This window comes from Kitasatospora indigofera (genome assembly GCF_014655955.1).
Lineage (GTDB): Bacteria > Actinomycetota > Actinomycetes > Streptomycetales > Streptomycetaceae > Kitasatospora > Kitasatospora indigofera.
Genome location: NZ_BNBO01000067.1, coordinates 1 through 48,242, shown reverse-complemented (window position 1 = coordinate 48,242; position 48,242 = coordinate 1). Strand labels below are relative to the sequence as shown.

At 75.2% G+C, this 48,242-nt stretch carries 37 protein-coding genes; 21 read left to right on the top strand and 16 right to left on the bottom strand.

The window, feature by feature from the left end; genetic code table 11:
- Window positions 1-424 precede the first annotated feature (424 nt).
- The 3 genes from IE329_RS35050 (at window position 425) to IE329_RS35040 (ending at window position 2,899) form a co-directional block, all read left to right on the top strand.
- Entirely contained in the window at window positions 425-874 is a 450-nt protein-coding gene (locus IE329_RS35050) for a hypothetical protein (protein ID WP_190215075.1), read from the top strand.
- 375 nt (window positions 875-1,249) lie between these two features.
- Entirely contained in the window at window positions 1,250-2,098 is an 849-nt protein-coding gene (locus IE329_RS35045; protein WP_190215074.1) for a DUF4253 domain-containing protein, read from the top strand.
- A 204-nt stretch (window positions 2,099-2,302) separates the two neighbouring features.
- Window positions 2,303-2,899, top strand: a complete 597-nt coding sequence (locus IE329_RS35040) for a dihydrofolate reductase family protein (RefSeq protein WP_190215073.1) — start codon at window positions 2,303-2,305, stop codon at window positions 2,897-2,899.
- 21 nt (window positions 2,900-2,920) lie between these two features.
- Here the strand turns inward: IE329_RS35040 and IE329_RS35035 are convergent, their stop codons facing one another.
- Window positions 2,921-3,907, bottom strand: a complete 987-nt coding sequence (locus tag IE329_RS35035; protein WP_190215072.1) for an NAD-dependent epimerase/dehydratase family protein — start codon at window positions 3,905-3,907, stop codon at window positions 2,921-2,923.
- A 241-nt stretch (window positions 3,908-4,148) separates the two neighbouring features.
- Here IE329_RS35035 and IE329_RS35030 point away from each other — a divergent pair, with 241 nt between their 5' ends.
- Window positions 4,149-4,352 carry a hypothetical protein gene (locus IE329_RS35030; RefSeq protein WP_190215071.1) on the top strand — a complete coding sequence of 68 codons (204 nt, stop codon included), beginning with the start codon at window positions 4,149-4,151 and terminating at the stop codon, window positions 4,350-4,352.
- A gap of 126 nt (window positions 4,353-4,478) precedes the next feature.
- Here IE329_RS35030 and IE329_RS35025 read toward each other — a convergent pair whose 3' ends face one another.
- Window positions 4,479-4,727, bottom strand: a complete 249-nt coding sequence (locus tag IE329_RS35025; protein WP_190215070.1) for a hypothetical protein — start codon at window positions 4,725-4,727, stop codon at window positions 4,479-4,481.
- Between the two features lie 437 nt (window positions 4,728-5,164).
- Entirely contained in the window at window positions 5,165-6,007 is an 843-nt protein-coding gene (locus IE329_RS35020) for a uridine kinase family protein (protein ID WP_190215069.1), read from the bottom strand.
- Window positions 6,008-6,315: 308 nt separating this feature from the next.
- Between IE329_RS35020 and IE329_RS35015 the strand changes: the two genes are divergently transcribed.
- Together IE329_RS35015 and IE329_RS35010 are read left to right on the top strand one after the other, a co-directional pair.
- The gene (locus IE329_RS35015) at window positions 6,316-6,768 is read left to right on the top strand and encodes a MarR family winged helix-turn-helix transcriptional regulator (RefSeq protein WP_190215068.1); all 453 of its coding nucleotides are present in this window, start codon (window positions 6,316-6,318) and stop codon (window positions 6,766-6,768) included.
- Between the two features lie 183 nt (window positions 6,769-6,951).
- On the top strand, window positions 6,952-7,227 hold the full coding sequence (locus IE329_RS35010) for a hypothetical protein (protein WP_190215067.1): 276 nt from the start codon (window positions 6,952-6,954) through the stop codon (window positions 7,225-7,227).
- A 51-nt stretch (window positions 7,228-7,278) separates the two neighbouring features.
- Here IE329_RS35010 and IE329_RS35005 read toward each other — a convergent pair whose 3' ends face one another.
- Window positions 7,279-8,070, bottom strand: a complete 792-nt coding sequence (locus IE329_RS35005; protein ID WP_229928012.1) for a class I SAM-dependent methyltransferase — start codon at window positions 8,068-8,070, stop codon at window positions 7,279-7,281.
- Between the two features lie 429 nt (window positions 8,071-8,499).
- Here IE329_RS35005 and IE329_RS35000 point away from each other — a divergent pair, with 429 nt between their 5' ends.
- Complete coding sequence (locus IE329_RS35000; RefSeq protein ID WP_190215066.1) at window positions 8,500-8,931, top strand: GNAT family N-acetyltransferase; 432 nt, start codon at window positions 8,500-8,502, stop codon at window positions 8,929-8,931.
- A gap of 64 nt (window positions 8,932-8,995) precedes the next feature.
- Here the strand turns inward: IE329_RS35000 and IE329_RS34995 are convergent, their stop codons facing one another.
- Window positions 8,996-10,747: an amidohydrolase gene (locus IE329_RS34995; protein WP_229928011.1), complete on the bottom strand. Its 1,752-nt coding sequence runs from the start codon at window positions 10,745-10,747 to the stop codon at window positions 8,996-8,998.
- Window positions 10,748-11,134: 387 nt separating this feature from the next.
- Here IE329_RS34995 and IE329_RS34990 point away from each other — a divergent pair, with 387 nt between their 5' ends.
- Window positions 11,135-11,563, top strand: coding sequence for a hypothetical protein (locus IE329_RS34990; protein WP_190215064.1), 429 nt, complete (start codon window positions 11,135-11,137; stop codon window positions 11,561-11,563).
- 103 nt (window positions 11,564-11,666) lie between these two features.
- Here the strand turns inward: IE329_RS34990 and IE329_RS34985 are convergent, their stop codons facing one another.
- Window positions 11,667-12,536, bottom strand: coding sequence for a YhjD/YihY/BrkB family envelope integrity protein (locus IE329_RS34985; RefSeq protein ID WP_229928010.1), 870 nt, complete (start codon window positions 12,534-12,536; stop codon window positions 11,667-11,669).
- 139 nt (window positions 12,537-12,675) lie between these two features.
- The gene (locus tag IE329_RS34980; RefSeq protein WP_190215063.1) at window positions 12,676-14,385 is read right to left on the bottom strand and encodes an MFS transporter; all 1,710 of its coding nucleotides are present in this window, start codon (window positions 14,383-14,385) and stop codon (window positions 12,676-12,678) included.
- 283 nt (window positions 14,386-14,668) lie between these two features.
- On the opposite strand from IE329_RS34980, the gene IE329_RS34975 reads away from it, so the two are divergent.
- Together IE329_RS34975 and IE329_RS34970 are read left to right on the top strand one after the other, a co-directional pair.
- Window positions 14,669-15,235, top strand: a complete 567-nt coding sequence (locus IE329_RS34975) for a cysteine hydrolase family protein (RefSeq protein ID WP_190215062.1) — start codon at window positions 14,669-14,671, stop codon at window positions 15,233-15,235.
- Between the two features lie 292 nt (window positions 15,236-15,527).
- Window positions 15,528-15,884 (top strand): hypothetical protein, encoded by a 357-nt coding sequence (locus IE329_RS34970; protein WP_190215061.1) that lies wholly within the window; start codon window positions 15,528-15,530, stop codon window positions 15,882-15,884.
- A 55-nt stretch (window positions 15,885-15,939) separates the two neighbouring features.
- Here the strand turns inward: IE329_RS34970 and IE329_RS34965 are convergent, their stop codons facing one another.
- The 4 genes from IE329_RS34965 to IE329_RS34950 all read right to left on the bottom strand — a co-directional run bounded on the left by IE329_RS34965 (window position 15,940) and on the right by IE329_RS34950 (window position 21,501).
- Entirely contained in the window at window positions 15,940-16,854 is a 915-nt protein-coding gene (locus IE329_RS34965) for an arginase family protein (protein ID WP_190215060.1), read from the bottom strand.
- 192 nt (window positions 16,855-17,046) lie between these two features.
- On the bottom strand, window positions 17,047-18,054 hold the full coding sequence (locus tag IE329_RS34960; RefSeq protein ID WP_190215059.1) for an NADP-dependent oxidoreductase: 1,008 nt from the start codon (window positions 18,052-18,054) through the stop codon (window positions 17,047-17,049).
- A 241-nt stretch (window positions 18,055-18,295) separates the two neighbouring features.
- Complete coding sequence (locus IE329_RS34955) at window positions 18,296-19,054, bottom strand: hypothetical protein (RefSeq protein ID WP_190215058.1); 759 nt, start codon at window positions 19,052-19,054, stop codon at window positions 18,296-18,298.
- A 107-nt stretch (window positions 19,055-19,161) separates the two neighbouring features.
- Window positions 19,162-21,501 (bottom strand): MMPL family transporter, encoded by a 2,340-nt coding sequence (locus tag IE329_RS34950; protein ID WP_190215057.1) that lies wholly within the window; start codon window positions 21,499-21,501, stop codon window positions 19,162-19,164.
- Window positions 21,502-21,663: 162 nt separating this feature from the next.
- Here IE329_RS34950 and IE329_RS34945 point away from each other — a divergent pair, with 162 nt between their 5' ends.
- From IE329_RS34945 to IE329_RS34900, 10 genes are all read left to right on the top strand, one after another.
- Entirely contained in the window at window positions 21,664-22,371 is a 708-nt protein-coding gene (locus IE329_RS34945) for a response regulator transcription factor (protein ID WP_229928009.1), read from the top strand.
- Window positions 22,368-23,864, top strand: coding sequence for an ATP-binding protein (locus IE329_RS34940; protein ID WP_190215056.1), 1,497 nt, complete (start codon window positions 22,368-22,370; stop codon window positions 23,862-23,864). Before IE329_RS34945 ends, IE329_RS34940 begins: the two co-directional genes overlap by 4 nt.
- A gap of 483 nt (window positions 23,865-24,347) precedes the next feature.
- Window positions 24,348-25,481, top strand: coding sequence for a DUF3103 family protein (locus IE329_RS34935; protein ID WP_190215055.1), 1,134 nt, complete (start codon window positions 24,348-24,350; stop codon window positions 25,479-25,481).
- Between the two features lie 291 nt (window positions 25,482-25,772).
- Complete coding sequence (locus tag IE329_RS34930; RefSeq protein ID WP_190215054.1) at window positions 25,773-26,516, top strand: phosphatase PAP2 family protein; 744 nt, start codon at window positions 25,773-25,775, stop codon at window positions 26,514-26,516.
- A 277-nt stretch (window positions 26,517-26,793) separates the two neighbouring features.
- Complete coding sequence (locus IE329_RS34925; protein WP_190215053.1) at window positions 26,794-27,390, top strand: GNAT family N-acetyltransferase; 597 nt, start codon at window positions 26,794-26,796, stop codon at window positions 27,388-27,390.
- Between the two features lie 193 nt (window positions 27,391-27,583).
- The gene (locus IE329_RS34920; RefSeq protein WP_190215052.1) at window positions 27,584-29,746 is read left to right on the top strand and encodes a WD40 repeat domain-containing protein; all 2,163 of its coding nucleotides are present in this window, start codon (window positions 27,584-27,586) and stop codon (window positions 29,744-29,746) included.
- Window positions 29,747-29,862: 116 nt separating this feature from the next.
- The gene (locus IE329_RS34915; protein WP_190215051.1) at window positions 29,863-30,417 is read left to right on the top strand and encodes a hypothetical protein; all 555 of its coding nucleotides are present in this window, start codon (window positions 29,863-29,865) and stop codon (window positions 30,415-30,417) included.
- A 226-nt stretch (window positions 30,418-30,643) separates the two neighbouring features.
- Window positions 30,644-32,935 carry a WXG100-like domain-containing protein gene (locus tag IE329_RS34910; RefSeq protein WP_190215050.1) on the top strand — a complete coding sequence of 764 codons (2,292 nt, stop codon included), beginning with the start codon at window positions 30,644-30,646 and terminating at the stop codon, window positions 32,933-32,935.
- An 81-nt stretch (window positions 32,936-33,016) separates the two neighbouring features.
- Window positions 33,017-33,937: a hypothetical protein gene (locus IE329_RS34905; RefSeq protein WP_190215049.1), complete on the top strand. Its 921-nt coding sequence runs from the start codon at window positions 33,017-33,019 to the stop codon at window positions 33,935-33,937.
- Between the two features lie 4 nt (window positions 33,938-33,941).
- Window positions 33,942-41,444, top strand: coding sequence for a WXG100-like domain-containing protein (locus IE329_RS34900; protein WP_190215048.1), 7,503 nt, complete (start codon window positions 33,942-33,944; stop codon window positions 41,442-41,444).
- Window positions 41,445-41,586: 142 nt separating this feature from the next.
- Here IE329_RS34900 and IE329_RS34895 read toward each other — a convergent pair whose 3' ends face one another.
- The 3 genes from IE329_RS34895 to IE329_RS34885 all read right to left on the bottom strand — a co-directional run bounded on the left by IE329_RS34895 (window position 41,587) and on the right by IE329_RS34885 (window position 44,874).
- Entirely contained in the window at window positions 41,587-42,537 is a 951-nt protein-coding gene (locus IE329_RS34895; RefSeq protein WP_229928008.1) for a hypothetical protein, read from the bottom strand.
- Between the two features lie 193 nt (window positions 42,538-42,730).
- On the bottom strand, window positions 42,731-43,435 hold the full coding sequence (locus IE329_RS34890; RefSeq protein WP_190215047.1) for a hypothetical protein: 705 nt from the start codon (window positions 43,433-43,435) through the stop codon (window positions 42,731-42,733).
- Between the two features lie 635 nt (window positions 43,436-44,070).
- Window positions 44,071-44,874: an HAD family hydrolase gene (locus tag IE329_RS34885; RefSeq protein ID WP_229928007.1), complete on the bottom strand. Its 804-nt coding sequence runs from the start codon at window positions 44,872-44,874 to the stop codon at window positions 44,071-44,073.
- Window positions 44,875-45,109: 235 nt separating this feature from the next.
- On the opposite strand from IE329_RS34885, the gene IE329_RS34880 reads away from it, so the two are divergent.
- Entirely contained in the window at window positions 45,110-45,502 is a 393-nt protein-coding gene (locus IE329_RS34880) for a hypothetical protein (RefSeq protein WP_229928006.1), read from the top strand.
- Between the two features lie 198 nt (window positions 45,503-45,700).
- On the opposite strand, the gene IE329_RS34875 is transcribed toward IE329_RS34880, so the two are convergent.
- Both IE329_RS34875 and IE329_RS34870 read right to left on the bottom strand, forming a co-directional pair.
- Complete coding sequence (locus IE329_RS34875) at window positions 45,701-46,447, bottom strand: SDR family oxidoreductase (protein ID WP_190215046.1); 747 nt, start codon at window positions 46,445-46,447, stop codon at window positions 45,701-45,703.
- Window positions 46,448-46,596: 149 nt separating this feature from the next.
- Entirely contained in the window at window positions 46,597-48,198 is a 1,602-nt protein-coding gene (locus IE329_RS34870; RefSeq protein WP_190215045.1) for an AMP-binding protein, read from the bottom strand.
- Window positions 48,199-48,242: the final 44 nt, after the last annotated feature.

Here is a 48,242-nt window from a genome sequence, read left to right as displayed (position 1 = left end):
TCCGCCGGGGAACCGGCTCGTGCGTGCACCATCGCGATCTCCTTCACCGATCGTCGGACCACTCGGTCGTGCCCCGGCCAGGGCCGACGAGGTCCGCTGAAATCTTCATAACCCAACATATTCGAACGTGATACGACATATGCAATCCCGGTGACGGCGCCCGCGTCAAGCGCCCCGCCCGGCTGCCGTCTCCGCCCGCGGCATCCGCCCGCCGCATCGCCCGGATGCCGTACCGCGCCGCCGGCCCGGCCGTGGGACGGATGCGCCCCCGGCGTGGAGGCGGCCCCTGCGGCCAGGCGCTCCTCCCAAATCCCTGGCGTCGCAGGCCCGTCGGCCCGATCATTGACGGCACGACGAGCCGTGACAGGAGGACAGCCTGTCGCACCGTCAGCTCATTTCCGGCCCGAAGAGGACGAGGATCCAGATGCCCTTCATCGAACCTGCGCCCCCCAGCAAGGCACCCTCGGCCGTGCTCGCGGTGGTCGCACTCGTACTCACCCTGGTCGGCCTGTACCTGTGGCCCTGGTGGTCCTCCGGCTACCGGGACTCGACCTTCCTGGAGTTCCGCCAGGAGTACGCGGACGGGCCGGCCCTGCCCTCGCCCTGGTGGAACGTCTTCTACACCAGCTGGTTCCAGTACGGGTACGTCGTCCAGACCGTGGCGGTGCTGGCGCTGCCCTTCACCGTGGTGCGCCAGGACCGCTGGCACTGGCTGTCGTTGCTGGCCGTGCTCACCTGCGGCTGGCAGCTGATCGGTGTCCTCGGCAGCACCGTCTTCCACACCACCCCCGCCCCCTTCCTGGGCCCGCTCGCCGGGGTCCTCGCGCTGATCGCCTGGGCGCTCGGACGTCGGACGGCGCCCCGTCCGGCCTGAGGCCGTCGCGGCCGCTCCCTCTGTCGGGGGAGCGGCCGCCGCGCCCGCCCGACGGGCTGTCAGCACCGCCCGGTTGAAGGGGATCGTCACCGTCCGCGCGGGCGGGGACCGGCTCCGCCCCGCCCGGACGGAGCCGCGCCGTCCTGCTCCGGCAACCGGGCCAGGGCGCGGACAACTCCTGCTTCCGGGCGCCCGTCCTGGAGCACCTGCCGGAGGAGTACGCGACGAGGCGTAGGACGCGCGGCGAAGCCGACCGGCGCCGCCCACCGGTGTCCGCCCGGACCAGGCACCTCCGCCCCGGTGCTGGTGCCCCTGACGGCACGAGGGCAGGCAGGGGGCGCCCGGTTGTCGGTGCCTCCGCCTAGCGTGACCCGCATGACCGATTCCCCGCCCCTGCCCGCCGAACTGCGCCCCCTCTTCCGGCGCGTCGCGGCCGGCCACCACGCCCTGAACTCCTCCCTCCCGGCCGGCCGCCTGGTCGGGGCCGAAGAGGGCAGCGACCCGAGGCCCGTGCTGTGGATGAGCGAGGGCCCGGCACCCGTCGGGCTGTGGGAGGCGCTCCACCGCGAGCGGCGGACCTCGGGGCTCTGGCCGCTGCTGCTGGCGCCCCTCCGGGACGAGCCGGACTTCCGCCCCTGGGGGTCCCAGGAGCTGTTTCCGGACCAGATGTCGTCGCCCGACAGCCAGGACGCCCCCGACCTGCTGCGCCAGTGGTGGGAGGGGATTGCCGGGTGGGAGGACGAGGACCCTGAGGAGGAGGCCGAGCGCCGCGCGATCACCGCGCCGTTCGGCCCGTCCTGGCCCGGTCTCGCACCCGCCGGTGCCCTGACGCGGAGTCCGGACGAGCACGCGCGGGCCTGCGCCGCCGCCCTGCTGCAGGTCCGGCCGGCGCTCCGGATCGGGCTGGTCGCGGGCACGGACGGCGCGGCAGCCCTGGCGTCCTGCGGGTGGAGCGGCCCGCTGAACCACGAGAACGACATGGGCAGGGTCGCCGGTGTGCTCCGCAGTTGGGAGCAGCGATTCGGGGCACAGGTCGTCGCCGTGGGCTTCGACACCCTCGACCTCAGTGTCGCGGCCCCGCCCGCGAACCTCGACGAGGCCCTGCTGGTCGCCGCCGAGCACCTGGCGCTCTGCCCGGACAACATCCTCCAGGGAGTCGGCACCCTGTCCGCCTACGCGGAACACCTGGTCGACGCCGACGTCTGGACGCTGTGGTGGGACTGACGCGTCGGCGCGGCCGGCCGGTGGGGCCGCGCGGCGGGGGAGGACCACCCGCGCGGGGCGGCTCCCGGCCGCCGCACCGGGTGTGCCCGCAGATCCCCCTTGCCCCGCAGGTCACCTGAGGCACTGTCAGTACCGGATGAGATGGTCTGCCACAAGGCGGAGCCCCCCTCCGCGGCCTCCGGGACAGGAAGAGGAGTGCATCCCGTGCGCATCGTGATCAGTGAGTTCATCAGTCTTGACGGCGTCGTGCAGGCACCGGGCGGACCGGAGGAGGACACCGACGGCGGCTTCGCCCACGGCGGCTGGTCACACCCGTTCTTCGACCCGGAGGTCGTGGGCGGTGCCTTCACCGAGGCGCTGGCGAAGGCGGAGGCGCTGCTGTTCGGGCGCCGCACCTGGCAGACGATGGCCGCGGCCTGGCCCGAGCGGGCCGGCGACCCGTTCGCGGACCGGATGAACTCCATCCCCAAGTTCGTCGTCTCCAGCACGCTCGACGACGCCGACCTGACCTGGCACAACACCACCCGCGTCCCCGGCGCGGAGGCGGCCGCCCGGATCCGCGAGCTGCGCGACCGGGACGGCGGGGACCTGGCCGTGATGGGCAGCCCCACCCTCGTGCGCTCCCTGCTGACCGAGGGTCTGGTGGACGAACTGCGGCTCATGATCATGCCGGTGCTGCTCGGCGGCGGAAAGTCCGTCTTCCCGGACGACGGCGCGCTGCGCACCCTCGAACTGGTCTCCGCCGTCAGCAGCGGCGCGGGTGTGAACGTGTGCACCTACCGTCCGGTCGCCCGGAAGTAGCGCGGAGCGGGCGCCGCGGTGTCAGCCCAGTGCGTCCAGGAGGTCCTGTTCGCGCTCGGCACTGAGCCCGGCCCGCCGGCTCCGCCCCAGGCCCTGCTCGCGCTCCCAGGCCAGGGTGTCGGCCAGCAGCTCGACCCGGGCCCGGTGGCGCAGCCCGGCCGCGCGCGCCGCCGCGCCGCTGCGGGCCGACCAGCCCTCCCAGCCCGGTTCGGCCAGCCACATGGGCAGCGATTCGGGCCCCATGAACTGGGCCACCTCCTTGGCCACCAGCCAGTCCGGCTCGGCGGCGGCCAGCGGGCCGGTGTGCCCGCCGACGGTACGGGACAGCGCGATCCAGTCCCCGAGGGCGAGCACCGGGCCGACGGCGTCGAAGGTGCCGGTGGTCCCGGCCTCGGTGGCGTCCAGCAGCCAGTGGGCGAGGTCGCGCACGTCGACGACCTGGGTCGGTGCGTCCGGCGCCGCGGGCACCAGCATCGGGCCGTGCGGATCCCGGGCGGCCCGGGCCACCCAGTAGCCGGAGCGTCCGCTGTGGTCGCCGGGCCCGCCGATCAGTCCGGCGCGGACGATCAGCAGGCGGTCGCCGAGAGCCGCTGCCGACGCCCCCTCACAGGCGGCCTTCGCCTCGCCGTACGCCTCACGTCCGGCCTCCGCCAGCTCGGTCGGGGCGAGCAGGGGAGTGCTCTCGTCCGCGTCCAGCTCGGCATGCGAGGCGTAGGCGCTGACCGAGGACACGTACGTCCAGTGCCCGGCCCGGCCGGCCAGTGCGCCGAGGGCCTCACGGACGAAGCCGGGCTGCCACGACACCTCGACGACCGCGTCCCAGTCCCGGTCGAGCAGCGCCTCGTAGGCCGCCGGATCGCCACGGTCGGCGGCCACCAGGACCGCTCCCTCCGCCACCGCCCCGCTCTCGCCGCGCGCCAGACAGGTGACCCGGTGCCCGCGCCCGATCGCCTGCCGGGAGACCTCCCGGCCCAACCACGCCGTCCCGCCCAGTACCAGAATGTCCATCCCGCCACTGAAGCACCGAACGCCCCGGAGGCCCAGCCGCTTTCGCTGAGAGCGTGCAGCCGGGCGACCGCGACGGAAGGCTGCTGTGCGCCGCGACGGACCGCGCCGGCCCGGGCGCCGGCCTCGCCGCCCGGTCTGGTTCCCGCCCGGGCCGTGACGCCGGCCGGGGCGCGACTCCCGCGCGGTGGTTCGGCGGGAAAACCGCTGGGCCCGCAGGTCACCGGGGCGGTTCAATGCCGACGTGGAGAACTCTCTGTGGGACAGGATCTCGGCCGAGGGGAAGGCCGAGGTGGACCGGCTCGTCGCCGCCGGCCACTACGTCCAGGCGATCAAGTGGATGCGCGACTGCGCGGAAACGCCGACTCCCGGCATCCATGAGTGCGTCGATCTGCTGAACGAGCGCATCCTCGCCGCCCGGCCGAGCGATTCCGGGGAAACGCGCTGATGTGCCGTCGGTTCCATCACGCCGGTCCGGGCTGGATCGCCCGGGCGCGTCGCCTGCGAGCCCGTCGATCATGAAGATCACCGAAGGCGTCCACGCCGTGAGGAGGGTCGCCGGCGCAGGAGATCGTCAGCCTCCGAAGACCTCGTCCATCGACATCGACCCCGCCTGGCTGCTCCCGCCGGCCACCCAGTGACGGTAGGCGGCGGCGGCCAGCGCATCCGCCCGCGCGGCGCGCTCGGCCGGACTGCCGGCGGCCGCCGCCTGATCGGCGGTCAGGACCCGGGTGACGTAGTCGCTGACGCTGAGACCCGCTTCGGCGGCTGCCGCGCGGACGGCTGACTCCAGCTGCTCCGGCAGCTCGACCAAGGTGGACATGCTGACCACGATACCGACGCAGGCCCGACTCGAAACGTCGCTCGCCGCCTTGCCCGGGCCTGCGGCGGCTCCACGCGCCCCCCGTGGCCGCCGTCGGGGCCGGCCCTGCGGCGCTCCGACCGGCGGGAACGGCGTGGGGGCCGGCCCGGATGCGTACGGATGCGCATGTGCGCGAGGGCGCCGGTCCCTGGGGTGGCGGTCGGAACCGACAGTGGACCGAGGGGAATGTGGCGGGCGAGCAGCGGGAGTTGAGTCGGACGGGTACCGCGGCCGGGGCGGTGGGCCTGGTGCCGGCCGCGGTGGCGCCGCTGGCGGGTGGGTTCGTGCTGTTCCAGGTGCTGGTCCGGAACAGCCTCGACCTCCGGTGGGGGCTCCCGCGGCGCTCGGCGGGCCTCGACGCCGGGCAGGGGCCCAGCGCGCACCGGGCCCCGCCTGCCTCAGTAGCCCCTGACGACGAGTTTGGCCCTGGTCTGGGGCCAGGTGGTGTGCAGGTAGTGGTCCTCGGCGGCGCGCCAGCGCCCGATCCACTCCTCGGGGTTCTCGCCGCGTGCTCGTACGCGCTGCAGGCAGACCTCGCGCGGGGTGTCGACGTAGGCGGTGAAGTGGTAGTAGGGGGCGAGTTCCGGGCGCGCCGCGTAGACCCCTTCGACGATCACCGGGGTGCCGGGGGCGATCTCGCGCCAGGCACCGAGCCGTTCGGTGGGCCAGTCGTAGAGCTGGTACCGGGCGGCCCCGCCGTTCCGCAGCGGGATCAGGACCTGGTCCCGGAGGCGTTCCCAGTCGAAGTAGCGGTGGTAGCCCTGTTCGGCATCGAGCAGCTCCCGCTCGTGGTCGGGCATCGGGCGGTAGAAGTCGTCGACGTGGACGACGTCGGCGCCGTCGAGGAGGCCGGCCACCGCGGCGGCCAGGGTCGTCTTGCCTGATCCCCCGGCGCCGTCGATGGCGACGATCCTGCTGCTCCCCCGGGTGCGGGGCAGCTCCAGGAGGCCGTCGGCGACGTCCTTCGCCCGCTCCGTCACGTCCGCGAGCTGCTGGCGCGTCCGCAGCTCGACGGTCCGTGCGGCGCTCGACAGCACGCTCTCGCCCGCTTCCCTCAGGCCGACTCCCAGCAGCGCCCGGGTGACGGCGACCGAGTCCAGGACCCCGGCCCCGAGGTCCCGCAGCAGCCGCTGCACGTCCTCCATGTCCTTGCCCTGCTCCAGCAACCGCTCGCACTGCTCGACCAGGGGGCCGAGGCGTGCGGCACGCTCCGGAGAAGGGTCCTGGACGTTGTCGGACACGAGGACTCCTTGCGGTCGGCGTGCAGGGCGGGGACAACCTACTGTCCGCCCGCCTCAGGAGACCACTCCTTTCCCGGCCTTTCCCGGCCGAGCCGGAGCAGGGCCGGCCGCCTGCCGTCAGCGCGCCGGACGGTCCCGCCGAGGGGCCGTGGGCGGTTGTCCTGCTCGGGTTCGCCGCCCGCACGGTCTCGGTCAGCGGCGCCGTGACCTGCCCGGCCGTCGCACCGAAGGACGGGGGACATTTCGGGCGCCGTACGTAGCGGCAGGCATACTGAGCTGCAGGTGCGAGGAATGGGGAGACGGTTCGCATGGAGAAGCCGACGGACTCGATCGAGTACGAGACCATGCTGCTGGGCCGGCACGTCCACATGGGCGCGCGCAGCAAGCGCACCAGCGGGAACCTGGACCGCAGTGCCTACATCCTGCTCAGCCGGCTGCGCATGCAGGGCCCGATGTCGATCGGCGGGCTCAGCGAGGCGTTCGGGCTGGACGCCTCGACCCTCAACCGGCAGACGGCGGCGATGATGCGCGCGGGCCTGGTCGACCGGATCCCCGACCTGGAGGGCGGCATCGCCCGCAAGTTCCGGATCACCGAGGAGGGCGCCCGCCGGCTGGAGGAGGCGCGGACGGAGCTGGTCGGCGGCCTCGACAAGGTGCTGGCCGACTGGTCGGCGGAGGACGTGGCCGAGTTCGCGGCCTTCCTCAAGCGTTTCAACACGGACATCGAGAACCTGCACGGGCGGCCCTGGCCCCGGCCCTGAGGCCCGGCCCCGCAGAGTGGCCCCGAGTACCCTTCGCCGCGCCCGCCCGCGGCTGGTTCAGGCGCACGTCCGTGCCCGCCGCCGGACCGTCGTCCGGTGCAGGTGACGGGCCCCGGGCGGCCTGTGCCGACCCGCCTGTGCCGACCCGCCGGGAGTGTCGGTGGCGGGTGCGATGCTGCGGTGATGGACGAGGACGAGCGGTTGATGCGGGGGCGGGTGTACGGGGCGGACCACGAGGATCCCGACCCCGGGCCGAGGGCGGGGCACGCGTACCGGGAGCTGGTGGCCGGGCCGCTGGACGGGCTGTTGCTGGACGTCACCGGCTGGAGCGCCGCGGAGTTGGCGGACGGCGCGGCCCTGCCCACCGAGATCGGTGCCCACGGGGCCGGCGGCCGGGCCTGCTACGGGCCGCGTCCGGGCGACCCGTCCCGCTGGGACTGGGAGGGCGACGTCCCCTGACCACCGGTCCGCCGGATCGCCCGGACGGGGCGGGAGCGGGGCGGCGGACGGTCAGGGCCGCCGGCCCCAGGCCGTGACCAGTCCGGGGGAGAGGTCCGCGACGCTGCCCGAGGTGATCGACTCGGCGGCCTCCGCGAGCAGGCCGGCGTCCACCAGGCCGGTGGCCAGCATCGCCTCGCGGGTGCGCTCCCAGGTCTCCAGCCAGAACGCCCCGATCGGGCTGCCGGCGGTCAGCGCGGGCACCTGGATCTCGGCCCCGATCTCGGTCAGCCCGAGGTCGCGCAGCAGCCGCGGGTACTCGGGCGTCCAGCTGATGTCCGTCCCGATCGTGCTGCGCAGGGCCTGCCACATGGCCCGCATGGCCAGCCGGTAGGGGGTGTCCGGCGGGGCCGCGGTGGTGAGGTCGACGGCGTCGCCGAGCACCAGGCGGCCGCCCGGGTTGAGCAGTTCGCAGAGCCGGGCGGCCACCCGGCGGTGTTCGGGCAGGTGCATCAGCACGAAGCGGGCGTGGACGAGGTCGAACCGGCCGGGGGCGAAGCCGGGCTCCGTGACGTCCGCGGCCAGGGTCCGCAGCGCGCCACCCGCGAGCGGCTCCAGGAACCGGACGTCGCGGTCCACCGCGAGCACCTCGTCGACGCCGGCCTCGCCGGCCAGCCAGCGCGAGATCGTGCCGGTGCCGGCGCCGATGTCGAGGCAGCGGGTCCCGGGGCCGGCCCCGAGGGCGAGCAGCCGGGCCCGGGTGAAGGTGTCGTAGGCCATGGAGCCGAGGTCGATCCGCTCGCCCTCGCCGGGTTTCCACGGCTCGAAGAGGGCCTCGCCGTACCCGGCGCCCGCGCCGTCCACCCGGCCTCGCGACCCTGCGTCGGCAGGCGGCCCGGCGGAGGCGGCCGGCTGCCTGCCGCTGCCGGTCCGGCCGGTCGTGCCCGCCGTCCCGGTCGTACTCGTGCTCCCGGCCGTGCTCGCGGCAGCGGCTCGGTTCGCGGGGCCGGCCGTGCCCGCCGGACGCGCCGCGTCCGCCTCGCCGCCGGCCGGCCCGACGGGCCCTTCGTCTGGGGACACGGTGTCCTCCGTCCGTGCTCCACGGCACTCCGGGGAGCGGTCGCGGTCTGTCGGTGCGGACCCTTACGAGCGTATCCGGCATCCGCCGGCCGCACCTGTCCCACGGGCGTGGCCCGTGGCCGTACCCGGTGCGGCCCCGCCCGGGAGCCCGCCGGCGCGCGCGGCCCGTGAATTCGCTGGCCGGACGGCGGCCGGTGCTGATCTCATGCGGGCATGGACAACGATCTCCCCGCCGGATACGAAATCTCCACCGACCCCGACCGCCTGGACGCGGACCTGGTCCACCGGTGGCTGTCGCAGGACGCCTACTGGGCGCTGGGCCGCCCGCGCGAGAAGCACGATCTCGCCGTCGCGAGCTCCCTGAACTTCGGCGTCTACGAACGCTCCGCCGGCGCCCAGGTCGGCTATGCCCGGGTGGTCACCGACCGGGCCACCTTCGCCTGGCTGTGCGACGTCTACATCGCTCCGGAGGCCCGCGGCCTGGGCCTCGGCACGGCCCTGGCCGCCGCGGTCCGGGACCACCTCGCCCCCTACGGGGTGCGGCGTGTCCTGCTGGCCACCGCCGACGCGCACGAGGTGTACGCCAAGGCCGGATTCGTCGCCCTGCCGAAGCCGGACTGGTGGATGGCGATCGTCAACGAGTGAGCCGCCGGCCGGCCGCGGGGCCGGGGGCCGGGGCGCGACCGTCCGGCCCCCGGCCCCGTACGCCTCAGCAGTGCCGGCCGGGTGCCGCGTCGCGGGTGACCAGGACGGGGGTGCGGGCGCCCGCGGGGTCGCGGCGGTCGTGGACGGTGGTGCCCGCCTTGATGGTCTCCTCGACGGTGATGTCCTTGATCTTCATCGCGGGGACGGTGAGCGGGTTGTGGCTGAGGACGACCAGGTCGGCCAGCTTCCCCACCTCGATGCTGCCCTTGTCCCGCTGCTCGAAGTACTGGTGGGCGGCGTTGATGGTGAGGGACTTCACCGCGTCCCGCGCGGACACCCGCTGGTGCTCGCCCAGCACGTACCCGGAGCGGGTGACCCGGGTGACCTGGCTGGCCAGGATGGCGATCGAGTTGGGCAGGGCGACGGGGGCGTCGTGGTGCGAGGTGTAGATCATCTTCCGGTCCAGCGCCCAGCGGGCGGGGGAGATGTCCTGCGCCCGCTCGGGGCCGAGGACGGTCTTGCGGTACCAGTCGCCCCAGTAGTAGGTGTGCATCGAGAAGAACGACGGGATGATGCCGAGTTCGGCGAAGGCGTCGATCTGGTCCTCGCGGGCGGTCTGGGCGTGGATCGCCACCGGCCGCCGGTCGGCCGGCCCGGCCCCGGCGGTGACGGTCCGTACGGTCGTGATGAACTGGTCGACGGCGGCGTCGCCGTTGACGTGCGCGATGACCTGCCAGTCCTGTGCGAAGCCGGTGCCGAGCTGGGCCAGCGCCGTCTCGTCGTCGAGGACGGGGTAGCCGCGGTACTGCGGCCCGGTGCCGTCCGGCGGGGTGGTGTAGGGCTGGGTGAGCCAGGCCGTGCGGCCCTGCGGCGAGCCGTCCAGGACCATCTTGATCCCGGCGGCCCGCAGTCCGCCCTCGTACTCCCGGCTCGCCCGGACCCGCTCCGGGTGGGCGAGCGCCTCGTCCGCCTTCACGTAGACGACCACGTCGATCGGCAGGCCCGCCACGGAGTCCTTCACGGCCTCCCGCAGGGCGTCCAGGGTGTCGAGGGTGGCGGCCCCCTCCTGCACGGTGGTGAAGCCGAAGCCGGCGGCGGCCGCCAGACCCGTCGACAGGAACCGGGCGATGTCGTCCTCGTGCATGCCCGTCACGGCCAGGCCGTAGGCCGGGTTGAAGGCGGACTCCTCCAGGACGCCGTTGGGCGTGCCGTGCGGCCGGGCCTCGTCCTCGCGCCGGATCACGCCGCCGCGCGGGTCGGGCGTGCCGGCGTCGTAGCCGAGGAGTTCGAGACCCCGGCTGTTGACCGCACCGAGGTGGAAGGACTGGTGGACGGCGAGCACCGGACGGTCCCGGCTCACCTCGTCCAGCTCCTGCCGGGTGGGGTGCTGCTTCCCGGCGAGCATCGAGTCGTCGTAGCCGAACCCGATGACCCACTCGGAGCGCCCGCCCACCTCGCCGGCGGCGAACTCCCGCAGCTTGGCCTGGAGCGAGGCGATGTCGGTGACCTCGCCGTCGGGTCCCGGCAGCAGGTTGGCGATGGTGGCCTGCAGTCCTGTCCCGGTGAGGTGGCCGTGGGCATCGATGAAGCCCGGCAGCAGCGCGCGTCCTTCGAGGTCCCGCAGCCGGGTGCCCGGGCCCTGCCAGTCGGCGATCGCCCGCGCGCGCTCACCGACGTGGACGATCCTGCCGTCCTTGACCGCCACCGCCTCGGGCGGCGCCGCTCCCGGCTCGTCGGCCACCGTCACGATCTCCCCGCCGAAGAAGATCACATCCGCGTCCCCGGGCGCCGCACCGCGTGCTGAGTCCATTGCCATGACCAGGCCGTTCCTCGCGTAGATCACCATGAGTACCGTCGCGGCCACTCTAGGTGGCCCGGACGGGTGATGGTGGTTCCGGCACGCACCATCGCGGGCACCGGACCGCACCCGCCCGTCACCACCGCGGGCTCGGGGCGCCGTCCGGTCCGCTCCGTCGGTCCGCCCGCGTCCCTCGGGCGGCCCGCACCCGCCTGCACCCGCCCGCGTCCACCTGCACCCGCCCGCGTCCGCTCGTCCCGCGCGCCGATGCAAGCCGGTGGGCCGACCGTCGTTTCCCGGCCATTCTCCGGGTCGGCGGGCCTGTCGCCGGGGCGACGGGGCAGACGGGCTGCGGGCCGCCCGACCGCTTCGGGGGCGGCCTCCGGACACCCGAAGGAGACCACTGTGAGCAATCCCGTACCCCCGGGCCTGTCGATCGCGGAACTGACCGCGGAGGCCGCCGAACTGATGCGCAGCGCCGCCCTGTCCACGTCCCGGAGCAGCCACCCCGGGCTGGTGCACCCGTCGGACGCCGCCGAGACCGCGGCCGCGCTGGCCGGCCTGACCGCGCGGCTGCCCGAACTCCTCGACGTCCTGGCCGGATTCCTCAGCAGTGAGCAGGCCGCCGGGCGGATCGGGCCGGGCCCGGGGGAGGACCCCGGCGCGGGTGCCGGCTACGACGCCCTGCGGGCCGCCCGCGACGCCCGTGAGCAGTTGTACGAGGCCGGCCGGACGGCCGCGCTGCTCGCCGAGTCGCTGGCGTCGGCCGCCGTGGTGCTGGCGCCGCTGGGGTCCGCCGTTCCGCTCGGCAGGCCGGCCGAGCCGCACGTCTGAGCGCCACCGAGCGTTCCCGGGCCGTCCGAACGAGTCCGAACGAGTCCGAATGGGTCCGGGCGCATCCGAACGATTCCGAGCGGGTCCGGGCCGGGGTCGGTGCTCAGGACTTGTCACGGCCTTCGGGACGGTGACGGGAGATCTGCTCCCGGGCGGTGTGCCACCGTGAGCGGGTCTGGTCGACCACGTTGGCCCACTGCCGTCTGATCTCGTCGTCGGCGGGGCGCTGCCCGCGCCGGATCCGGTCGAGTTCGTCGCCCACCTCGCGGCCGAGCGCGGCCGAGGCGACGATCACCAGCATGGCGCCGAAGAGCGCGGAGATCAGCGCCAGCACCGCGCCGAGGGAGCCGTAGCGGGTGGCGTAGGAGTTGAAGAGGCGCGGGAGGTAGAGGCTCGCGCCCATCGAGTAGGCCGCCGTGAGAACGGAGGCGACGATGCCGAACGGCAGCAGCAGATAGCGGGGGATCCGGCGGGCGGAGAGGATCCAGCCCGTCCAGCACAGGAAGGCCCCCGTCACCGGGGCGGAGCAGAGGGCCGCGCCCAGTTCGAGCCGGCCGTTGCCGAAGAGCACCCGGATCCAGCTCGTGGCGGTCAGGTAGGCCCCCAGGGAGAGGATCCACCACAGGCCGTTCGGGGTGTTGCGCACGCTGAGCGGCTTCAGCTCCCAGGTCTGTTCGAACAGGCGCTGGGCGGCGCGGGTGAAGCTGAGGACCGAGATCATCAGGAACAGTGCTCCGAGGACGCCCACGCCCGGGTCCGCCTCGCTGGTGGTGGGGGCGAACAGACTGCGCACCGCCTCGGCGCCGCCGCCGGTGAGGCCGTAGCGGCTGATGATGCGGCTGGCGATGTCCTCGCTCCCGAACCGGCTCAGCACCGCTGCGCCCAGAATCGTGAAGGGGATCAGCGAGGTCAGCGCGCTGGAGGCGAGTGCCATCGAGCGGTCGAAACCGACGATCTTCTGGAAGCGGTTCACGACGCGCAGGGCGAAGTCCGGGCGCAGCCAGAAGGTCAGCGTCCGCAGGACGCGCTCGCGGTCGATGCTTGCCGTCGTTCCCTCCTCGGGACGGGACGGGACGGGGCGGGACGGGGCGGGGCCGGCGATCCCCTGGGCGTTACCGCGGGCGGGCCGGGTGGACCGGGTCCGTCGGGTCGACGGGGCCGGCCGGTCCGGGGCCCTGCGGTGCGGGCGTCCCGGCACCTGCTGCGACCCCGGCACCTGGTGCGCGGGGCTGGGTCGCCGGGATGCGCTGGGTGAAGAACAGCGCGCCGAGCCCGGCGAAGGCGAGGACGGCGAGCGCGGCCCGCAGGCCGTCCAGCCGGGCCTCGGCGTTCGCGTCCAGGGCGGCGGTGGTCACCTCGGGCGAGGCGTTCGCGTCGTCCAGCACCGTGGTGAGCTGGGCGTCGGAGAGGAAGGGCACGCCGGCGGCGAGTTCGGTGTTCGCCCGGGCCTTGACCTCGTCGGGGACGGCCGGGTTCTGCTCGATGCTGGTGAGGAAGGAGGTGGTCAGGGCGGCGATCATGATGGAGCCGGCCAGGGCGGTGCCGATCGAGGCGCCGAGGTTGGTGACCGTGTTCTGGACACCGCCCACCTCGGCGCTCTTCTCGTCCGGCACCGCGGAGACGGTGACCGAGCCGAGCTGGGAGGCAAGTGCCCCCATGCCCAGGCCGATCAGCAGCAGCGGAACGGTGACCACGGCCGCGTCGGCGTCCGCGTCCAGCGCGGCGAGCATCACCAGAGCCCCCGTGAGCATGGCGAGGATGCCCAGGCGCACCACCCGCCGGGGCGAGACCTCGGGCAGGAACCTGGGGATGGCGAGTGCCGCGGCCAGCAGCGTGAGGGAGAGCGGCAGGATCCGCACGCCGGTCATCAGCGCGGAGAGGCCGAGGGCGACCGACAGGTAGAGCGGGACGAGGAAGAACACGCCCATCTGCACCAGGTACTGGAAGAAGAACATGGTCAGACCGCCCGTGAGCTGATGGTTCCGCAGCAGGGCCGGTTCGACCAGCGGTTCGGCGCCCAGGCGGGTCAGGCGGCTCTCCCAGCGGAGGAAGAGCCAGGTCAGCAGCAGGCCGGCCAGCATCAGCCACACGGTCGCCGAGATCCCCAGCCAGGCCGGTGCGCCCGGCTTGGGCAAGAACCAGCCCCAGCTGCCGGAGCGCAGGATCCCGAGGACGAAGAGGCCGATGCCGAGCGCGGAGAGGACCGCGCCGACCACGTCCAGGTGCGGGCGGCGGTCCGGCGGCGCGTCCGCCAGCCGCCGGGCCAGCAGCAGGATGCCGAGCACCACCACTACCTCGCCCGCGAAGACCCAGCGCCAGGAGAAGTACGTCGTGGCGATGCCGCCGATCAGCGGCCCGAGGGCGATCGCGATCGCCCCGGCGGCCGTCACCAGGCCGTAAGCGGCTGGGCGCCGCTCGACGGTGAAGTTCCCGGCGACCAGGGCCACGATGGCCGGCAGGATCAGCGCCGCGCCGATCCCCTCCAGCAGTGACCAGCCGAGCAGCAGGACGGTGAGGTTCGGGGCCAGCGAGGTGGTGGCGGAGCCCGCCCCGTAGATCACGCAGCCGATGGTGAAGGCCCGTTTGCGGCCGATGATCGCGCCGACCTTGCCCCCGGAGATCATCAGCATCGCCATGACCAGCGTGTACGCGGTGATGGCCCCCTGGAGACCGCTCACCGTGGTGCCGACGTCCTCGGCCACGGTGGCGATCGACACGTTCATCACGGAACTGTCGAGGGCCATCAGGAACTGACCGGCCGCCAGCGTCGCCAGGACGGTGGTGGCTCCGGCTCTACCGGCAGGTTCTCTTCCGGCGCTCATACGCAGAGCCTGCCACGTGGGAGGGAAACCGGCCGCAGGCGTTCCGGTCGGTTCAGCCGAATGGCGGCGGCCCGCTCCGGCCCCGGGCTCCGGCCGCTTCCCCGCCCCGCCGTGCCGTGCCGTGCCGTCCCGTGCCGTCCCGTTGCGGCGGTGCGGCCCGGCCGCCGCTCCACGGGACCCGGGCGGAGGACGCCCCCGGGTGCGGGCGGCCGTTGTCCGGCGCCGTTGTCAGTGCCGGGGCCTAGCCTGGCCGTGCCGACGTTCCGGACGTGAGGGAGACGCCATGACCACGCTCGCCGACCGACCCGACACCGCGCTGCTCGTGATCGACGTGCAGAACGGCGTGGTGGGGGACGCGTACGACCGCGACAAGGTCGTCGCCAACATCGCCACCCTGGTCGACCGGGCGCGGGCCGCCGGGGTCGAGGTCGTCTGGGTGCAGCACAGCAGCGCGGACCTGCCGCTGGAGAGCGACAAGTGGCAGTACGTGCCCGAGCTGGTGCGGCGCGAGCACGAGCCGCTGGTGCACAAGACGTACGCCGACTCCTTCGAGGCGACCGACCTGGAGCCGGTGCTCGCCGAGCGCGGCGTCGGCCGGCTGGTCGTCGCGGGCGCGCAGACCGACGAGTGCATCCGCTCGACCCTGCACGGCGCGATCGTCCGCGGATACGACGCCCTGCTGGTGGCCGACGCCCACACGACCGAGGACCTCTCCTCCTTCGGCGCCCCGCCGCCCGAGCAGGTGATCGCCCACACCAACCTGTACTGGACGTACCACGCGGCCCCGGGCCGGACGGCCGGGACGGTGGCCACGGCGGACGTCGAATTCGGGGTGAGGCCGACCGCCTGAGCCCGGGCGGGCCGGCCCGCCCGGACACCCTCCGGGCGGGACGGGCTGCTGCCGGGCCGGCCCCAAAGGGCGGCCTCCGGCGACAGCTGGGTCGTATGCGCAGCTTCCTTCTGTCTTCAGGTCCGGGCCGCGCGGCGAGCCCCTGCGGCCGGGCCCGTCGGACGCCCCGCCCGTGACCAGCGCCACGGGTGAGGAACGGCACGTTCACCCCCGTCGGCCCGGTCGGGCCCGTACCGTTCCTCGACGACGACCCGGGGCGGCGGTGCCCCGGTACGAGACGGCGGGAGCGACGGTGGCGGCAGCGGGCCGGGACGCGGCGGCGCAGATGGAGAGCTGCGCCGCCTGCCTCGCCGTGCGCGAACGCACCCCGCACGGCGGCTGCGCCTGGCCCTGCCCGGACCGCCCCCGTCGGGCCGCCGACCGGATCGACGAGCTGCTGCGGGTGCCGCCCGGTGAACTGGAACTCCCGGGCAGCGCCGCAGGCCGTTCCGCGACGGATCCCGGCCCGGACGGTCCGGGCCGGGCGGAGCCGGAGCCGATCGGGTCGGGCTGGGCTCGGGGCAGGCTCGCGGCGGCCTTCCCGCTGCGGCGTCGGCCGCCCTCGGACGGACCGGCCGACGAGGGACCGGCGCACGACGGACCGGCGTAGGCGGGGGCGTAGGCGGCGGGGGGCGGACGTCGCGCCGGCAGGCCGGGGCCCGGTCTCAGGTGCGCGCCGCGGTGTCCCGCAGCGCGTTCGTCACGCTCGCGACGAACGCGTCCAGGATCTCCGGGTGGCCGGCGGCTCGCGCCGGGTTCAGTTCGCCGATCGAGAGCACCCGGGCGCGGGGGTCGTGGCAGGCGGTGTCCAGCACTCCGGAGATCGCCTGCAGCGACGGGCCGCTGTTGCGGCCGTCGGTGCTCTCCGCGAGCGGCGCGTCGGTGAAGTCCAGCACGTCCACGTCGATGTGCACCGCCAGCGCCCCCGGCGGGAGGGCGGCGAGCGCCCCGGCCACCGCCGTGTCCGGCGCCCCGGCCAGGTCCGCGCCGGAGACCCACCGCAAGGACAGCAGCCCGGCCTGCTCGCGCTCCCACCCGGTGGCGCGAGCCGGGTCCGTGCCGAGCAGGTACAGCTGCTCCGGGGTGAGCAGCGGGCGGCGGTGGAAGGCCGAGGCCAGCTGCTCCGCCGCGCCGGGCAGGTCCAGTCCGTGGGCGAGACCCATCCAGTCCAGGGCGCCGTCGGTAGTGCTCACCGGCGTGTTGAGGTCGAAGTGCCGGTCCGCGTAGAGCAGGCCCGCCCCCGGGTCGTGCCTGATCAGGGCGTCCATCACGCCGAGCGCGAGGGTGCAGTTGCCGCCGATCAGCAGGACGTCGGCGTCCTGGTCCAGGGCCTCCGTCACCTGATCGGTGACCGCCCGCACGGCCCGGACCGCCGCCGCGAGGTTCTGTGCCCGTGGGTGTCCCGGGTCGGGCGCCCAGACCTGGAGCGGTCCGTCGCCGGCGTCCCGGACCCGGCGGCCCGCCGCCCGGAGGCGGTCGAGCAGGCCGAGTTCGCGCAAGACCCGTGGTGCGGCCTCCTGACCCGGTGCGTAACTGCCCGCACTGGTCGGCGCGCCCACGACGACAAGATCCCGTGGCATACCTTCATCATCGCCGTCGGCCCGGGCGGGTGCGAGCGGGCGGGCGGACCCGACAGGACCGGACGGGACCAAGTGCCCCGCTGCTGTCTGCTGGCCCGCCCGCCCGCCCGTCCGCACCGTCGCCCGCGCCGCCGTCCGGTCCCGGGCCGGTGCAGATCCGGCTCGGCCCAGGTCAGGCCGACCACAGTGAGGTCAGGTCAGCTCCAGCACCAGCTTGCCCACGTTCTCGCCGCGGAAGAGCATCTGGAGGGTCGCCGGGAAGTCGTCCAGCGAGCCGCTGACCACGTGCTCCTTGACCTTGATCCGGCCGGTGGCGATCCAGCCCGCGAGTTCGCGGGCGGCGGCGCCGAAGCGGGGCGCGTAGTCGAACACCACGAAGCCCTCCATCCGGGCCCGGCGGACCAGCAGGCTGAGGTAGTTCGAAGGGCCCTGGACCTGCGTCTCGTTGTTGTACTGGCTGATCGCGCCGCAGATCACCACTCGCGCGTGGAGCGCCAGCCGGGTCAGCACCGCGTCCAGGATGTCGCCGCCGACGTTGTCGAAGTAGACGTCCACGCCGTCCGGCGCGAGTTCGCGCAGTGCCTTCCTGACGTCGTCCGCGCGGTAGTCGATCGCCGCGTCGAAGCCGAGCTCCCCGGTCAGCATGGCGCACTTGTCGGCGCCGCCGGCGATGCCGATCACCCGGCAGCCCTTCACCTTGGCGATCTGGCCGGCCATGGTGCCGACGGCGCCCGCCGCGCCGGAGACCACGACCGTCTCGCCCTCCTTGAGGTCCCCGACGTCGAGCAGGCCGAAGTAGGCCGTCATCCCGGGCATGCCCAGCGCGCCGAGGTAGGTGGACAGTGGCGCGAGCGCCGGGTCCACCTTGAGCACGCCCTTGCCGTCGGAGACCACGTACTCCTGGACGCCGAAGGTGCCCACCACGTGGTCGCCGGGCTGGAACCCGGGGTGCTCGGACTCGGTGACCTCGATCACCGAACCGGCCCGCATCACCTCGCCGATGCCGACCGGCGGCAGGTAGGACGGGCGGTCGTCGAGCCACCCGCGCATGGCCGGGTCCAGCGAGATGAAGCGCGTCCGTCCGGCGAACCGGCCCTCCCCGGGCGCCGTCGCCGGCTCGGTGACGTGCTCCCAGTCCTCGGGCTTCACCTCGCCGACCGGTCGCGCGGCGAGGCGGATCTGGCGGTTCGTTCCGGACATGACGTCTCCTGTCGTTCGCGGGTGACCGGCCGGGGCGCCGGCCACCCGGCCCGCCCGGCCGTTCCGGGCGGCACGGGCCGCGGGTTCGGGCGGGCGGCCCGTGGGGTTGCGCGAGTAGTCTAAGCAAGCGCTTATTCACCTGGCTAGGCGCGTCGTGACCGAAGGGGCGACCGCCCTTCGACGGGGCCGCTCACGAGGGCCGGGACCTCCCCCGCCGCTGTGGGGGCCGGCCCCGCCGTGGTCAGGGAGCCGCAGCGGGGCCGGGGGCGGCCGTCCAGCCGCCGTCCCGGCCGGACAGCGTGCCGGGCCCGCCGTCCAGGACGACCCGGAGGCCCTCCGGGAGGACCTGGACGGATCCGGCCCGCAGGCCCAGTGGGTAGGGGCGGCCGTCGGCCGCGCCCAGCCCGCCGGCGCCCCTCAGCCCGCCTGCACCCGCCGGTCCACCCGCACCGGCCGGTCCACCCGCACCGGCCAGTCCACCTGCACTTCCCAGGCTGTCGGGCGGGACGGCACGGCCGAGGACGGTCAGGCTCGACACCGTCAGGGACACCCGGCCGTCGGCGATCACCGGTCGCAGGGTCAGCCGGCCGAGACCGCCCTGGCCCAGTGCCACCTCGACCGTGCCCGCCACCGGGTCGGAGCGGACCTGGCCGACCGGCACCGACCCGGCGGCGGCGCGGACGGCCGCACCCAGGGACCGGACGGGCACGGTGACCTCGGCGTGGGTGCCGGCGACCGAGGTGGCGGTGCCGAGGCGGACATCGTCCAGCCGGGCGCGGACGGTGACCTGCGGGAGCGGTCCCAGCCGGGCGTCCTCGGTGCTGAGGTCCAGCCGGGGGATCCGCCGGTGCGCAAGGGCCCAGAGCGCCGGGCCGCCGGCGGTGCGTGCCGTCAGGCCGTCCCCGAGCGCGGGCGCCAGCCGGGCGATCCTGCTCCGGATCAGCTGACGGGCCGTGAACTCGCCCGCCCCCGCGCCGGCGACCAGTACCAGGGCCAGCACGGCCGCGAGCAGCGCGGCGCGGCGCCCGCGCGGACCCGGCCGGAGCCGCGGGGACCGGGGCCCGGGGAGCCGGGACCGGCCGGGCCCGGAGCGCAAGCACCGTCGCCTCACCGCGGCCCACCCCCGGCGGCCGGGACGGCCGGGCCCTCGGGGTCGAAGTGCGGGAGCAGCTCGTCCAGCCGGCGGGGCAGCCACCAGTTGGCCCGGCGGAAGAGGTACATGCTCGCGGGCACCAGCAGCAGGCGGACCACGGTCGCGTCGATGATCACGCTGACACCGAGGCCGACTGCGAGCATCTTGACCACCACGCTGCTGGACAGCAGGAAGGCCAGGAAGACGCTGGTCATGATCACCGCCGCGCAGGTGATCACCCGGGCGGTGGCGGCCAGGCCGGTGGCGACCGCCAGGTGGTTGTCCCCGGTGCGCAGCCAGGTCTCGCGGATCCGGGAGAGCAGGAAGACCTCGTAGTCCATCGAGAGCCCGAAGACGATCGCGAACATCATCATCGGCACGTAGGACTCCACGGGCACCTCGGCCGTCACGCCCAGCAGCGAGGATCCCCAGCCCCACTGGAAGACCGCGACCACCACGCCGTACGCGGCGGCGATCGAGAACAGGTTGAGCAGGGCGGCCTTGACGGCGACCAGCACACTGCGGAAGACGGTGAGCAGCAGCAGGAACGCGGCCGCGACCACCACGCCGACCACCAGCGGCAGCCTGGCGGCCAGGGTGTCGGTGAAGGTCAGCCCGGTCGCGGTGCCGCCCGTGACGTATCCGGTGGCGTCCGTGCCGGCGAGCGCGTGCGGCAGACCGGTGTCCCGCAGGGTGTGGAACAGCTCCGCGGTGCTCCGGTCCTGCGGGCCCGCCTCCGGGGTGACCGTGCTGATCAGCAGGACGTCGTCGGGCGCGGTCACCGGGGGCGAGACGGCGGCGACGCCGGGCAGGGCCGCCAGCTCCCGGCGCAGCGTCGCGGCGAGCGCCTCGCGCCGGGCCCGGTCGGCCACCAGCGAGCCGTCCAGCTGGACGACGACCGTGAGCGGGCCGTTCGCGCCCGGGCCGAAGTTCTCGCCGATCAGGTCGTAGGCACGCCGGTCGGTCCGGCCGGTGGGCTGCGAGCCGGCGTCCAGGTGGCTGAGCCGGATGGCGGCGGCCGGCACGGCCAGCACGCTCAGCACCAGCAGACCGCCCACCAGGAAAAGCCACGGCCGGCGGCCGAGGACGCCGGCCCAGCGGTGCCAGAGGTCCGCGTCGCCGGCCGGTTCGGAGACCGGCGTCCGCACCCGGAGCCGGTCGATCCGGCCGCCCAGCAGCCCGAGGAGGGCGGGGGTGAGGGTCAGTGAGGCCGCGGCGCCGACCAGGACGGTCAGTCCGGCCGCCGCTCCGAGGGTGCCGATGAACGAGACCCCGCCGGCGTACAGGCCGGCCAGCGCCGTCGCGACGGTGGCGGCTGCCACCAGCACGGCCCGGCCGCTGGTGGCGACCGTGCGGCCGACCGCCTCGGCGGGCTCCGGAACGTCCCGCAGCAGGGCCCGGTAGCGGGTGGTGAGGAACAGGGCGTAGTCGATGCCGACGCCCAGGCCCATCATCGCGGCGAGGGTCGGGGCGGACTGGGCGAAGCCGACCCGGGCGGCCAGCAGGCCGAGTGCGGACAGCCCGGCGGCCAGGCCGGCCACCGCGGTCAGCAGCGGCAGTCCGGTCGCCGCGACACTGCCGAATCCGAGCAGGAGCACCAGGACGGCGACCGCCAGGCCGATCGCCTCGGACGCCCGGTCGGCGGCCCTGGGCGCGGCCAGCTGCCCGAGCGGTGCGCCGTACTCGACGGTGAGCCGGTCGGCCCGCAGCGGCCCGACGGCGTCGTCGAGCCGGGCCAGGTAGGCCGGGCCGAAGCCGGCCGGGTTGCCGGTGAAGTGGACGGTGACGATGCCGGTGGAGCCGTTCGCGGAGAGCGCGCCGGGGGTGGTGAGCGGGTCGGTCACCGCGAGGACGTCCGGCAGCCGGCCGAGCCCGCCGACCGCCGCCTCGATCGCGGCCCGGTGGCCGGCCAGCGACCCCGGGCCGGCGCCGACCACGATCGGCGCGCTCACCCCCGCTGCCCCGCTGCCGTGCGCCCGGAGCAGGTCCGCGCCGGTCTGGGCGCCGGTGCCGGGCAGCGTGAGGCTGTCCGCGTAGTCGCCGCCCCAGGCGTGGTCGGCCACCGCGAGTCCGGCCAGCAGCACGGCCCAGACGGCGATGACGCGCCACGCGTGCCGGGCGCACCAGCGCCCCGTCCGGTGCAGCAGGCCGGGTGGGCCGGGTGCCGGGGCGCCCGCCGGCTTCGGGCGGGGGGCGGACGGGGCGCCCGTGGCTCCGATGCCGGGCGGTTCGGTGCCGGGCAGCGCGGTGCCGGGCGGTTCGGTGCCGGGTGCTTCGGAGCCGGTGGATACCGCGCCGGTGGATGGTCTCTGCATGGGCGGCACTCTGCCGCACCGGTGTTCGGGGACCTTGGGCGCACTGTTCGGGGAATGTACGGGCCGCGGGGGCCGCGGGACGGCCGTCGGCCCGCGTGGCTAGCATCGTCGGCGTCCCGTACGTGAGTGCCCCTCACGTCCCCGCAGGTGAGAGTGGCAGCCGTGACGCAAATCAAGGGCCTGGCGACGCAGTCCAAGGGCCTGGTGCTGGTCGTCGAGGACGAGCGGCACATCGCCGACGTGCAGCGGCTGTACCTGGCCCGCGAGGGCTTCGGCGTGCACGTGGAGAGCGACGGGGCGGCCGGCCTGGCGGCGGCCCGGCGGATGCACCCGGTCGCGATCGTGCTGGACATCGGCCTGCCCGGCCTGGACGGCATCACCTTCTGCCGGACCCTGCGGGACGCGGGGGACTGGACCCCGGTGCTGCTGGTCACCGCGCGCGGCGAGGAGGCGGACCGGATCCTCGGGCTGGAGCTGGGCGCGGACGACTACCTGACCAAACCCTTCTCGCCGCGCGAACTGGTCGCCCGGGTGCGGACCGTCCTGCGGCGGGCCGCCGGGCCGCCGCGGACGCCCCCGGGCAGCGTCGGCCGGCTCACCGTCGACCCGGTCAGCCGCACCGTGCGCCGCGACGGCCGGCCGGTGGAGCTCACCACCACCGAGTTCAACCTGATCGAGCACCTGGTGCGGCACCCGGGGCAGGTCTTCACCCGGGAGCAGCTGCTCGCCCGGGTCTGGGGCTACCCGGGCTACCGCGACACCCGGATGGTCGACGTCTTCGTCTCCCAACTGCGCGCCAAACTCGGCGACGCCAGCCCGATCCGCACCGTGCGCGGCGTCGGCTACAGCGCGACGGACCCGGCCGGATGAGCCGCGGGCACTCCTCAGGCGGCTCCCTCACCCGCAACATCGTCGGGTCGACCACCGCCGTGGCGGCCCTCGCGGTGCTGCTGACCGGGCTGGTCACCTGGCAGACCGCCGCACACGGCGCCGAGCAGCGCGAACGCGAGCAGCTGACCCGGCAGGCGACGGTGCTCAGCCGGGTGCCCGACCTCTCGCCGCTGCTCTTCAACGGCGCCCAGGCCCTCGGCGGCCCGAACGGCGAGGAGTTCGCCGTGCTCACCCCCGACGGGCGGGTGGCCGGCGCCGCCACCCCGGCGCTGGACCTCGCGTCCAGGGCCGAGCTGCTGGCCGGGCGGCCGGTCTCCACCACGGGCGTGCTGGCCGGCCAGGAGGTGCTGCTGGTCGGCCGGCCCGGCCCGCGCGGCGGCGCCGTCGTGCTGACCGAGCCGTACTCGGTCGTCGAGCGGAACACCGGCCGGATCCGCCGCAGCACCGTCCTGCCGCTGGTGGCCGGCCTGCTCGGTGCCGCGCTGGCCGGCGCCCTGCTGGCCCGGCGGACCGCCCGCCCGCTGGTGGCGGCCGCCCGGGCCGCGCACCGCCTCGCCGACGGCGAGCGCGGGGTGGGCGCCGTCGTCGACGGGCCGCGCGAGGCGGCCGAGATCATCCGCGCGCTCAACGTCCTGGACGCCTCGCTGGCCCGCAGCGAGAACCGGCAGCGGGACTTCCTGCTGTCCGTCTCGCACGAACTGCGCACCCCGCTGACCGCGCTGCAGGGCTACGCCGAGGCCCTCGCCGACGGCCTGATCGAGCCGGAGCGGCTCCCCGAGGTCGGCCGGATCCTGGCCGGCGAGACCCTGCGGCTGGACCGCTTCCTCGGCGACCTGCTGGACCTCGCCCGGCTGGAGGCCGAGGACTTCCGCCTCGACACCGGTCGTACGGACCTCTCCGCGCTGGTGGCCGAGGCCGCCGCGTTCTGGGCCGGCCCGGGGGAGGGGCAGGGTGTGCGCCCGCGGGTGGAGCTGGCCGCCGGGCCCGAACCCGTCGGTCCCGGATCGCCCGGACCCGAACCTGCCGGTCCCGGATCGCCCGGACCCGAACCCGTCGGTCCCGGATCGCCCGGGCCCGAACCTGCCGGTCCCGGATCCGCCGGGCCGCCCGTGCTGGTCGACACCGATGCCTTCCGGGTCCGGCAGCTGATCGACGGTCTGGTGCGCAACGCCCTGCGGGTCACCCCGGCCGGCGGTGACCTGGTGCTGGCGGTGCGGCCCGCGGCGGGCGGCGGCGCGCACCTTGAGGTCCGGGACAGCGGGCCGGGTCTGACCGACGACGACGTCCGGGTCGCCTTCGACGGCGGAGCACTGTACGAGCGGTACCGGGCGACCCGCCCGGTGGGCAGCGGTCTCGGCCTGGCCATCGCCCACCGGCTGAGCGGCCTGCTCGGCGGCACCATCCGTGTGGAGGGCCACGGGCCCGAGGGCGGCGCCGTGTTCACGGTCACGCTGCCGCCGACGGTCGGCTGAGCGGACCCCCGGACCGGTGCTGGGGCAGCGGTCCGGCGGTGGGGGAGCGGACCTGGCCCTGCCTCCGGACGGCCGCCGGGACTTCACCGGACGGCCCACCGGGTCACCGCACCCACCTCCCCCGGCGGGCCTGGCGTGCCGCCCGGGACGCCGGACGGAGGGTTTGTCGTCCTGCCCGGGCCCCGGCCGGTTGGGAGTTGAGCGGGCGCGCTTCGAACCGTCCGGCCCGGCCGCGCTCCGGGCCGGACGTCCCGCCGCACACCCGCCGGCCCCGTCGTCGCCCCGGCGGTTCCGGGGCTGCCCGACTGCCCGTACGGCAACCGGCAACTCGCGCTGATGGCCTTGTGGTTGGCCGTCGCCGAAGCAGCTGTTGAGAGCCGCCGCTGCTGGGTATCGATGCTCTGTCATGTACGCACTGGACATGACGCGGCGCGCCGCACCCGGTGTCGTCCGCCCTCCCCGACCCGTCAGGAGTGCACACCCATGTCCCGCTCCCGCACCCGTCGCGGCATCCTCGCCGCCGTCGCCGCCGTAGCGTTACTGACCATCACCGCCGGCCCGGCGACGGCCTCGCCGGCGCCTTCCGCACCGCCCGCGAAGGGCGCCGAGGTCACCCGGATCGAGGAGCAGGTGGCGCGCGACCTCGCCCGCTCGCTCGCCGACGCCGACTGGCGCGCCCGGCTGCGGGCCGGCGCGGACGCCGGCACCGCACAACTCGGCCCGCTGGCTTCGGGTTCCGCCGCCCCCGCCGCCCGTGACCTCGCCGCCGGCGTGGCGGCCGCCGACCGGCGGATCGCCGCCGCGAAGGGCCTGGGCGCCGACCTCGGGCCGCTGCTGCAGGTGCAGTTGGCCGACCCCGCGATGCGGGCGGCGCTCGACGCCGGCGTCGCCCCGCTGGTGGCCGCGGCCACCGCCGACGACCACGCCCGGACGATCACCGCCTACGACACGGCGGGCCGTTCCCACCTGCTGGCGACCGGGAAGGTCCCGGACCGGCCGGTCTACCTGGTCGACCTCGACTCCGCCCGGACCACGGCCGCCGGCCTGCGGGTGCTCGGCGCCGAACTCGCCCGCCAAGGCATCGACCTGCCGGTCGCGCGGCCCGCCGCCCCGGCCGCCGCCGCTGCCGGCTGGTGGGCCACCAAGGTCGACGCCGTCGAGGTCAAGGACGACGAGGAGCCCTGGTTCAAGGGCGATGCCGAGATGTTCGCCCTGGTCACGGGCTTCGGGCTGGACGGCAAGGTACGGGTCGACCCGGTCGACATGCCCTACCTGAACAACGACGGCACGGTCTACCGCCCCAACCAGATCCTGGTGAACTGGTCGAACTACAAGTACAACCTGGCCGACGTCGTCCTGATGGAGGACGACGGCGACACCAACTACCAGGCCCTCGCCACGGCCATCGCCGCCGTCCTGCTCACCATCGCCGACCAGGGCGCCTACATCCCGCTGGTGAACGCCGTCCTGTCGGCCGTCCCCGCCTCCTGGTGGACCGACGACCCGGACTACGTCGACTCCTGGTACACCCTCGCCCGGACCAGCTCGGGACGCCTCGACGGCGCGGCGGCCAACGGCTGGCTGAGCGTCTCGCCGTACTTCGTCGAGCAGTTCTGACCGCCGGCCGGCGGATGACCCGGCCCGTCCGGGGTGGCCCTCGCCAGGGGCTCGGGAGACGCTCCGCGGGACCCGCCGACCCGTGCGGGCGGGACGCTCCCGGCGGTGCTTGACGCCCGCCCGCCCGCGGGCTTGACTCCGGTCATCGGTCATCGGTCATCGGTCATCGGTCGTCGGGCCGTCCGGGCCGGGGCGGAGGGCGTCGCGATGATCCACGGTCACATCCATCGGTCTACACTGATGTAGACCGATGGATGTGACCACGGCCCGGCGACGAGAGGCCCTCCGCGGATGCCCCAGCCCAGCGGTCCGGCCCCGGCCCCGACGCGCGCCGTCGCCCTCGTCGCGGTCCTCGCGCTGACGGCCTTCGGCGTGCTGGCCCTCCTGCTGGCGCTGCACGGCTGGGGGCCGTTCGCCGCCGAGTCGTGGCTGCACGACTGGGCCGTGACGCACCGTCCCGCCTGGGCCGTGCGGGTCGCGGGCACCGTGACCGACCTGGGCACCGGAGTCCCGCCGTACACCGCGGCGGTGGCGGCGGGAGTCCTCCTGGCGCGGGGCGCCGGACCGGGGCGGCGGCGGATCTGGTGGCTCTGCGGACCGGTGCTGGTGCTGGCGTTGGGGCAACTGCTGCGCAGGGGGCTGATGCTGGCCTTCGCGCGGCCCCGGCCGCCGGCGGCCGACTGGGTCGGTGCCTCGCCGAGCGGCTACGCCTTCCCTTCGGGCCACGCCTTCACCGGCGCGCTCGCGGCCGGCCTGCTGGCCTGGGCCGTCCTCCGCACCGCCCGGCGCCGCCTGGCGCTGCCGGTGGCGCTGCTGCTCGGGGTGGCGGCGGTGGCCGTCGGGCTCAGCCGGGTCTACCTCGGTGTGCACTGGCCGTTGGACGTCCTCGGGGGCTGGCTGCTCGCGGCGGGCTGGTTCGTGCTCTGCCTCGCCCTGGTCCCGCCGGCCCTCCGCCGGGCGCACCCGGTGGACGGAGCGCCGACGGGGTCCGCGGACAGCGGGGGCGGTTCAGGGCCGGGCGAGGCCCCGCGGTGACGGTGCACCGGGTGGCGCGCTCCGGCCGTCGGTCGCGCCGGTCGCGTCGGTGGCCGCCCGGGCTCGCGTGGTGCGGTGGGCGGGTGATGTGCGGGTTCGGGGTGGACTTGGCGTGCCGTTCACCCCGTACGGCAAATTCTTGGCAAAGCCCGCCGGGGGCCTCTCGGGCGGTCCGGGGGCCCTTGAGCCAGGCTACCGGCGGGTTCGGGGGGCTCCGGACGGTTGTTCGGGGGCCCTGGAGCCGGTTTGATCTCCGCGTGTAGAGGTGGTCTGCTTGGTGGCCACGGCGCAGGGGAAGGGGCTGGTGATGCGTCTTCTGAGCACGCTGCCCGTACCGACGCTGACGGATGGTCAGGTCTCCATCCGGCGGCCGGAGGCGGACGACGCCGCCACCGTGCTGGCCGGGTCCAGGGATCCGCTGGTCCGCGAGTTCATGCAGGGGGTCATCCCCCATCAGGACGAGGCGGCGGCCCGCCGCTGGCTCGCCGAAGTGCCCGGCGCCCTCTGGGCGCGGGACCGGGCGGCGTACTTCTCGGTGGTGGTGGGCGACGGGCCTTCGGTGGGCTGGGCCGAACTGGTGGACCTGCGGCCGGCGGAGCGTGCGGCCGAGGCCTCGATCTGGCTGCTGCCGGAGGCGCGCAGCCTCAAGGTGGCGGCTTCCGCACTACGGCTGATCTGCAGATTCGGCTTCGACGGCCTTGGCCTGGGTCATATTGACGCGTACGCCGCAAGGGATAACATGCCCGTTCAGGTGGTGGGCGCGTCCATCGGATTCCGGCGCGCGGGCTACCGTCCGGGGCTGTTCCGCAGCTCGCGGACCCACACGCTGCACGACGCCGTGCATGCCACCCTGCAGCCAGCGGATCTGTGCTGAAGCAGGAAATTGTTCCGAGTACGGGGGTGCTCTGTGAGGACAAGGCGACGGCCATGCCGTCCAGGAGGAGAACGTGATGTCGGGGGGAACCGGGATTCCGGTCTTTACGGCCGGAACTGACGAATCGTCGGTACACGGCCTGTCATACGTCCACGGGGGCGCGCAGCTCCCGTCGGGCCGGGTCGCACTGACCGTGGCGGCGGACGGCCGGCTCCGGGTGGAGGCCGTCGCCGGCACCACCCGGACGGTACGGACCGGCCGCCTCGACCTGGCCGTCCTGAATCGCGTCCTGGGCGCACTGCGCTCGGGCCCGCCCGGCGCCGCCCCCGGCCAGGACGCCGCAGAGCCGGGCACCGGCCGCCGGCTGACCGTCGTCGGCCTGCTGCCGGACGGGGACGCGAGTTGGGACGACGCCACCGCCACCCCGGTCCCGGGCGTGGGGCGGGCCCTGGAGGCGCTGGCCGCCCAGGTCCTGGACCCGGCCGCGGCCGGCCGGCTGCCCGGCGTCCTGCTCGCGCTGGACGAGATCGACCCGGCCGCCGCCGGATCCACGGCCCGGCCCGCCGCCGCGATCGGCACGGTCGGCGGACGCGCCGCCTACGCCCTGGCCGAACCCGAGCAGGGCTTCGGCCTGGTCGCCCTCGACGGGGCCGACCCGCTCGGCGGCTCGGGCACCGAGGCGGGTGTGCTGCCGACCGCCCTGGCCCTCGGCGCCGCCGGCGGCCGCGAACTGTTCGCCGTCGGCGGCGCGGACGGCGCCGTCCAGGTCTGGGACGCCGTCAGCGGAGCGTTGCTGCACGGCACGGCCGGCGGCGAGGGAGCACAGGCGGTGACCGCCGGACTCGTCCAGGGGGTACCGCTGGTCTTCTCGGCCGGCCGCCAGGGCGAGGTCCAGGCCTGGCACGCCGAGGACGGCCGGGCCCTCGGGCTGCTGTCGGTGGCCGGCCAGGGCGCCGCGGTCCTCTGCCACGCCCGCTGCGCCGGCCTCGACCTGGTCGCGGCCGCCGGCGACGACACCCTGGTACGCGTCTGGGACGCCGCCACCGGCGAGCAGCTCCACCTGCTGGTGGGCCACAGCGACCGGGTCACGGCGCTCGCCGTCCTCAGCCTCGGTGACCAGGCCCTGCTGGCCTCGGCCGGGCAGGACGGCAGCGTCCGGCTCTGGGACCTCGCCACCGGGCAGCCGCTCGCCGTGCTCACCGGCCACTCCGGCACGGTCACCGCCCTCGCCTTCCTGCGCACCGGCGGCGACCCCCTGCTCGCCTCCTGCGCCCTGGACGGCACCGTGCGCACCTGGGACGTCTACACCGCCCGCGCGCTGGACGGCCGGCCCGTCGCCCGCGGCTGGCTCACCGCCCTGGCCGCCGTCCCGCAGGACGGCCGGGACCTGCTGGTCACCGGCGACGAGAGCGGGCAACTCACCTTCTGGGACCCGGAGACCTGGACGGCCGTCGGCGACTGCGCCCCCGGCGCCGGCCAGGACTTCCCGGTCAACGCGCTGGCCGTCGGCGAACTGGACGGGCGGCCGGTGCTGGCCGCCGGCCACGGCGACGGCACCCTGCGCCTGTGGGACGCGGCCGCCCGCACCGCACTGCACACGGCTGCCCCGGACGGCGGGCCGGTCACCTCGGTGGCGCTCTGCCCGGCCGGCGACCGCACGCTCGTCGTCTGCGGCACCGCCACCGGCGCGGTCCGCTGCCTGGACCCCCGCAGCGGCGCCCCGCTGTCCGTCCCCACCTCGCACACCGGGCCGGTCACGGCGGTCGCCGTCGGCGCCCCGGACGCGGACGGGCGGGCGCTGCTCGCCTCGGCCGGCACCGACGGCACCGTCCGGGTGAGGGAGGCGCTCGGCGGCGCCCCGCTGCTGCGCCTGACGGCCGACCCGGCCGGGGTGACGGCGCTGGCCGTCGGCTCGGTGGCGGGCCGTCCGACGCTCGCCACCGCCGGCCCCGACGGCACGGTCCGGCTCTGGGACGCGACCGACGGTGCCCCCGGCCCGGTGCCCGTCGGCGCCCTGCCGGGCCCGGTCGGCGCGCTCTCCTTCGGCTTGCTGGAGAGCCGCGAGGTACTGGTCGGCGGCGGCGCGGACGGGTCGCTGCGGATCTGGGACGCCCGGGACGGCAGCCCGGCGGGGGACTTCGCCGGCGGCGGGTCCCCGGTGCGCAGCATCGTCCTCCAGGACCTGGGCGGTGAGGCCCTGCTGGCCTCCGGCGACCAGGAGGCGACCCTGCGGCTCTGGCACGCGGGGAGCGGAACGCTGTTGAACGAGGCCGAGCTGGACCGGCTGCCGCTGGCGGTCGCCTTCGGCGAGGCCGGCCTGCACGTGGTCGGTCCGGGCGGGGCGATCACGCTCTGACCGGCGCGGCAGGCGCACTCGGATCGTGACGAAGACCGCCTCCGGCCCGCAGCGGGCCGCAGGCGGAAAGGGGACGGGCGGCGGCATCGGCGCCCGGGAAAGTGGGGTGGGCGGCCATGAGCGGTTCGTCGTTCCAGATCGACCTCGACGAGGTCGAGGCTGCGGCCAAGAAGATCCGGACCATGCTGGACGACCTGGAGGCCCCGGCCGCCCGGCTGGAGGCCGTGATCAAGCAGATCCAGCCGACGGTCTACGGCACCGACAACGTGGGCAAGTCGCTGACCGGGGGGACGTCCTCGGTCGGCGGACTGTCCGAGCACCAGCAGCAGGTCTTCGAGGGCGTCAAGCGGTACCTGCAGAACTCGGCGCAGCTGGCGGCCAACCTGGAGCTGATGTGCCAGCGCTACCGGGCGACCGACGAGGCCCGCGCCGTCGACCTGCGGGCCCTGGACGGGGGCCGGGGCGAGACCGAGCCCGTCCCGGCGAGCCTGCCCACGGTTCAGGAACCGCCGATCCCGCAGAAGGACCCGGTCACCCTGACCGTCCCGCACGGCCAGGCGGACGTCTACCACGACCCGACGGCGCCCGAACTCGACTACAACGAGCGCGACACCGACGAGGAGCCGATCCCGCGCCCCTCGCCCGGGGGCGCGCACAACCAGCTCATCTGACCGGCGGCGGCCCGCCCGCGCGGGCCGCCGTACCCGCCCGGGACGGGTCCGCCCGTCCCGGGACCGTCCACGGTCCGGCCCGCGCACCGGCCGTGGTCGCAGCATCGCACCCACTGCGCCGTACCGGTGACCCGGCGCCAGACGCGGAGCCCCGGCCCCGGCCGTCGGTCACCCCCTCCCCTCATCCGTCCCAGGCCAGCCGGCCAGCCGAAGAGAGCGACTCGTCATGATCGAGCTGCCGTCCGACCTCGCCGAGGTGCTGAAGGTCGTCCAGAGCAACGAGCACGGGTCCAGCATCGTGTTCCCCAACGCCAACGAGGAGTTGCTGGCCGAGCTGGCGGCCGCCTGGGAGGCCTGGAACACCGCCGCCGAACCCGCGGTCCGCACCATCGTGGCGAGCGCCAACCGGGCGATGGCCAACATGTCCGGCACCGCCGCCGACAGCTTCGAGGCCTACCTGCGCAAGTACGCCGGCACCGACCAGTCGCACGCGGTCACCACCCTGGACGCCGGGGTCGCGATGGCCCAGTCGCTGCGCGGCGCCGAGCAGGCGGTCACCCAGACCAAGGGCGAGATGGTCCGCGAACTCCGTTACGCGAAGGAGTACATGGACCAGAACCCGGCCGGCAAGCACGACGACATCGCCCAGTCCGAAGGCATCAAGACGGCCGCGGACACCTACAACCGTTACGTCGGCCAGGTCGGCACCAGCGTCGACTCGATGCTCCGGGAGAGCGCCGGCCACATCGAGCGGATGACCGGTGCGGGCCAGGTCGCCACCCTCGGCGGCCACGGCGGGGGAGCGACGGCCCCGACCCGGGGCACCCCGGCCGGCGCCATGTTCGACCCCTCCACCCTCCAGCGCCCGGACGGTGTGGACCTGGCCTCCTACCCCGGTGCCGTCCCGCCCGGCGGCTCGGCGGCCGAGTTCTCCCCCCTCAGCGCCATGGACGGGGCTCCCGGCGGAATGCCGGGCACGCTCCCGGACGGGATGGGTGGCGTCGGCGGGTCCGGCGGCAGCACCTACCGGCCGCAACTCGCCTCCTTCAAGCCCTTCGAGCCGCCGGCCCCCGGCGGACTGGGCAGCGCGTCGAGCGGCGGCATCGGCATGGGCGGTGCCGACCTGCCCGTCTACCGCCCGAACCCCGCGAGCCTCAGCCTGGCCGGCCTGTCCGGGGCGCAGAGCGGCTTCGACCCGGCCGGCGGGATCGGCGGAGCGCTGAGCCCGTGGAGCGGGAGCGGTCGCGGCGCGGGCGGAACGGGCCCGTCCCTCAGCGGTGGCGCGCTCGGCGGGGCCTTCGGCGGGGCGTCCCCCTTCGGCGGGCTGGGCCTGCCGGGCGGGCTCGGCTCCGGTGCGGCCCGGCCGTCCTCCTCCGGCAGCCGGTTCACGCCGGGCTCGACCACCGCCGCGTCCGCCGGACGGGGCGTCACGGGGACGACCGCACGGAGCCTCGCCGGCGGCATGCCGGGTGCCGGCGGCTCCGGCCGAGGCTCGGCCGGAGGCGGGGCGGGCGGGTTCGGCGGCGGTCGCGGGGTCGGCAGCGGATCGGTCGCCGGGGCCCGGGCCGGCAGCGCGCGATCCGGGCTCGGCGTCGCGGGCAGCGGCGAGGGTTCCACCCGTTCCGGCCTCGGCGCGGGCACCGGCTCGGGACGCGGCGGCGCGGGCGGAGCCGCCGGCGCCGGCACGGGTACCGGCCGCACCGGGGCCTCGGCCGCAGGCGCGGGCGGCGCCCACGCGGGTGGGCACCCGGGCGGCGGCGCCGGCCGCAAGGGAAAGGGCGAGGGCGACCGCTTCGTCCGCCCCAGCCGGTTCGGCGAGTACGGCCCGGAGGACGAGGAGGGGACGGTCACCGACTCCGGCGTCCAGGGGCAGGCCGTCCGGCACGAGCAGGGCGACCGCCGGATGGAGCAGATGCGGCGCCGCTGGCTGGACGCCGCCCGCAGCGACGACCAGGGTGGCGCCCCCCAGGGCACCGGAGCGCAGGGCAGCGGTGCCCAGGGCCCGGGCCGGCCCGGTCCGGACGGCGCCGCCGGCACGGACCCCGCCGGCAGTGAGCAGGCGCTGCTGACCCAGCTCGCCAGCGCGGTGCTCGGCACCGGGGCGCCGAGCACCGATGCCCCCGACACCGGCACGGTGGCCACCGACCCGGCGGGTGCACACCTCGCGTCCGCTGCGCCTGCCGCGGCGGCCACCCCGGGCGCTCCTGGCACGTCTGCCGCAGCACAAGGTCCCGCGGACGCCGCGGCCACCGGCGACGACGCCTACCTCGACCGGGCCCGTGCGGTGGCCGCCCGCCGGGGCCGGCCCGACGAGGACGCACCGGCGCCCGCCCAGGCGGCCGGAGCGCCCGCGTGCGCCACGTCCGCAGCCGAGGCCGGGCGCCCCGCACCCCTGCGGGAGGAGGGCGGCTTCCAGGTACCCAGCCCGTTCCTCCGCGCCGCGCTGTCCCGGCTGGCCACCACCGGCGCGCTGGAGGGCACCGACGGCGCCCGGCCGGCACCGGCGGCCGGCCGATGACGCCCGTCGCCCCGTCACAGTCCCGCTGTCACCCCGCCGCTCTTCCGACCGGCACCCCGACCAGCCAGAGGTGGAACCGTCGTGGATGAGCAGACCCAGCCGGAGCCGACCCGGGCGACCCTCCGTGCCGCCCAACGGGCCGAGCCGGTGACGGAGCGGTTGCGTCCGATGGAGGCCGAGCCGGTGACGGAGCGGCTGCGTCCGATGGAGGCTGAGCCGATGCAGGCGGCGTTGCGGCCGATGGAGGCCGAGCCGGTGACGGAGCGGTTGCGGGTGGTGGATGCCCAGCCGGTGACGGAGCGGCTGCGTCCGATGGAGGCCGAACCGATGCAGGCGGCGTTGCGTCCGACGGAGGCCGAAGCGGTGCATCCGCTCACCGCCCAGACCCGTAGCGCCGCGCTCCGCAGCCCCGAGGGCGAGTCCTGGGCAGCGCAGGACTCGCCGGGTGCGGAGACGGGGGAGGCGACGGCTACCAAGCGGCTGGCCACCCCCACGGGTCAGGACGGCCTTCCCACCTCCCCGACCGCTGCCGCCGCCACGGTGCCGGGCTCGGCGGGCAGCGGCTTCCAGATCGACCTTGAGCAGTACCAGGCGGCGATCAGTCCGCTGCTCGCCGCCTCCGACCAGCTCGGCCAGCTGGTCACCGGTCTGACGGCCTACCTGGACCACACCCACTCGACGGCCCCCTGGGGCAACGACGAGTCGGGCAAGAAGTTCGCCGAGGGGGAGAAGGGCTACCTGACGTACAGCACCGGCACCCTCAAGGGACTCAAGGGGATGCCCGAGGCCGTGCGTTACATCGCCGACGGCCTGAAGGCGATGACCGAGAACTACCGCAACAGCGAGGCGGCCACCGCCGAGGTCTTCGGCGGCGGTGCCGAGGCGGACGTCGCGGCGGTCCGCCGGCCCGCGTCCTGGGACGCCCAGGTGGACCCGATGCTCCCCACCGCCACCCTGCGCGGCATCGCCGACGCGCCGTCGCACACCAACCGAAAGGCCTGATCCGATGGCGGTCGAGCTGCCCGAACCCCTTCAGTGGGTGCTCCTCCTGCTGGCCGGCACCCGCTGGCCGGAGGCGGACGAGGACATGCTGCGCGACATGGCGGAGCGCTGGCGACAGGGGGCCGAGACCCTCAAGGACGCCGGTGAGGCGGCGGACTCCGCGCTGAAGCGGGCACTGGAGGGCCAGCAGGGCGTGGCCGCCGAGGCGTTGGCCAAGCACTGGGCGCAGTTCACCGTGGGCAAGGGCACCGAGCAGGACCCGGGCTACTTCCCCGGACTGGTGCAGGCCTGCAACGGCATGGGCGACATGCTGGAGGCGATGGCCAACTCGGCGGAGACCGCCAAGATCCAGATCATCGCGCAACTCGGCATCCTGGCCTTCGAGGTCGCCACCGCCGAGGCGGAGGCGCCGTTCACCGCGGGCCTCTCGCTGGCCGAGATCCCGGTGTTCGTCGGGATCAGCCGGACGGTGGTCCAGCAGATCCTCAAGAAGCTGCTGAAGGAGGCCCTGGAGTTCGCCGCCAAGCAGGCGGCCCAGATGGCCGCCATCAACCTGATGGCCCAGAGCATCGAACTGATGGAGGGCCACCGCAAGAGCATCGACATGAAGGAGCTGGGCCAGAACGCCCTCGGCGGCGCCGTGGCCGGGGCCAGCGGGCACCTGATCGGCAAGGGGTTGAGCGGTGCCGGCTCGAAGCTCGGCCTGGCCGGCGCCATGCAGACCACCGGCGGCAAGATGGTGCACGGCGCGGCGGTCGGGGTCGGCGCGGACGTGTCCACCCAGCTGATCACCACCGGCCACGTCGAGGGCGGGAGCCTGCTCGGCTCGGGCCTCAGCGGCGGCGCCGCGGTCGGCCTGCGGGCCGGCTCGGCGAACATCAAGGGCCGGTTCAACGGCCCGCCGACCGGGCCCACCCCGCACAGCGCGCCGCCCCACGGCGGTACTGCCACCACCACCGGGGGGACGCCCGTCGGCGGCTCGCTGTCGGGGTCCGGCTCCGGCGCGGGCTCCCTGCCCGGCGCGGGCGCGGGCTCGTCCGGTACTGCTTCGCCCGGCGCCGCTTCCTCGGGGGCTTCGTCCGGCGCCGGTTCGTCCGGCGGGACCGGGCGTGGTGACAGCACCCCGGCCTTCTCCAGGCCGGACGCCGCCACCTCCGCCTACCAGGGCCCGGCCGGCGGGACCGGTACCCGAGGCACCCTCGACGGTGGGGGCGCGTCCTCGGCCTCCGCGGCCGGGCACACCCCGTCGGGCAGCCAGGCGACCGAGACCGGCGCCGGCGGTGCCGCCGCCGGCGGAGCCGGCCGTAGCCCCGGCGCGGGTGGCCTGGTCCCCTTCGGCTCCGACCGGTCCGCCACGCCGAACCCGGTCGCCGACCACACCACCGGGACGCCCGCCGCGGCCCCCGCGCACGTCCCGGCCCAGGAGAGTGCGCCGCGCGGTACCGAAACGGCCGTCCCGCACGCCAGCACGCCCGAGGCCGTCCCGCACCAGGCGGCGCCGGCTCCCTCGCACGCCCAGGCTCCCTCGCACACCCCGGAACCTTCGAACACGTCGGCCACGTCGCACACGCCGGTCACGGAGAGCACGCCCCGTACGGAGAGCGCGCCCCGTACGGAGGGCGCGCCGCGCGGCGCCGCGCCGGACAGCCCGGTGCGCGCTCCCGAGCCGGCCCCGGCGGCGGACCGGCACGTCGACACCCAGCCCAGCACCGGCGGCATCCAGCGGCCCGAACCGCAGCATGCGGCAGCCGACGCACCGGTCCGCACCACACCGGACGCCGTCCCCCGGCAGTCGGTCCCCGACCCGGCTCCCGCCGACTCCGGCCGGTCCGCCGAGAGCCGTACCGAGCCGACCGCGAACCAGATCCCGGCCCAGACCCCGAACCAGATCCACACCCCGACGACGGCGCCGCCGGTGCACAGCACGCCGGAACAGATGCCGGGTGCCACGCCGCACGAGGCGCCCGCCGCCTCCGCCGCCCCCGCACGCGACACCACCCCGCCGCCACCGCCGGCGCACAGCACTCCCCAGCAGGGACCGAGCGCCACGCCGCACGAGACGTCGGCCGCCTCCTCCGCTCCGCCGCCCGGCCACACCACGCCTTCCGCCGCCCCGGCGGCCCACGCGGCAGCTGCGCCCGGCGGTGCGCCGGTCGCCCACGGGACCTCCCAGGGGTCGTCCGGTCCGGTCGCGCCTCACCCGTTGGCGGGTGACCACCCGGTGCCGACGACACGCGAGCCCGCCGACACCGGCACGAGCCGGCTGGACACGGCGGGCATGCCGCCCGGCATGTCCGTCCCCACCGCCCGGCCGGCGGCGGGCGACCAGCCCTCCCGCTCGACCGAGACCCCGTCCGTACCGCCCCCGCCCCCGGCCGACGCCGGCGCGGCCGCCGCCACGCCGCACGGCGTCCAGGGTGGCGCCGCCCCCCGGAGCGGGACGTCCCGCGGCCCGTCGGCAGCCCCGCCGCCGCAGTCCACTCGGACGGCTCCGCCGATTCCGCCGCGTCGTCAGGCGCAGCCGTCGGGGCAGCAGCCTCCGGTGCAGCATCCGGCTTCGGGTGGGGGTCGGACGGCTCCGCCGATCCCGCCGCGTCGCCAGGCGCAGCCTTCCGGACAGCAGCCCCCGGTGCAGCATCCGACGCAGAACCCGGTTCAGCCTCCGGTGCAGCGTCCGGCTTCGGGTGGAGGTCGGACGGCTCCGCCGATCCCGCCGCGTCGCCAGGCGCAGCCCTCCGGACAGCAGCCCCCGGTGCAGCATCCGACGCAGAACCCGGTTCAGCCTCCGGTGCAGCATCCGGCTTCGGGTGGAGGTCGGACGGCTCCGCCGATCCCGCCGCGTCGCCAGACGCAGCCCTCCGGACAGCAGCCTCCGGTGCAGCACCCGGCGCAGAACCCGGCGTCGAGTGCCGGCCGGACCGCGCCGCCGATCCCGCCGCGGACGGCTCCGTCCGTGCCGGGCCGGACCGCGCCGCCGATCCCGCCGCGGACGCAGGCGCAGCCGTCGGCGCAGCACCCGACGGCCAACCCGGCCCCGACCCCGAACCCGACCCAGCACCCGACCCAGCACCCGGCCCCGAACAACCCCGCCGGCACCCCGGGCGGGTCCGGCACGCCGCACCGTCCGCTGACCGCGCAGGCGGCCGAGCAGATCCACCAGACCGAGCGCAACCAGCGGCAGGCCGAGCTGGACGCGCTGCGCCAGGGAGGCACCGGCCGGGTCGGCCGGACGGCCCAGGAGATGGGCCGGGAGCAGCAGTTCACCATCACCCGGCCGCCCGAGGCCGCCCAGCTGGTCCGGGACGTGCCGACGATGTCCGCGCAGGAGCGGGCGCAGACGCTGGACGCGCTGCGCCCGGAGTACCGGCGCTGGCTGGCCAAGGACCCGGCGTTCGTGGACGCGCTGCGCGGCGCCCTGCCGCCGAAGGAGTTCGCGACCACGGCCGCCCGGTTGATGGTCGACGTCGACAGCCGTACCGCCCAGCCGGTCTCGGCCCGGGCGCAGGCCCGTGCGCAGGCCGAGCGGTTGCTCCAGGACCCCGATGTGGCGGCCACGTTGCTGAAGGGCGGGGCCGGCATCGTCGTGGTGCCCAAGGACGTCTCGATGACCTCGGTCAACGCCTTCCACGGGCTGCGCGGGACGACGGCCGGCGGCTCGTCCGGCGGCGGCCGGGGCTGGGACGACGTGCGCGGTTCGGGCGGTCGGCGGGCCGCCGTCACCGAGGAGAACCTGCTCGGGGAGAGCACCTCGGTCGGCAACGCGACGCACTACCAGGACGGTTACTCCACGACCACGCACGAGTTCGCCCACACCGTCCACCAGTACGGCCTCCCCGCCGCCGACCGGGCCGCGATCACCAGCAGCTACCAGACCAAGCTGAACGACCCGAACGCGGCCTGGACGGACGGGCCGCGCCAGGATCTCCACGGCAACCCGGTCGACAACTACGGCTCGCGCGACGAGCTGGAGTACTTCGCCCAGGTGACCAACGCCTACCTGGGCACCAACCACGGCACCGACCCGCACACCGGGCAGCAGCGCAACAACGGCCCGGCCTGGGTGCGGGCGAACGAGCCGGCCCTGCTGCCGCTGCTGGAGCGGCTCTACGGTCCGGATCCCGTCCCCGGTACGCACGCACCGGCGAACCCCGTCGTGGCCACCCGGGCCGAGAACGACATGTACGAAGGGTTCCGGGACTTCATGGAGGGCGTGGACCGCTCCGCCCCCGCGACGGCCCCGCCCAGCCACACCCCGCCCGCCCACACCCCGCCGCCGGCCCCTTCGCACGCCCCGCCGCCGGTCCCCGGCAGCGCGGCGCCCACCCCGGGGGCGCACGGCACGCCCAACTCCGCACACCCGGTGCCGCCCCCGCCGCCGACGCCCACCAGCCACCCCACGCCCGACGGCATGACCGACCACGAGACGGCGGAGTCCGAGTTCCGGCTCGGCACCGCCGCGCTCCTGGAGCAGACCGTCGTCGAGCGGCTCGGCGGGAGCGGCCTCGGCCTGCCGCCCGGCTCGCTGGTGCTCGGCGGCGGCGGGGGCGTCGCCGCCCTCCAACTGCACCGTCCGGTCCAGGACCTGGACATGCGTCTCTCCTTCGGCGGCGACGGGATCAGGAACCCCAACGAGGTGCTCCGCTTCCTTGCGGACGAGGTGCTCACCGACAGCCAGGTGGTGCCCGGCCGGCGCACCGCTTCGACCACGGTGACCGGTCGCTTCGGCGGGCTCGACGTCAGCATCACGCTGGCGCCGGTGCGCTCGCAGGAGCACCCGATGGAGGTGGTCGTCAACGGCGAGACCCACAACGGCGAGACTGTCCCGCTGAAGGTGGTGGCGAGCGAGGACCTGCTGGGCGACAAGCTCGCCGCGCTCGCGATGCGCAAGCAGGACGCCAAGGTGGACGTGGCGCTGCTCCGGGAGAAGCGGGTCCGCGACGCCCTGGACGTGCTGACGCTGCACTCCAAGCTGGACCCGGCCGCGCTCGACCACCTGCGGGACGGCCGCGAGTCGATGCGGCCGGCGATCGGCAAGCTGGCGGACGTGGTCGCGGAGGTCTCCAAGCACTCGGCGGACCGTTTCACCCCGGCGCAACTGCACACCTTGGAGGAGATCTCCCAGCGCCTCGGCAGCGAACCGACGGCCCGGCCCGCGAGGGAACCGAAGGGCGCCAAGCCGACTCCCGAGCAGCTGGCCGAACTGCGCGCGGCCAAGGAGGAGGCGAAGCGTCTGAAGGCGGCGGCCGCCGCTGCTGCCGCCAACGGGAACGGCAACGGGAGCACCAACGCCCGTGCCGGCGGCTCCACTTCGACCACCGACCGGGGCGCCCCGACCGGTCCGCCCCTGCCCACCCCGAACCCCGACACCCACACCTCCTCGGCTCCGCCGCCCCCGCCCCCGCCGCCGCCCGCGTTCACCACCGGCCCGGTCTCCCGCGGCCTGCACCCGACGCAGTCCCCGCCGCCCCCGCCGCCCGCACCGACGGGTCAGGGCGGTGCCCACCAGGCCGCCGCGTCCCACCACACCGCCCCCCACCAGACCCCGGCCCCGCACGCCCCGGCCCCGCACATCCCGTCCCACCACACCACCGGCCACTCCGACGGCCACACACCGATGGACACGGACTCCCGCACCCCCAGCCCCGCCCTGGACGAGGACATGGGCGTCCACTCCCCGAGCCCCGAACCGGGCGCGGCGGTGCCGCCGGCGGCCCCGCCGCGCCGGCCGCTGCCGGTCGCCGTGCAGACCGGTTTCACCGGCGACCCCCGCTTCCCGCTCCGCGGTGACCAGGTGTGGCTGACCGAGGTGCTCCCGTCCAACGACCGGCCGATGACCCGGTTCGGCACCGACCAGCGTTCGCACACCGTCCCGTGGGTGCTCACCCGGCGTGCGGCGGAGGGCCTGGCGAACCGTACGGCGGAGTCCGTCTGGAACGAACTGGTCTCCGACATCAAGGAGTTCCAGAACTTCCGGCCGCTGCCGAAGGGCGCGGCGGCGGCCGACCACCAGATGGTGGTGGAACGCTGGAACGACATCATGGGCCGGCTCGGGACGCTCCCGGAGCGGCCGCCGGCCGACCTGCCCCTGCCGGACTGGCACCGCAACCTCGGCGACCTGGTCTCCGGCTACATCGAGCTGTCCCAGATCACCTCCTTCGCCTCCTTCGCCGACGGCGCGGCCAAGGGCCGGGGCGAGGCCGGCATGATCGACCGGATCGACCGCTACGTGCGCGGCGAGGGTCCGGCCCCCGCCGCGCGCGAGGTGGTCGGGACCCTGCTGGACATCAAGGAGAACAACGCGCTGACCAAGGAGGACGCCGCCGCTGCCAGGGAACACCTGATCAAGAGCCTGCACCGGGCGTTCCCGGACTACCTGACGCCGGGCCGCAAGGCCGAGATCGAGGGCCTGCTCAACCTGGCGACGCCGGTGCCGGTCCAGCTGCACACGGCTCTGCCGCCGACCGTGGAGGCCTTCCGGCGCTACGACGCCGACAGCGACCTGGTCGCGGACATCGCCGTCGACCGGCACGACCCGTCCCTGATCGGCCGGATCATGCTCAGCGAGCAGGCCCGGCCGGGCACCCAGTACCAGACGCAGAACTCGCACGCCGCGTCCTGGTCGTTCATGCGGGCCTCGCTGCTCTCCTTCGAGGGCAGGAGCCCGCAGGTCCTGGAGGGCTGGCTGGGCGCGCGCTTCGACGAGATGCACGGCATCCAGGACCTGGACGGCCCCACCCGCGCGCTGGTCGACCACGCCCGGAGCGAGCTGGCGGACATCGAGAACACCCCGCCCACGATGCGCCCGGCCCGGACCAGCGATCTGATCCGGCTCTTCGTGGTCGCCCACCAGAAGCTGCCGCACACCACTTTCGTGGACGCCTTCCAGCTGGCCAGGGCCACCGCGAGCGGCGAGTTGGACCTCGGGCAGATCGGCTCCGGGCAGCACGACCAGGTGGTCGCCAGTCACTTCGACGGCGCGGCACCGTTCGGGATGGCGGGGGAGCGGCTCGACCAGGCGTACCTGAGCTGGGCGAACATGGCGGCCACGCTCGGTCCGGTCGGCCCGGAGACGATCAACCACCTGGCCGACCGGTCCTTCAGCGACAAGAACATGCAACTGCTGCTGCAGGCCGGCCGGCTCCGGCCGCTGGACTCCGCCCTGGGGGCCAGGTACCTGTCGGGGCTCGGCGCGTGGGAGCGCTCGCTCACCACGGTCTTCGGCGACAACGGACGTGCCGCGGTGGAGAGGTCCTGGGGCGTCTGGCGCGAGGAGTTCACGATCGACCGGTTCAACGTGCCGGAACGGGCCCACCGCGATCGGCTGGAGCAGTGGTTCCAGCAGGTCCAGCAGGCGGACCGCCCGTCCGACGCGGCCGGCGCACTGGCCGGGCTGACCGCCTACTACCAGGGGCTCGGCGCCACCACCAGCCGCTCCGAGCAGCAGCGCGCCCTGCGGAACCTGCTGGACCAGGCCGACGACGCCGCTGCCGCTGCCGGCGGGGGCTGATCCTGCCGTGCCGTCAGGGCGGGGCTCCTCGCCCTGACGGCACGCCGGGCGAGCGGCCGTCGCGGCCGGTGCCGGTGCCGGCGCACCGGCCGCCGGCTGTCGCCCCCGGGAGCGGCGCGGAGGCCGTACGTCGCCCGGACGTTCAGGGGGACGGCAGGCGGCCTTCCGCGGCGGTGGACGACAACCCGCCGTGAGGACCGGAGGCGGCCGACGGGGACGAGGGCGGGGACGGGGCGAGCCCGCCGGTCGGCGTCCCCCCGGGTGAGCCGTCGACGGAGGCCGCCCCCGGGCGAGCACCCGGGGCGGCCCGACGTGCCGCGAGGGCTCCCTGCGCCCGGACCAGGCCCAGTTGCAGGGCCGGCGTGCAGACGAAGGCGATGCCGAACGTGGCCGCGCCGCCCAGGGGTTCGGTCAGTACGGCGACCAGGTAGCAGAAGGCGGTGAAGCCCAGCAGGCCGCGCAGCACCCCGCGCAGGGTCGCCTCCGCCACCGCGGCCCCGCCCTGGGCGAGGGCGAAGGTCGCGACCACGCTGGTGCCGATGGGGAAGGGCGCGAGCACACCCGTCAGGTCGGGCCCGAGGTGCGAGGCGGCCGTGGTCAGCGCGGTGACCAGCAGCGCCGTCGCCGCGGCGCGGGCCGGGAGGTCCCAGCGCGGCGGCGGCGCTGCCCTCGGCAGCTCGGCCGGGCGGGCCCGGCCGAGCGCCTTCGCCCCGCAGGCCGTCGCGGCCAGCGCCAGGCACAGCGCCAGGGCCGGCGGTACGGAGAGCCGGCCGAGCACGAGGTCCGCGGCCAGGCAGACCGTCCAGGCCAGCACCAGGGTGACCGCCCAGTGTCCGGCCCGCGCCGTCCGGGCGAGCCGGGCGAAGACGACCGCGAACAGGGCCAGCGAGACCAGCCCGAGCAGCGAGGCCCCGGCGGCCCGCGCCGTGAACTCCCGGCCGTGCTCCAGCCAGGTGATGAACAGGATCGGCCCGGCCACGATCGGCAGGGCCACCAGGGTGCCCGTCAGCGCCGGCCCCCAACGGCGGCCGGCCAGGGTGGAGGCGACCACCAGTGCGGGGGCGAGCAGCAGCTTGAGGATCAACATCGACACCGGCGTCATCCTGGCACATGCCTGCGCGGGGCCGGCCACCGGCCGCCCGGCGGGAGCAGGCTGCTCCGGCGGTCCCGCCCCGGGCACCGTCCGCCGCCCCGTCCCGCCCGCGCCGGGGCTCGGGAGACGTGCCAGGGGGACGCGCCCGGGTGGGCCGGCTTCCGCCGTTCGTACCGCGGCAGCCCGGGGCCTCTCAGGAGCGGTGGGGGAGCGGCTGTCCGGTGGCCGGCGGCGGCACCGAGGCCAACTGCTGGGGCGCGGGAGCCCGCAGGGCGAGGTCGGGCTGCAGGGCCTGGACGAGATGCAGGGCCTGGACGCGCAGGCTGAAGCGGGCCGTGTCGCCGGTGGTGAGGCGCAGCACCCGGTGCTTCGGCAGGCCGACCGTGACGGTCAGGCTGATCTGCGCGGCGGCCAGGTTGTCGGCCGTCTCCTCGTTCTGCAGCACGAGGAACAGGTTGTAGCGGTAGCCCGTGCTGGTGCCGTCGGTGGCCAGCCAGTGCAGCCAGCTGTCGTCGTGCTGTTCGGCGAGGCCGGTGAGGGCGTTGGTGAGCGCGGCGTTCACCTGACTCCTGAAGTGGACGTCGGTGTAGTCCAGTTGGAGGGTCGAGAACAGGTGACCGCCGAGTTCGGTGACCAGGGTGCTGACCCGGATGGTGTCCTCGACCAGCGTGCTGTCGGTGGTCCGCAGCAGGGTGCTGTCGGGCAGGTTCCGCGCGGCCCCCAGGATGCTCGCGTGGTCGAAGGCCCTGCCCCGGCCGGGGTCAGCCTGTTGGAAGGCCTCCGCCGTCTCCAGCGCCTGCTGCAGGTGCAGGGGCGTGACGTGCAGGATCTCCTTGGAGTGATGTTCCCTGGCGGCCGGGAGGGCGACGGTGACGAGGTGCGACGGCCGGTGTGTCATGGCGTTCTCCTGGTCGGTGCGGCGGGTGGTCGAGGGTGGCCCGTCCTGGGGGCCGGCCGTGGCCGCCCGGGCGACGTCGACGGCCCGCGGCCCGGGACGGCGGGGCGGGGTCGGTCGGGTGGACGGTTCGGGTCGCGGGCGGCGCCCGACGGCGGGCCCGGGTGCCGGCCCGGGCTGGTCACGGGCCACGGCGGCACACGGGCCGGGCGGGGTGGGGCAGGTGATGCCGGCGGGGTCGGAGCGCCACCGGAGCGGGGAGCACCGGGCGCCGCCGGTGGGGGCCGCCGGGCGTTACCGGGGGCCCTCCGTGGTCACCCTTCGGCCACGCACGAGCCGGGGTCCGCCAGCAGGGACCAGATCAGGTCGTCGGGTACCGCGGCCGGGGATCCGCCTTCGATCAGTGCGTCGCTCATGGGGAACTCCATTCACTGTCGCCGTTGATGCAACTCGATAGTTGCACATCACCTCCGCAGGCGCAACCATAGAGTTGCACTCGGATGCCCCGTGGCCCCGCGCGTCGCAGCCGTGTTCGCAGGATGGGCCCCGTGGTGGGGCCGACCCCGTCGTGGACGCGGCCGGGAGCGGCAGGGGGCGCGACTCCGGGGCCGCCGGAGTCGCAGGCCCCGGGGGCGCCGTCAGGCGAAGAGCTCCTCCAGCACGGCTGCCACGCCGTCCTCCTCGTTGGACCGGGTGTGCCGGGTGACCGCCGACAGGACCGCCGGGTGGGCGTTGGCCACCGCGTAGCCGGCTCCGGCCCAGCTGAGGACGCTCAGGTCGTTGGGCATGTCGCCGAAGGCGACCACCTCGTCGGCGCCGATGCCCCGGTCCGAGCAGAGCCCGGCCAGCGTGCCCGCCTTGGTGACGCCCGAGGCGCTGACCTCCAGCAGGCCGGCGCCGCCGGAGTGGGTGAAGGACGCGACCGGGCCCAGGGAGGTCTCGGCGGCGGCGAGCAGGGCGTCGGCGTGGGCCCGGGCCGACCAGGCGAGAAGTTTGACGATCGGATCCTCCGTCACCCACAGCTGCTCACTGCTGGGGATCTCGTGCTCGGCGGCGCCGTCCCCGGTGTGGCGCAGTCCGAACTCCGGTGCGATCAGGACCTTGTGGCCGGTTTCGAGGGCAAAGCCGATATCGGGAAAGCTCGCTGACAGTGCGTCGGCAATGCGGCGGGCCGAGCCCCGGGGGAGCGTACGTGACATGGTCACGGTGCGGGATGCGATGTCGTAGACCATGGCGCCGTTGCTGCAGACCGCCGTTCCGGTCAATCCGTAGGCATCGGCGAGCCTGTCGACGTAGCGCGGAGGCCGGGCGGTGACCAGCACCACCTCCGCCCCGGCGTCCTCGGCGGTCCGCAGGGCCCGTCGGGTGCGCTCGGAGAGACCGCGCTGCCCGTCCAGCAGGGTGCCGTCGAGATCGGTGGCGACCAGACGAAATCGTTCCATCGAAGGAGTTTACTCAAGGGGGTGCCTGCGGTGCGGGCCGTCCGGGAGTCGATCGGTCCGGCGGTCGGCCCGGCGGTCCCGCCGTCGGCCGGGCTGATCCTGCGGCGCCTCCCGGCCTTCGGCTCGGCCGGCCGGCACGAATCCCTGCAGCATCGTCAACTTCTGCGTCGCGCCGGACCACGAAGCCGCGGCGGCAGTTGTGGGCCACGGGCCCGAAGGTGTCTTCGAGACGCTCGTGTTCGGCAACTTCGACACGTCTGAAGCGGTGATCGAGTGGGAGAGCATCTTCACCGGTCGCAGCTTCGAGGAGCTCGTCGAAGCCGACGAGCCGGTCGTCATCGCCGACCTCGACGACGGAGACGGCCCCACGGTCTTCGTCGCTTCCGAGGCACTTCGACACGCGCTCGCCGCTGCCGACGGGGCCGAGCCGGCCGAGGCCGGCGCGCTGTGGGTCCAGGAACTGGCAGCGGAGGGCGCGGAGTTCGACCTGGAGATCGCGACCGGAATCCTGGGTGAGCCGGCCCGGCCGGCGCGCGGCATCGACGGGCGGACGACAGCCTCTACTGCTGGACGGCCTGGTGCGCCAGCTGTGGAGCTTGATCCTGCCGCCCCACGGCTGCGACCGTAGCGTGCCGTCGAGTACGACGCTGAGCTGGCTCGGGCCGTGGCAGACCGGTCGTGGCAGGGTCCTTGGCCCAGCACCGACGCCGCACCCGGCCTGGCCGGCCCGGGAACGGATCCGACGGCGCCGGGCGCGGGCCCGGAGCAGCCACCGCCGGTGACAGGCACCCGGCGACCGTGAAGGCCACGAGCTGTGGCTGGCGCGTCAGTTGAGTGGCTTGAGGCCGCCGCCGGTGAGGAGGTAGGCGGGTGCGATGTCAGTGCTTTGCGTACGGATGAGGTTGACGATGGCCTCACCGGTGATCTGGGGCGTGAGTGTGGGCCCCATGTGTCGGAGGTATTCCTCCTGGGTCTGGTTGTCGCGGACGGCGTAGGCGCGTGCGGCGGTGCGGCCGAGTTCGGTGGCCGGTGTCATGCGGGGCAGGACGCTGGTGAAGGTGATGTCGAGGGCGGCGCGTTGTGCTTCGTCCTGCGCGTAGCCGGTGATGAAGCGTTGGGTGGCCTTCGCGCCGGCGTAGCCGCCGCTCAGGGGGGAGCCGGCGAGGGCGGCGCCGCTGCTGATGGCGATGACGCGGGCTCCGGGGCGCAGCGGCTTGAGGAGGATCTCCCGCAGCCAGTGGAAGGTGATCCGTACGTCGGTCTCCCAGGTGGCGGAGAAGGACTCCCAGGTGTGGTGCTGAAGGGGGCGCATGTGGGGGTTGGCGCCGGCGACGAGGACGACGTTGTCGGGTTCGTGGAGGTCCAGGAGGCGGCCGGCTGACGAGGCGTCGGCCGCGTCGGCGGTCTCGACCCGGATGCTGCCTTCGCCGTTGGTGGGGGCGGTGAATTCTGCGGTGCTGCGGGAGACGGCCACCACGGGGGCGCCGGCCTCGGCGAGCGATGTCGCGATGCCGTGTCCGAGTCCGCGGCTGGCTCCGACCACGATCGTGGTCCTGCCGGACAGGTCACTCATGACGTCCTCCTGAATCCTGGTCGAGCCCCGGGCCGGGAGGGTCCCGGCCCGGGAGGGTGATCGTCCACCGTCCGGCGGGTCCCCGGCCCGCTCCGCCTCGTGCCGTCCGGGCGTTCCGGGGGTGGTCCTGCCTCGCACGGTCCGGCGGGTTACGGGGTTGCGTCCTGGTGCTGCTTCAGGGCGCGGCGTTGGGTCTTGCCGACGGGGGTGCGGGGGATGGCGTCGATGAACTGGACCTGACGGATCTTCTTGTAGGGTGCGACGCGTTCGGCGACGAAGGTGATGATCTCCTGGGCCGTGACGGGCTCCTTCACCACGAGGAACGCCTTGGGGATCTCGCTGGCCTCCTCGTCGGGTACGCCGATGACGGCGGCGTCGGTGACCTTGGGGTGCGTCATCAGGACCGCTTCGAGTTCCACCGGTGAGACCTGCTGGCCCTTGTACTTGATGAGTTCCTTGATCCGGTCGACGAGGAACAGTTCGCCGTCGCCGTCGGCGCGTGCGAGGTCGCCGGTGTGCAGGAATCCGTCGGGTTCCAGTGCCTCGCGCGTCGCCTCGGGTGCGTCGAGGTACCCCTTCATGACGTGCGGGCCGCGGATCAGGACTTCACCTTCCTGGCCGGGGCCCAGGGCCTGGCCGGTGGTGATGTCCACGATCTTGAACTCGATGTTGGGGGTCGCCCGGCCCACCGATCCCGCCGGGGATCCGTCGATCTGCATGAACGACACCAGGCCCTCGGTGAGTCCGTACCCCTGCCCGACGCGGCAGCCGAGCCGTTCCTCGCAGATCCGGGCGATCCGGGGGTCGAGCGCGGCGCCGCCGGAGACGATGGTGCGCACCGACGACAGGTCGAACTGATCGACGAGGGGGCTGCGGGCGAGGAGCACGGCGATGGTCGGCACCACGTACAGGCGGGTGATCCGGTGGTCCTGGATCGCCTGCAGGTAGGCCTGCGGGTCGAAGCGCGGCATGGTGACCACGGTGGCGCCCTGGCGCAGGCTGGAGTTCATCACCATCAGGAGCCCGAAGGCGTGGTGGAACGGTGCCACCGCCAGGACCCGCTCCCGCTCGTCCAGGGGTGTGGCCGTGCAGGTCTGCAGGACGTTGGCGGACATGTTGCGGTGGGTCAGCATCACTGCCTTGGGGCGTCCTGTGCTTCCCGAGGAGTGCAGCAGCGCCACCACGTCGCCGGCCGCGTCGACGTCCGTGACCCGGAGCGGGCCGGTCGCCGGGCCCGGCGCGAGGGTGCCGGACGCGGGGCCGTCGGCGAGGTCGTCGTGGGCCAGCAGCTCCGCGAACGGCGTCGTGCCGGGCGCCTGCCCGAACACCACCACCTCCCGCAGCTTGCTGCCCGCCACCAGCTCCGCCGCCCTGGCCGCCTGCTCCTCGGTCGTCACCAGGACGACCGCGCCCGCGCCGTTCAGGTGGGCGAGGAGGTCCGGTGTGGTGTCGAGCGGGTTGAGCACCACCACGGTGCCGCCGGCCGAGGCCGCCGCGTGGAACACCACGGGGTATTCCGGGAGGTTGGGGGCGAGCAGGGCCAGTACGTCCCCCGGGCCGAACCCGCGGGTGCGCAGGGCGCCCGCCACCCGCTCCACGGCGGCGAGCAGTTCCCCGTACGTGAAGGAGACCTCACCCTTCACGTCGACGAGCGCGACCTGGTCCGCGTGGCGCCGGGCGTGCTCCAGCACGAACGAGCTGAACGATGTGTCGGGGACGGGGGTCGGCGGGTGCGGCCCGGTGAAGATCATGACGCCGCGTCCCCGCGACGGTAGGTGCTCAGGCCCGGCTGGAA

Excerpts from the sequence above, each read along its gene's own strand:
- IE329_RS34960 (WP_190215059.1), bottom strand. The coding sequence starts at position 18,054 with ATGTCCGGAACGAACCGCCAGATCCGCCTCGCCGCGCGACCGGTCGGC.
- IE329_RS34930 (WP_190215054.1), top strand. The coding sequence starts at position 25,773 with ATGCCCCAGCCCAGCGGTCCGGCCCCGGCCCCGACGCGCGCCGTCGCC.
- IE329_RS34890 (WP_190215047.1), bottom strand. The coding sequence starts at position 43,435 with ATGACACACCGGCCGTCGCACCTCGTCACCGTCGCCCTCCCGGCCGCC.
- IE329_RS34910 (WP_190215050.1), top strand. The coding sequence starts at position 30,644 with ATGATCGAGCTGCCGTCCGACCTCGCCGAGGTGCTGAAGGTCGTCCAG.
- IE329_RS34980 (WP_190215063.1), bottom strand. The coding sequence starts at position 14,385 with ATGAGCGCCGGAAGAGAACCTGCCGGTAGAGCCGGAGCCACCACCGTC.
- IE329_RS34875 (WP_190215046.1), bottom strand. The coding sequence starts at position 46,447 with ATGAGTGACCTGTCCGGCAGGACCACGATCGTGGTCGGAGCCAGCCGC.
- IE329_RS35000 (WP_190215066.1), top strand. The coding sequence starts at position 8,500 with ATGGACAACGATCTCCCCGCCGGATACGAAATCTCCACCGACCCCGAC.
- IE329_RS35045 (WP_190215074.1), top strand. The coding sequence starts at position 1,250 with ATGACCGATTCCCCGCCCCTGCCCGCCGAACTGCGCCCCCTCTTCCGG.
- IE329_RS35025 (WP_190215070.1), bottom strand. The coding sequence starts at position 4,727 with ATGTCCACCTTGGTCGAGCTGCCGGAGCAGCTGGAGTCAGCCGTCCGC.
- IE329_RS34995 (WP_229928011.1), bottom strand. The coding sequence starts at position 10,747 with ATGGCAATGGACTCAGCACGCGGTGCGGCGCCCGGGGACGCGGATGTG.
- IE329_RS35010 (WP_190215067.1), top strand. The coding sequence starts at position 6,952 with ATGGACGAGGACGAGCGGTTGATGCGGGGGCGGGTGTACGGGGCGGAC.
- IE329_RS34935 (WP_190215055.1), top strand. The coding sequence starts at position 24,348 with ATGTCCCGCTCCCGCACCCGTCGCGGCATCCTCGCCGCCGTCGCCGCC.
- IE329_RS35035 (WP_190215072.1), bottom strand. The coding sequence starts at position 3,907 with ATGGACATTCTGGTACTGGGCGGGACGGCGTGGTTGGGCCGGGAGGTC.
- IE329_RS34950 (WP_190215057.1), bottom strand. The coding sequence starts at position 21,501 with ATGCAGAGACCATCCACCGGCGCGGTATCCACCGGCTCCGAAGCACCC.
- IE329_RS35050 (WP_190215075.1), top strand. The coding sequence starts at position 425 with ATGCCCTTCATCGAACCTGCGCCCCCCAGCAAGGCACCCTCGGCCGTG.
- IE329_RS34940 (WP_190215056.1), top strand. The coding sequence starts at position 22,368 with ATGAGCCGCGGGCACTCCTCAGGCGGCTCCCTCACCCGCAACATCGTC.
- IE329_RS35015 (WP_190215068.1), top strand. The coding sequence starts at position 6,316 with ATGGAGAAGCCGACGGACTCGATCGAGTACGAGACCATGCTGCTGGGC.
- IE329_RS34900 (WP_190215048.1), top strand. The coding sequence starts at position 33,942 with ATGGCGGTCGAGCTGCCCGAACCCCTTCAGTGGGTGCTCCTCCTGCTG.
- IE329_RS34870 (WP_190215045.1), bottom strand. The coding sequence starts at position 48,198 with ATGATCTTCACCGGGCCGCACCCGCCGACCCCCGTCCCCGACACATCG.
- IE329_RS34965 (WP_190215060.1), bottom strand. The coding sequence starts at position 16,854 with ATGCCACGGGATCTTGTCGTCGTGGGCGCGCCGACCAGTGCGGGCAGT.
- IE329_RS34885 (WP_229928007.1), bottom strand. The coding sequence starts at position 44,874 with ATGGAACGATTTCGTCTGGTCGCCACCGATCTCGACGGCACCCTGCTG.
- IE329_RS34915 (WP_190215051.1), top strand. The coding sequence starts at position 29,863 with ATGAGCGGTTCGTCGTTCCAGATCGACCTCGACGAGGTCGAGGCTGCG.
- IE329_RS34975 (WP_190215062.1), top strand. The coding sequence starts at position 14,669 with ATGACCACGCTCGCCGACCGACCCGACACCGCGCTGCTCGTGATCGAC.